The sequence below is a fragment of the Nostoc sp. DedQUE05 genome, from assembly GCF_034530955.1.
GTDB lineage: Bacteria > Cyanobacteriota > Cyanobacteriia > Cyanobacteriales > Nostocaceae > Nostoc.
In genome coordinates this window covers 128,871-186,541 of the sequence record NZ_JAVRCB010000010.1, presented here as the reverse complement: position 1 = coordinate 186,541, position 57,671 = coordinate 128,871, and the positions used below count along the sequence as shown (strand labels likewise).

Here is a 57,671-nt window from a genome sequence, read left to right as displayed (position 1 = left end):
ACCCTCATAAGAGTTGTAAACATTATCACTACCGCTAGGGTAGTCTAGCTCTCTAACTCTTGTGCCAGTCATTACATAAGTATTCGTAATTTCACCGTAATAAATCCGGGGTTGCCCAATGGGAATACTTTCACGAACGGCTTGATTAGAAGTTGTGAGAGCGCTACTATTACCGCTAATATCTTTAACAAAATATTCTGGTAGTCCACCCGGCCCAACTGTATTAACTGGACTAACAGTAAACCCGAAGCCGTGGGTATAAATTAAATGACGATTAACCCATGTTTGAGCTTCCTGTGGTACGGCAGTGTAATCTAATTCTCGCGCGGCAATTAATACTTGCCGCCGTTCTGTTGAGTCAACTGCTTCTTGCTTAGGTTCTGGCGGCTGAGGTGAAGGTTCATCTGTTTTGAGAGTATATCGATCGATATCGGCATCGGGAAACCGATAATACGGCCGAATTTGTTGCAGTTGACGGTTAGTTTCTAAAAGTGGTCGCTCATCCCAGAGGCGAATATTCCGAATTGTCGAGGCATTCTTTTGAATATCAACTTCAGTCAGTGTTCCTTGCGGGTTGAAGCTTCTAGAATCAATCGCCTCTAAATCGAATGCTTGACGAGTTAAGGCAATAGTCCGCTGAATGTAGGGTTGCTCTCGTTGCAACTCATTAGGTTGAACAATTAAATATTGCACCACAGTGGGTAAAACAACATCAGCAGCTACAACTAATACTAAATAAACCCCTAACCCGTAAAAGAAAAAGCGACGATACCGAGATTTGGATTTCCAGAAAAACGTTCGCCAAAGGAGGTAAGTTGCGATCGCTACTGCCACAATCCCCAAAACCGTGTAAGCTGGCAACTGGGCTGTCACATCCGTATAGCAAGCACCATAACTCACTCCCCGGCTAGAATACACCAGTTCATAGCGACTTTGCCAATAACTAAAAGCCACTACCAGCATCAACAAGCCACCCATACCGAATAAATGACGCTGTTGCTGGGGTGAAAAACCAGGGAAAATCCCCTGACTCAAACTATCCGCCGACAAAAGATAAGTGAGAGTAACGGCGACGAAGCCATACAAACATAAACCCATCAGCCAGAGTTCTAGCAGTTCCCAAAAAGGTAAGGAAAACACGTAAAAGCTGATATCTCGACCAAATAAAGGCTCAGTGCTGTTGAAAAGTGTAGGGTGCAAATATTCCAGCACCTTTGGCCAGTGTCGAAAGATGATAAAGGCAAAAATGGGACTAGAGAGAATTGCGATCGCAGTCAGTAAAAATTGCGGATAGATTAAAATGGCGATCGCTACTCCCCCAATTAAACCGAGATACCAGACTTGAGAGACAATCTGCTTCAAAAGTTGCCAGATTGTCTCCGGTCGAAATAGAGCGGGAACGGGTAGAATAGCCTGATTAACTGGAGAATGCCAGTACAAAAGAGCAATTTGACCATAGTGAGCCAGCATTAACCCAATTAACAAGCTCAATATCAGAGTTAAGGGTAATAACCAGCGCAATTTTAATGCTTGAGGGCGTTGTGGCGTAAGTATCCGGGTTTCGTTGCGTCTTGGATAATTAGGACTGAGAAAATTTGTTAATTCACTGTTGAGTTCTGCTTGCTCAATCTTTAGAGACTGGGAATATTTTAGCCGTTGTGCTAAAGCCAGGTTTAGCAGTAGATAGGCAGCAGTTATTCCAGCCACGACTACCCACAAAATACCACGAGTCAGCAGCCTCAACAAAAATACTTGGAGATAGCCGACTTCCCGAAACCAAAAAATCTCTGCTCCCAAACGGCAACCCAGATCCAACAGTAGCCACAGCCCAAAAAATCCGATTAATAGCCTAAAGCCCCATTTCCAATACATTGATATGTAATTTAAGAAGAACGCCAATTCTTTATTTGCAAACCGTTTACTCTTTGAAATTCTCGAACATTAGATGTTACAACAAAAAGCTAAACACATCTAGTTTGCATATCTAAAATTTATATAATTTTTGTGGGGTGGGCAACATAAGCGCCGTAATTATGCGAGTAAATAACCCATCATTAAAACTCGATTTCGTTAGGTGGTAGCAGTTCGTCCCGGTAGGACTCAAAAATAATACTTTCTACTACACCTTGATGTTGCATAATAGTTTCTGGCCAAGTCATGGGTTTTGTTTCTAAGAAAGTAACAAAGACTTTGCTTTCAGTAATGCCTTGTGGTTTTTCAGCTAGTTCGATTTTGCCGTTTTTATAAATTCCTTCAATGGTTCGTAGCATTGTTTTTACCTCCTATCGAAATTCTAGTAGTACGGTGTACACACAAGTCTCAAATAGTTGATTAACTAAGGTTTTACCCCACCCTAACCCTCCCCTTATAAAGGGGCTACGGTGTACACACAAGTCCTTTTCACCCCCTCTAACTCCCCCTTGCAAAGGGGGAGAACCGGATATTTCCCCCCTTTGCAAGGGGGGATTAAGGGGGGTAAATCCAGGATTCGGGCTTCATTACCAAGATGTGTGTACACCGTAGTATAAAGGGGAGGGAACCAAATTTCCTATTTCCCCCCTTTATAAGGGGGGATTAAGGGGGGTAATTCGACTTGTGTGTAAACTGTAGTCCGAAGAGTGGGAAGGGTACAATGAATTACCCGGACTTGATATAAATCCCAAAATGCTCCATCCTTAAACGTGATTTGTGCGATCGGCGATCGCTAACAATGTAGTTCCAGTTTAGAACATCGGAGTTCTCAGGGTAAGGCTGACGATGAGATGAACAGTTAAGCAGTTAAATACCAGTAAAATAGTTCAATTACCGACAAGTGTTGTGTGGAGATTCTAGCCAGTTGCTCTCGCTCGACAAGCGTGCTATACCAATCTTGTAGCCACTACAGCACTCTCACAACTGGCCCGCGCCAGGACAATAAAACGACGATGAATTCACTTGGATCTCAGTCGAGAGTTGAAGTACGAGATCGAGGGATGTCTCCTTTGAACAACCCCAAGGATTGGTCATGGCCATTCTGGGCTGCTGTCCCACTCTACCCCTATGGCAGGCGGCGGACAATTCGTCAGGAAATAGTTCAGGACACTATTTGGACATTCGATCAGCTTCACGGCATTCTCTACACCATCGTGCCGATTCGTATGACTGTCGTCAAGCTTTTTGGCGGAGGACTTCTGGTTTATGCACCCGTTGCTCCCACAACTGAGTGTGTCCGCTTGGTTAATGAGTTGGTAGCAAAGCATGGTGAAGTTAAGTATATCTTACTGCCAACCAGTTCTGGTCTGGAGCATAAAGTCTTCGTTGGCCCCTTTGCTCGTCGCTTTCCTCAAGCACAAGTGTTTGTTGCCCCGCACCAGTGGAGTTTCCCGTTCAATCTGCCGCTTAGTTGGCTAGGTTTTCCCCAAAAACGAACTCAAGAACTCCCAGAGGACTCAAGCCTTGCTCCCTTTGCTCTGGAGTTTGACTATGCAATATTAGACATCGACTTGGGACGAGGATCTTTTGCAGAAGTTGCATTGTTTCACAAGCGATCGCGTACTCTGCTTGTAACTGATTCTATACTTTCTGTGCCAGTTGACCCACCAGAAATCCTCCAATTAGATCCTTATCCCTTACTGTTTCATGCCAGGGACAATGCCTCGGAGACAATCGAGGACAATGAAGACAACCGTCGCAAAGGATGGCAACGCATTTCACTGTTTGCGCTTTACTTCCGTCCAAGTGCTTTGGAAGTTGCTTCAATCGGACAGATGTTTCGTGATGCTCTCAAAGCACCAGAGCGATCGCTAAAAACGTACTTTGGTTTATTTCCTTTTCGCTGGCAAGCAACCTGGAAGCAGGCATTCGACGCTCTACGAGGCCAGGGACGACCATTTGTCGCACCGATTTTGCAAATCCTCATTTTTCCTCAAGCACCAAAACAAGTCCTCAAATGGGCTGATACAGTTGCAAGTTGGGATTTTCAGCAGATTATTTCCTGTCACTTTGAATCGCTAATTAAAGCAAATCCGCGTCAATTTCGGCAAGCATTTGCTTTTCTGGAAAAAAATCTTTCTTCTAGCGAAAGCCAACCTTTATTGGAGGAAGACTTAAAATTTATTCAGGAACTTGAAGCGAGTCTAGTTAAACGCGGTATCGCAACGCCAGCTAAAGAGGATGTCTGAGAAGTATCAAATATTTATCGATCCCCCCTAACCCCCTTAAAAAAGCTACGGTGTACACACATCTCTAAAAATCCTACCCACCCAATATTTCTGTTCAAGTGAAAGTCTCACACTGAGCAAATATCCCGCCCGGAACTTTAGTTCCGGGCTGATAAGCTAAAGTCCTCTAAAAGAGGACTAAACAAGAAATTTAGTTTAGTCCTCTTTTAGAGGACTTTGGTTATGAGACTCGGAATTTATTCCGAGGCGGGATAGATACACTGCACCAACACTTGTGTGTACACCGTAGCCTTAAAAAAGGGGGGAATAAGAGTCTTAAAGTCCCCCTTTTTAAGGGGGATTTAGGGGGATCTCCAAGGATTAGATGTATATAAAAGAACTTTTCAGACATCCTATAAAGAGAATTTGTAATCAACTAACTGAATTATTTAAAACCTCAGCGATCGCCTGGGAAATCGGTAAACCAGGACAGCGTTCCAGCCAGAAGAACTCGCCAACTGGGTTAACTTCCAAGAATACATGACGACCATCAGGAGTCAAAATAATATCAAGCGCCCCATAATTTAAACCAAATTCTGCCATGAGTTTGAGCAATTTCTCTTCGACATCTTCGGGCAAAGTGTATGACTCCCAAGCGTCGAGTAAGGCGATTCCCTGTTTGCGCCAGTCGTAACGTGCCTTATCCAAAGCTTGAGAATCAACCGCAGCCGTTAGCACGCGTTTACCGACAATAATTGTCCGCAATTCCAATGCCTTGGGAATCTTTTCTTGAAATGTCATTGGGCAGAAACGTAAACCATCAAGGTTGTCTAGATCCTCTGAGGAAATTGGATTTGTAAATACAACTTTTTCTCGCCCTTGTTCATCATAAATAGCGAAGGAAGAGAGCATTTTGGTAATCATTCCCTGCTGACACTCTTGGGCAAATTGCTTTACTGCTATTGGATTATTTGTAGTCAGAGTGCGAGGCGTATCTAGACCGATATCTCTTGCTATTTGTAATTGCAGTTGCTTATTTTCGGCTCGGCGAATATTTGGCAGAGGGTCAAGATGAAACCCCCTGATACTAGCAATCATTCCCTCAATGCTGACGCGAGATTCTTTCAGTGAGGCTTCTCTAAGTTGCCTGTCCATCGAGTTGGGAATTTTTGACCCAATTGCAATGCGCCGATACCAAACTGCTGACACTTCATTTAAATCTAATGTCTGGTCATCGACACTCAAAATCACTCGCTGACTACTACCATAGTAAATATCTAACTGCATTTCTGTGGGAAATCGGTCTGTGTCAAAACGAAATGCTTTCTTTCCTTGGGCTTCAATTGCCTGAATAACTAAAGGAATACTTTCGTTATCTTGGCTGTGAGTAATGATTAAAATAGTCACGTCGCTTCGCTCCGAATTCAAAATTCACGCATTCAAAATTCAAAATTAATAATCCCCATAAATAAATTCGCCTCGTTCCCAGTCTGAAGACTGGGAATGTATTGCCAGAGGCTCTGCCTCTGGTCAAGCCACTGGAGGCGGAGCCTCCCAGGATGGATTCCCAGCCTGGAGGCTCTTAACCAGTCAGGGCAGGGGCTATATTTTAACTTAGTTCCATTCAGCCTTAACCCAAGCGTATTGGGTTATCAGTTAGTTTGGAATTTTTAAGTAAGAGCATTTTACTTCGGACTTGTTGAAAGTAGTGCAGATGCGATCGCAAAAGCAATTGGATAGTCCAAATCTCTCTCCAGCATTCCCCACTCTCCTGTAGGATTAATTTCTAAAAAAACATATTCTCCTGATGGCGTTTTAATTAAATCAAATGCTCCAAAAATCAGCCCAAACTTAGCCATAAAGGCATCCAAACAACGAATTAGTCGATCGGGTAATTGATGTGGTTGCCAGGTAAGAATCTTTTTTGTCTCGCGTCGCCAATCCTGGGTAGATGCTGCATATTCAGACGCATCTAGCGCCCCGACAAACAGATTGCCATTCACATATACTGCTCGTAGTTCTTGCTGTTTAGGGATTTGTTCTTGAAACATAACTGGACAATAGCGCAGTGTTTCAGCATCAAGTAAGTCTTCTTCTTTAACGGCGCTGGTATACATGAAAAAAGAAGAGGCTTGCATCCCAGAAGAAAGAGGTCTAAGCAGCTTGACAATCATTTTTCCCTTAACTTGGTGGAAAAATTCTCGTGCTTCTTGAGGATTGTTGGTGACAAGAGTCCGAGGTATAACAAGACCTACTTCCGATGCAACCCGCAGTTGGCGTAACTTGTTTTCGGCTGCACTTATCCGGTGTAAATCATCCACCCACTTAGCATCTCTCAGGCTGTCCCAAAAGCCATCTAAGACTGCGAGTGATTCATTAGAACAGGCTGCTTGAAATTGTGGAGCCAATTCTTGACCGAGATCGGGTTGCCAAATACGCCGCATCCATACTGCTTGCACTTGCTCGGTGTTGAGGGAGCGATCGTTATATATCAGTGAATGATTGCTACCAGAGTTACTTAAATTAGCCTGGAGTTGGAGTGCGATCGGAAACTTATCAGTATCAAAACGAAATGGCTGTGCGCCTAGCTTTGATACCGCTTCTGCAACTTTATCTATTGTAAAATAATCACCACTATGGGTGATTAATAAAACTACATCACGATCGAGGTGCATAAAATATTTTTATTAGTTTTTGCATTTTCACTATTGTTAACTCTTGAGAAAGCAAAATTTTAAAAAAGTGAACTTAATTTTAATGAGAAGCCAACCCCTAGACGAAGTTGGCACTAACTGTATTTTTATACTGACAATAGTTTTAAAACCGCATCTCTGGTGTAATCAAAAGTATGCAGCTATACAGGTTTAGACGGCGAACTGTCATCATCGCCATCTGAAGGATACTTCTGAGTAACAGCGTATTCATCACTATCAGAAGGGTACTTCTTAGTTACTGCGCCATCTTCTTGATCGGATGGAAACTTCAGAGTTGTTACAAGTTCATCCTTATTCTTGTTTGTGGCATTATTACATTTACCACCGATAATCGCTTTTGAGTCTTCATCAGAAAGGTCTTCAAGGCTTTGCCCTTCCAAGAATCGAGCGAAGAATGGTACTGCTTGTGAATTCAACTTTTCTGGTTTGTTTTCAGACACAATCTTTCTCCTATAACAACTGAACTTAAATATCTCCTGTATTATATGACATATTACATACTAATACCTTTGCCAAAAAAAGAGTTTATACATCAACTCAACCTCGGAAATTGGCGAAGTTTGACTTACCAAAATAAGTATTAATTTATCCTTTAACAAATATTTACTTTTGTATAATCATTGCTTGTATAAAGTTAAAAATATAATAATTTTTCTTACAGCAAGTATGAACGGGGCGCAATTGTGAAACAGTATAGCAAGGGACTGGGGACTGGGAACTGGGGATGGTGGGGCAGGTAATTATCAAAAGATTCACTTAAATATCTTAATAATCATCCTTAAAAGCGCGATATTTCTAGGAATTATTGACTTCAAAATAATTCAAAATATTCTCTTTGCTCCCAGTTAGTCACCTGTTTTAAATAGTCTTCTGGTGGGCGATCGCCGACGGACTGCAAAGAGCGATTGTAAATTCAAATTGACCGACACCTCCTTCATTTTGTACACTCCTTAAAGGTAATCCCATTTCAACTAAGTTTTCTGCTAAAACGCGCAGTAAGTCGTGAATCTCTGGATTGTGGGATTCTAAAAGATATTGGAAACTATTCTCTACAGCGCTAACTTTAGCAGGTTCACCAGGTTTTCCAGAAGTACCAACATTAGCGATCGCTAACATTGGATCTTCTAACTTTGCCAAATACCACTCAACTTCTAAGCCGACAATATACTCCAATCCCCTTTGATGTAACTCTACCAATGATTGGCGCAAAATACCGCGACTGGAAAAGGGCATTACCTGACCATTTTGAAAGTACTCGTTACAGAGAATAAAACCAGTACGTTTTGCCCAAGGCAGAATTTTGAAGGTATCAGGGACAGGAACAGCCACAAGATTTAGCGCACCTGTCATCAAAGGCATATCTAAACTACCGCCAGGAACAAACGGGTTAAATACTATTGCATCACCAGTATCAAACAGGAATGTGCCTGTGCTGATTTGCATAGCGTTTTCTAAGGCGCTGAAAAATGTCTGTGGTAAGAGCGATTTGCTGCGAACAATCCCATGCTGGTCTGACCAAGCGGTACGAATCAACAATAGATCCCGTTCTTTGATAACAGCCTCAAGCTTTTTAGATGCTTCTTTTTGAATTTCTGTCCACAGGTGATGACGCTCAATAAATCCAGGCTTTTTCATTGCACACAAAAAATCTTAAATTAACATGGAGCCATTCTGTTGACGCTTGACGAATGTGACGATATTAACTAGAGTTCTGCATGAATTAAAGCGTTTTAAAGCTCAATTACTTTATTTGGTTGAAATATACATTCTGGCGTGAGAATACTAGCTTATATCATTGTGAAATAAGATTCGACAGTAATAATTTTATATTTTATTATAGCGTTTCCCGACCTGCTAAGGTACTGAGTAAATCACTAATAAAATTAGGTAAGCCTCTGCGTACCTTTGCGTTTGACTCTGCGCTCCTCTGCGTTTAAAAACATTATTTCTGTACCTCACGTAACTAGGAATTGCTATATACTTACCCGTGACATGATTGCGTGGTTTCCAACTTGTAGCTCCTAATTCAATCCTCCTGACTTCCTTTTTTCATAAGTTAACCAATTTTTATCAATCATTGCAGAAGATGATTAAAAATTAAGATTCATTGAGTTTTCACTAACATCATGAAGGTGTAATAGAGTAAAAGTGAGAATTGGAGCGTTGACGTGGAGTTAGTAACTATACACAGACAGCCAGCAAGCATTCTTGGTTTAGCAGGGCAATCGATAGATGCTGCAACTGTTTCATTGGCATTTGAAGCGGGGATCAATTACTTTTTCTTTTACAATTTGGAATCGGAAAACTTCTTGGATGGCTTGAAATCTCTGTTGGTAGTAAAGCGTGAGCAGACCTTGATAGCAACAGGTAGTGAAAATCGGAATATAGAATCTTTACGCAATTACTTGGACTGCGTGCGCCATCGTTTAAATATCGCGCAAGTGGATGTATTTTTTGCTGAATATGTTTCCCCTGCTGATGACATAGGTCAACTTCAAGCGGTACTTGACGAACTGCATTCTTGGAAAGATCAAAAACTCGTGCGTTATGTAGGAGTCACAACTCACAACCTACCTATTGCCAAACAATTAATTGAAGCACGTCACATTGATGTGCTGATGCTCCGTTATAATATGGCACATCGAAAAGCTGAAGAAGATGTTCTTCCCAGCGCTTCAAAGGCAGGTATCCCAGTAGTAGCGTTTACCTGTACTCGTTGGGGGTCATTACTTAAGGGGCATCCCAACTGGCAACAAAAACCACCACTAGCAGCAGACTGTTACCGAATGGCACTAAGCCATCGGGCAGTGTGTCTGGCACTTACAGCCCCAAAAAATAGGCAGCAATTACTGGAAAATCTTTCTGTGCTGCACTTACCCCAACTTTCGCAGCAGGAACTAACTCATTGGCAGGAGTATGGCGATTTAATTTATGGTACTGGACAAGACTCTTTTGATACTCAATGGATTTAAAATCCTGGTTATTGCTAGTGGTAAAGCAATTCATCTATAGTGCTATTTTTTCTTTAAACTGCTTACAAGGGTTCTGGATAACGCATATTTAATTTCACTAAATGTCTATTAATTAATTTTAATTTTTTAAAATTTTACTCTCATCTAGTCAAAATATCTGCTGAAATGAAATTAATTATAGATAAATTTCTCAAAAAATTGATTGCATATTCACAGGTAATAAATGAGCAAGCGAGGCTGATTCTGATATGACAACCTGTAAAAATAGGAATTGGCACTCAGATTTATTAGAAGCTATTAGTATTATTGGAGTGCTTGCTCATGGCATATTTCCTTGTGAAAATCACGCCTTAGCCCAGATTACCCCTGATGGAACATTGGGTAATAACTCTTCAAGAATCACTGGCAATGTAAATATCAAAGGTAGTGCTGCTGACCGGATTGATGGTGGAGCAATTCGCGGTGCAAACCTCTTCCATAGTTTTCAGGAATTCAATGTGGGTGAATTGCAGCGTGTTTATTTTGCCAATCCCACGGGAATCTCCAATATTCTCACACGGGTGACAGGAAGTAATATCTCGAATATTCTTGGTACTTTGGGGGTGGATGGTGGTGCAAATTTATTTTTGATTAATCCCAATGGCATTTTATTTGGGAACAATGCACGACTAGATGTAGCGGGTTCGTTTGTGGCAAGTACGGCGAATTCTTTTGTGTTTGGCAATGGGTTGGAATTTAGTGCAACAAATCCTCAGACTCCTTCTGCATTACTAACAGTTAATCCTTCAGCTTTGCTATTCAATCAACTTCAGGCTGGCAGAATTGAAAACAGGTCAATTGCACCAGCAGGAGATAATATCTTGGGTCTACGAGTACCAGATGCTCGAAGTCTGCTATTAGTTGGTGGAGAAATTGCCATCAACGAAGGTCAATTGAATGCTCCGGGTGGGCGAGTGGAATTGGCAGGAGTTGCAGGTGAGGGGACAGTCGGACTGAATGTGGATGGTAATAATTTAAGTTTGGTTGTTCCTGATAATCTAGCTAAAGCCGATATCTCACTTAGTAATCAAGCCTTAGTCAGTACCAGTGGCGAAGGTGGTGGCGCTATTCAGGTGTGGGGTAAAGGAGTTACAGTTAGTGGAGGTTCCAAGATTGAAGCCAGCACTTTAGGAGCATTACCTGGAAAAGGATTGAGTGTAAATGCTTCCGAATCAGTGCAAGTCGTTGGAGAATCACCTACTGGAATTCGCAGTGGTTTATTTGCTGAAAATTCTGGGACAGGAGATGCAGGAGACCTGACAATTAACACCAGACAGTTACAAATCTTAGCAGGAGGAAAGATTTCATCTAGTACAACGAATGCAGGTGTGGCAGGAAATTTGACTGTGAATGCCTCAGAATCAGTGCAAATAATCGGTATTCCAGATAATCCCAATTTAGGCTCTACTGGTATGTTTGCTGCATCTAATGGAGTAGGAGACGCCGGAGACATCACGATTAACACTAGACAGTTATTCATCCAAAATGGAGCCGGAATTATAACCGATAGCGAAGGTAAAGGGGTTGGAGGGAGTATAACAGTAAATGCCGAATTAGTGCAGCTAGTCGGTACTGCTATTCTGCCACAGTTTCCTAATAGATGGTATCCGAGCAGAATAAGTTCTAACGCCTATGACATAGGGCCCGCAGGAAAGATTACGATTAACACCAATCAGTTATTAATCCAAGATGGAGCAGCGATTTCAGCTCGAACTAGCAGTAGTGGGGCTGGAGGAAGCTTGACAGTCAATGCCTCCCAATCAGTTAAACTGATAGGATCTGCTACTAATAGTAATAGTTTATTTCCCTTTCCCAGCAGTTTGTTAACTCAAACATCGAGTACAGGAACAGCAGGAGATTTGGCAATTAATACGAATCAGTTGATTGTCCGACAAGGACAACTATCTGCCAGTACTTTTGGACAAGGGAATGCTGGCAATATAAACATTGAAACTGTCACTATGAATATCATTGATAGTCAAGTGGGAAGCAGTGTTTATCGTAAAGGGTTTGCCGGAAATTTGACTATTCACGCTGCCGAGTCAGTGGAAATTAGCGGAAAAATCAAATCATTTACATCTAATCTTGAAAATCCTGCTGGCTTATTTGCTCAGGTAAACCCTAGAGGTGAGGGTCGCGGTGGCAACTTGACCATTGAGACAAAACGCTTGAGTGTCAGTAATGGAGGTAAAGTGCAAGTCGCTACTTTTGGTCAAGGCGACGCTGGGAATCTCACAATTCGGGCTTCGGAAGTAGAAGTATTTGATACACTTATTGATAACCTCTATGCTACAGGTATCAATGCAGGTGTTGAAGTAGACGCAGACGAAACAGTGATTCCACCCAGAGGCAACGGTGGCGATTTAACAATTGAAACCGATCGCTTGAGTGTGAGAGGTGGTGCAGTAGTATCGGTTGGAACTGCTGGAGTGGGCAATGCAGGTAAATTACGAATTCATGCGTCGAAATCTGTAGAAGTCGTTGGCAAATCAGCAAATGGTAACTTTAACAGCCAAATCAGCGCTGCGGTGACGCCAGAAGGTACTGGTAGTGGGGGAAGTTTAAAGGTTGAAACTGAGCAGATGAGTGTCCGGGATGGAGGTGAAGTCACTGTCAGTAGTACCGGCGCGGGGACGGCAGGCAACCTTGACATCCAAGCTCGTTCTTTGAGCCTGGATAATCAAGGAGCGATCGCCGCCATAACCAGATCGGGGAATGGTGGTAATATTACCTTGAAGTTGCAAGACTTATTATTACTACGCAATCATAGTCAAATTTCTACCACTGCTGGCAGTAGCGAATTCGGTGGCGATGGCGGTAACATCACCATTAATAGCCCTTTCATTGTCGCCGTTCTTAAAGAAAATAGCGATATCAGCGCTAACGCCTTTACAGGAACTGGTGGTAGAGTTGACATTACAACAAACGGTATTTTCGGTATTCTCTCGCAAAAAAGCCCAACTGAAAATAGCGACATTACAGCAAGTTCAAAATTGGGAGTGAGTGGGGAAGTAATTATCAACAGTCCAGATACTGACCCCAGTCGCGGCTTAATTCAACTACCCTCTAACCTCGTGGATGCATCCCAACAAATTGCCCAAGGTTGCACTCCTAAAAGAGGACAAAACGCCAGTCGTTTTATCGCTACAGGACGCGGTGGATTACCCCAAAGTCCTAATGAACCGTTGCGAGGACGAGCAGTGATTACTGGTTGGGTAGATATGCCACCACAAGCAACAGCGATCGCGGATAATTTATCTACTGCAACTATCACCAAATCTAGCAATTCAATTGTCGAGGCTCAAGGATGGATTGTTGATGGGAACGGTGATATTATGCTTGTGGCTCAATCTGGGCAAAGTTCTTCTATTCCCTCTGCCATGTCCTGTAGTCAATAATTCGTTACTCCAAGAGTCGCGGGAGGAATTACGATGAAACTCAAGAGCGATCGAAACAATCAGATGCATTACCTAACTTTAAGTTTTAAAAACTTTACTCCGATCTAGTTAAAATATCTGCTGAAATTAATTGTAGAAAAATTGATCGGGACGGCTAACAAAAAACCCTTGAATATGTGGCTCGAAGCCGTGGTGTAAGAAAATTGCATATTCACAGGTAATAAATGAGCAAGCGAGGCTAGTTCTGATATGACAACCTGTAAAAATAGGAATTGGCACTCAGATTTATTAGAAGCTATTAGTATTATTGGAGTGCTTGCTCATGGCATATTTCCTTGTGAAAATCACGCCTTAGCCCAGATTACCCCTGATGGAACATTGGGTAATAACTCTTCAAGAATCACTGGCAATGTAAATATCAAAGGTAGTGCTGCTGACCGGATTGATGGTGGAGCAATTCGCGGTGCAAACCTCTTCCATAGTTTTCAGGAATTCAATGTGGGTGAATTGCAGCGTGTTTATTTTGCCAATCCCACGGGAATCTCCAATATTCTCACACGGGTGACAGGAAGTAATATCTCGAATATTCTTGGTACTTTGGGGGTGGATGGTGGTGCAAATTTATTTTTGATTAATCCCAATGGCATTTTATTTGGGAACAATGCACGACTAGATGTAGCGGGTTCGTTTGTGGCAAGTACGGCGAATTCTTTTGTGTTTGGCAATGGGTTGGAATTTAGTGCAACAAATCCTCAGACTCCTTCTGCATTACTAACAGTTAATCCTTCAGCTTTGCTATTCAATCAACTTCAGGCTGGCAGAATTGAAAACAGGTCAATTGCACCAGCAGGAATAGATCCCGCAGGTTTTAATGCATCTGGTTTACGAGTAGGAGATGGTAAAAGTTTGCTGCTAGTGGGTGGTAATGTCAGTATGGATGGCGGCCAGTTAAATGCTTATGGTGGGAGAGTTGAATTAGGGGGGTTAGCAGCAGTTGGAAATGTCAATCTTCTTTTTAATGGCGATAATCTCAGCTTGAAATTTCCTGAGAATGTGACTCGTGCTTCGGTATCGCTTACCAATGAAGCAGCTATATCTGTCCAAAGTGCTGGTGGGGGTGATATTGCTATCAATGCCCATAATTTAGAGATTTTGGAAGGAAGTAGGCTATCTGCTGGTATTGCTGAAGGTTTGGGGACACCTGAAACCGTTGCTGGAGATATTACGCTAAATACTACTGGGGAAATCAAAATTGCAGGTTCTGAGAGCAGAATTCGCAATTTAGTACGTTTGGGATCAAAAGGCAATAGCGGTAGCATTACCATCGATTCTGGTGACTTTTCTCTAAGTGATGGCGCTCAACTTATTGCCTCAACTTATGGAGTGGGGAATGCGGGGAATGTGACAGTGAGTGCAAAAAATGCTGTTGACCTTGCAGGTAACGCTTACATTTTCAGCACTGTAGAAGCAGGAGGCGTGGGTAAAGGAGGCAATATCAACATCAATGCTACAACACTGTCACTCACTGATGGCGCTCAACTGCAAACCGTTACTCGTGGTGCATCTGCTACCCAACCAGCAGGACAGGGGAATGCAGGCAATGTCAATATTTTGGTAACAGGTGCTGTTGATATTGCTGGGAAGAAAAACGGTTTTACCAGTGCGATTCTTAGCAATGTGGAAACGGGGACGGATGGGAATGGCGGTAGCATTACCATCGATGCTGGTGACTTCTCTCTAAGTGATGGCGCTCGACTTTCTGCCTCAACTTCAGGAGTGGGGAATGCAGGGAATGTGACAGTAAGTGCAAAAAATGCTGTTGACCTTGCAGGTAACGCTTACATTTTCAGCACCGTGTCAGCAGGAGGCGTAGGTAAAGGAGGCAATATCAACATCAATGCTACAACACTGTCACTTACTGATGGCGCTCAACTGCAAACCGTTACTCGTGGTGCATCTGCTACCCAACCAGCAGGACAGGGGAATGCAGGCAATGTCAATATTTTGGTAACAGGTGCTGTTGATATTGCTGGGAAGAAAAACGGTTTTACCAGTGCGATTCTTAGCAATGTGGAAACGGGGACGGATGGGAATGGCGGTAGCATTACCATCGATGCTGGTGACTTCTCTCTAAGTGATGGCGCTCGACTTTCTGCCTCAACTTCAGGAGTGGGGAATGCAGGGAATGTGACAGTAAGTGCAAAAAATGCTGTTGACCTTGCAGGTAACGCTTACATTTTCAGCACCGTGTCAGCAGGAGGCGTAGGTAAAGGAGGCAATATCAACATCAATGCTACAACACTGTCACTTACTGATGGCGCTCAACTGCAAACCGTTACTCGTGGTGCATCTGCTACCCAACCAGCAGGACAGGGGAATGCAGGCAATGTCAATATTTTGGTAACAGGTGCTGTTGATATTGCTGGGAAGAAAAACGGTTTTACCAGTGCGATTCTTAGCAATGTGGAAACGGGGACGGATGGGAATGGCGGTAGCATTACCATCGATGCTGGTGACTTCTCTCTAAGTGATGGCGCTCGACTTTCTGCCTCAACTTCAGGAGTGGGGAATGCAGGGAATGTGACAGTAAGTGCAAAAAATGCTGTTGACCTTGCAGGTAACGCTTACATTTTCAGCACCGTGTCAGCAGGAGGCGTAGGTAAAGGAGGCAATATCAACATCAATGCTACAACACTGTCACTTACTGATGGCGCTCAACTGCAAACCGTTACTCGTGGTGCATCTGCTACCCAACCAGCAGGACAGGGGAATGCAGGCAATGTCAATATTTTGGTAACAGGTGCTGTTGATATTGCTGGGAAGAAAAACGGTTTTACCAGTGCGATTCTTAGCAATGTGGAAACGGGGACGGATGGGAATGGCGGTAGCATTACCATCGATGCTGGTGACTTCTCTCTAAGTGATGGCGCTCGACTTTCTGCCTCAACTTCAGGAGTGGGGAATGCAGGGAATATTCGCATCAATGCAAAAGATGCCATAAATGTTTATGGGACTAGTCAAGAGAGGAGATTTTCTAGTGCTTTATTTACATTTACTGATTCTAGTTCCACTGGCATTGGTGGCGATATCACCGTAAACAGCAATATATTTCGCATCTCCGACGGTGCGTTACTGGATGCACGCACTAGAAATAATCAAAAGGGTGGCGATATTACGGTAAATGCAAATATTTTTGAAGCACTCAACGGCGGACAACTCACCACCACTACTTCAAGCAATGGGCGTGCAGGTAAAATTACTGTCAACGCTGACGATCGGCTAATAATTAATAATATTGACCCTAGTTACAGCGATCGCATTACTAACTTTCCTGACAACATAGTAAATATCGGCGATAACAGTGGCTTATTTGTCAGTTCTACAGGTTCAGGAATCACAGGCGACATTGAAATCAACTCACCCAAAATTGCCTTAGATAACCAAGGTAAACTCAATGCCGAATCTGCATCCGGTAACGGTGGTAACATCAACGTCAACAGCGACTTACTCTTACTCCGCCGCAATAGTCAAATCTCCACCAACGCAGGTACAGAAAAATTAGGTGGCAATGGCGGTAACATCAAAATCAATTCAAGATTTATCGTTGCAGTTCCTAAAGAAAATAGCGATATCAGCGCTAACGCCTTTACAGGAATTGGTGGTAGAGTTGACATTACAACTAACGGTATTTTCGGTATTCTCTCGCAAAAAAGCCCAACCGAAAATAGCGACATTACAGCAAGTTCAGAATTGGGAGTGAGTGGGGAAGTAACTATCAACAGTCCAGATACTGACCCCAGTCGCGGCTTAATTCAACTACCCTCTAACCTCGTGGATGCATCCCAACAAATCGCCCAAAGCTGCACTCCTAAAAGAGGACAAAACGCCAGTCGTTTTATCGCCACCGGACGCGGTGGATTACCCCAAAGTCCTAACGAACCGTTGCAGGGACGAGCAGTGATTACTGGTTGGGTAGATTTGCCCGCACAAGCAACAGCGATCGCGGATAATTTATCTACTGCAACTATGACCAAATCTAGCGATCTGATTGTGGAGGCTCAAAGATGGATAGTTGATGGTAACGGTGATATTATGCTTGTGGCTCAGTCTGGGCAAAGTTCTTCTATTCCTTCTGCCATGTCCTGTAGTCAATAATTCGTTACTCCAAGAATCGGGAGAGGAATTACGATGAAACTCAAGAGTTATAAAAATAATCAGTGGCAACAGATATATAACGGATGCAACAGATGGTTCATTCGTTTCTTTAAAAACTATAACTTGCCTGTTTTCATCCTCTTGGTTGTGGTGACAGCTTTTTTGTGCGTTACTGCTTTTCCCGTTGCTGCAACTATAGAAACACAAAATATCGCACCTCTTGGAGTCTCAATCCAAAATCCGACTGCACAAACACAAGACTTGCTGCAACAGGGTAAAGTGCTGTATGAGGCAGGACAATTTGCAGAAGCGGTTAAAGTTTTGCAACAAGCAGTTAAAAGTTTTGGCAGCCAAGGCAATGAATTGCAACAAGCTGTAGCATTAAGTAATTTGGCGTTGGCATATCAAAAACTGGGTAATTTACCACCAGCGCAACAGGCAATTACAGATAGCTTGAAGTTGCTCGAAAAATCCTCTAATTCCCAAAATCTTCAGGTTTTGGCTCCAATTCTAGATATTCAAGGTAGTATTCAACTAGACTTAGGACAAGCTGAACAGGCACTCAACACCTGGCAACGTGCGGAAGTTAGCTATAAGCAATTAGGCGATCGCAATGGCATTATCCGCGATCGCATCAATCAAGCACAAGCATGGCAAGTTTTGGGATTTTACCGTCGGGCTTTGACGATCTTGACTCAATTGCAGCAGGAGTTACAATCAAAACCTAATTCAGTTAGTAAAGCAGTAGAATTACGGTCTTTTGGGAATGCTCTGCAATTAGCAGGAGATTTGAATCAATCTCGTCAGATATTACAGCAAAGTTTGTCAATTGCCCAAAAATTGGATTCTCCCCAGGATGTCAGCGCGGCTTTATTTAGTTTAGGCAACACGGCACAAGTACAGCAAGATTTTAAGGGTGCAATACAGTTTTATCAGCAAGCTGCTGCGATCGCTCCTCACCCGATTAGCAAAGTTCAGGCTCAAGTTAATCAGTTGAATTTACTAGTGAACGCGGGACAAACAGCCGCCGTGCAGACATTATTGCCGCAAATCCAAACTCAGCTGGCACAACTACCTGCTTCTGTGACAACTATTTATGCGCAGATTAATCTAGCTCAAAGCTTGATGAAATTCGGAACTACACCCGAAGCGATCGCTCAAATCTGCGCCAGAGCCTTGCAACAAGCTGAAAATTTAGCAGATAAACGAGCCGAGAGCTTTGCCCTTGGGACTCTAGGTAGTGTATACGAACAAACTAAGCAATGGTCAATTGCCCAGAACCTCACCCAACAAGCACTGAACATCGCCCAAACAATTAATGCCCCAGATATCGCTTATCGTTGGCATTGGCAGTTAGGGCGCTTGTTAAAACAGCAGGGAGAGATTGAGGGCGCTATTGCCAGCTATGATACTGCGATCGGTGAGTTGCAGACTCTCCGTAGTGACTTAGTAGTTGTGAATCGAGATGTCCAGTTTTCCTTTAAAGAAAGTGTAGAACCTGTATATCGAGAGTCCGTAGAATTATTGTTGCAGTTTCAGCAAACTCATCCGAGCGAACCAATCCTAGACAAAGCTAGACAGAGGATTGAAGCACTGCAACTAGCGGAATTAGACGACTTTTTCCGGGAAGCTTGCATTAATGCCAAAACTGTTTTGCTTGACACAGTGGTAGATAAAGATAATCCCACAGCCGCGATCGTTTATCCAATTATTTTGCCCGATCGACTCCAAGTGATTGTCAAAATTCCTAAACAACCACTGCGTAATTATACAGTAAATAAGCCCCAGAATGAGGTAGAAGGTACTATAAAACAACTCAGAGAGTATTTATTAGAACCCGATCGCAATGAAGAAGTGCAAGCGTTATCGCAGGAAGTCTATGGCTGGTTAATCAAAGAAATTGAGTCAGATTTAAAAGATAGTGGCGTCAAAACCCTTGTATTTGTACTGGATGGCATATTGCGAAATGTGCCAATGGCTATATTGTATGACGGTCAGCAATATTTGGTAGAAAAATATGCTGTAGCACTCAGCTTAGGACTCCAGTTACTCGCACTCAAACCCTTGACACAAACAAAACTCAATGTACTAGCTGCCGGGTTAATGCAACCACCACAAGGCTTTAAACAGCAATTTCCACCGCTACCAGAAATTAAATCAGAATTCGACTCTATTTCCCAAGCGATCGCCTCTACCACCCAGTTACTAGATCGAGACTTCAACAGCAAAAACCTAGAGAGTAAGGTAAATACTGTGCCATTTAATGTGTTACATCTGGCAACCCACGGTCAATTTAGTTCCAATGTTGAGAATACTTTTATACTTGCAAACGATGGGCCGATCAATGTTACGCAATTTGATAGCTTGTTGCGCCGGCGAGATCGAACTCGCTCAGAAGCCTTGGAAATGCTGGTGTTAAGTGCTTGCCAAACTGCTACTGGTGACAATCGCGCCACGCTAGGGCTAGCAGGAGCATCCGTGAAAGCTGGCGCCCGTAGTACCTTGGCTTCACTATGGCATATCAGCGATAAATCTACTGCTATTTTAATTGGGGAATTTTATCGTGAGTTAGTTAAAAATGAGGTGACAAAGGCTGAAGCCTTGCGTCGTGCCCAAATAAAGTTGTTAAAAGATTATCCCAATTACAGTCGTCCTGGCTACTGGGCACCTTATGTTTTAGTTGGTAACTGGCTTTGACAAATTCTATTCATTTATTGAAGTTTCTAGAGGTTGCCCTTTTGGAGTGTGACAAAAGCTGTTCATGAGCGATCGCTCAAACCGAATTTGCCTGACGACTTTTGCAAAAGGTCTATTGCTCTGCTGTGCTACTTTGCATTAGCTTGGCAACATTTTATCAAAGGTTGTTTAGCTAAATTCTCTAAATCTACGGATTGAAGCAAATTCATCCACTCCACCGCTAGAGTTGGATCTTCAGGTTTGCTAAGACGTAATTCAGCTAAAGTAGTTAAGGCATCGAACCAAATACCATTTTCGGCATAAAGGTTTACCCGTTGCTGAGGAGTTGCTTGCTTCAAGCTATCTACTAATTGAGGATTTGGATTGACTCGTTGCACCCATCCTTCCACATACTCTCGTTCTGGAGGTTGTTGTGGATTGCAAATGACTTTTATTTTGAAAAACCAGTGATACATCTTGTCTACTTGCAATGGAGAAGCATTTGCGTTTAAGCGAATGCTAACAATTCCTGGTGTTTCTGGTATTGTTACTATTGTTCGGTAAAGAGTTTGACTTGATTTACCTGACTCATCTTTGACAACAAATTCAATGGAATCAATTAGAGACTTTTGATAGGGGACAAAAAACCAAAAAGTTGGATATTCCTCATTCGTCAAGCCCCAAACTTTAGTAACAGAAACAGCTTCTGTTTTTCCTTGATTGACTGTCTCTTTATATATAGGTACAAGTCCAACTACAGACTGATTCCCAACGCCACAACCGCGACTTGCAGCCCCTCCGCGATCGCCTGCTGCACCCCTGTCTGGAGGAGGCGGAGGAGGCGAAAATTTCTTAGGAGTAGCCGCCGCAACTGGTGTCATCCAAATCATTGGAGAATAGCCGATAATTCCCCACAAAGTCATTCCCACTGCCGCGATTAATTGCATTTTTTGCCAATAGCTTTTCATCTGAATTCTGACTCCTGAATTCTGACTTGTTAAATATTAATTTTTAAATTTAATATTTAAGTAAGTTGTAGCTATTAAACTATTAACTACTAAAGCCAACATAGCAGGAATTAGCGGAACCCAACAACTATATACAATTAAAAATATAAAGCAACTAACGTATAAACTAATAATGGCTATTCCTCCTGCCAAGCTTAAGTAAATGAATCGGTGCAGATAAGCAGTAAATAAACCGCCTAAAAAAGACCAACCCCAAACCCAAATTACCTCACCCCAAAGCGGCCAAGTCCACAACAGAGGTTTTCCGTCCAAAGCAGCACTGAGCAGTTGACTGACCATCTGGGCTTGTAAAAATACTCCTGGTATTGCCTGTAATTTTCCTTGAGGAGTGATGTAGGGAGTTAACCAGTAATCACCAAAAGTTTCTGCTGTTGTGCCAATAATGACTATTTTGCCTTTGACTGCATTGGCATTTAGCTTACCTCTTAACACTTGTTGTAAGGTCATACTTGGTGCAATCGCTTCTGGTGAAGGAGAAGAACGATAATTTAATAAAATTTGGTGTCCAAAAGCATCAACTCCTTGATAACCTCCGGTATGAGCTTCTATTGGTTTAAATGTCACCTTCCCTAATTGCCATGCGCCATCAGGGGTAAATTGCAACCGAATTCCTTTCGTATACAGGTAACGCAGCGCCAGTTGAACGTTCAAGGCATAGGGCGCAGTACAAGGAGATGAGGGCGCAGGAGTTAACGCTAACAACTGGCGACGCACAACATTATCTGAATCGATGGCAATATCGCTAAAACCGAGATTATGTGAAGAAACTTCTGGGGGTGGTTTTACACCTGGTTTTCCGGCTTGAGAATCGCTGAGTTGACATACCCCGACAAAGCGATCGCTTTTTCGCATCCTTGCTGCCAATGCTGGATAATCTTTATCCACTGGATAATCTCGGTATATATCCAAACCAATAACTTGCGCTTCATATGCCTCTAATTTTTCTAACAGTTTGGCAAGTGATTTGTCTGACAACGAACCTTGAGGTTTTTCCGGTTTTTGCGCCTGGACATCTTCTTCAGTTACAGTGACAATCAGCAGGCGTGAGTCTGGTTTTTCAGGAGGGCGCAAGCGTACCAGTTGGTCAAATGCACTTAACTCTAATGTTTGCAGCACGCCCAAATACCTGATCCCGATTAATATTACGGTTACTACCATGCTCGTCAGTAATATTAATGAAAAGCCAAGCCGATTTGTGGTTCCTTTAACAGGCGTAGTTTGAGACAATGATGCAGGAAGATTGGGTGTATTTCTAAACAATTCCCCCCAATTCAACGGCATCTCAGCCGGATTTTGAAAAATGACAGGCAACCATGTCGCACAGGGAAATTGGTTTTCTAGTCCCTGTAACCTTTCTCGTGCTTCCCTGACGGCTAAATACAACGAGCCTCCCCGCGCAAAGGCTTCTAAAAAATACTTTAAAAACTGTTGCGCGACGCGATCGGGTACAGGCTCTCGCATCACGATAATTTGGGGAATATGTAAATCTGCAAACTCCCAGGCCAATCCCAAGCCATCACAAGAATTGAAAATCGCTAGTTTTAGACCTCGTTCTACTGCCTTTTTCAAGGCATACTTTAACTGGCTAATTGTGAGACTTTCAGTTTGATTGATATAGATTTTTCCGGTTTGATTCGTTTCCTGAGTGGAACTATGTCCGGCGAAAAATAGAATCTGCCAATTCTGCTCCCATAACTGATCGGTAAGGTCAAGGCATTGTGGTTCAACTAAAAAAGTGATATCTGTATTGGGTAACAAATTAAGTAGCGCTTGGTCTGCTTTGGTATCAATACCTTGACTGTTACCCAAAATCGCTAAGATTTTTACTTTGTCGGATGTAGTTGCTATGCGGTTAAGGTTGACTTGTTCGTAGGCGGGAGCGCTCAAGGCGATTTCCGCTTGGGGATAGCGTTCTAGCAAATCCCAAAGATGCCAGGGGAATTTCTGTAATCGCAGGTCTTTGGTTTGTAAAAGCATCCGAATATTATCCGCAAGCATGAGTTTTTCTAACAATTTCTCGCGGATGGAACGAAAGGAATCGGAAGCAAGCCAAGCGTTAAAACTTACTTTAAATTCCTCACTCACCTGCTGGCAGTATTCGAGGCTAGGGGCTTGGGTAAGTTCTTTAGCTAAACCAATCGGACGAGATGGCAGCCTTAAATTACGATAAATAGATTGCCAACGATGATAATCGCGGAGAATCTCTGGGTTGGGGGGAAGCTCACCTGTGATTTCCACAGTCGGGCGGACATTTTCATCGCCAATCTGTAGAGTCACGGTAAACCCTTGTTCAAAGTTTCCCTCCCCTAACTTTAAGATGATTAACTTGTCCACAGCTAGTTCTCCCTAGATGTTGAGTACACCCGTAGGGGCAGGGCACTGACCATTGGTGTCAACTTCAGCTTAAACGCTTGTTGCACATATGTTTTACCCCACCCTAACCCTCCCCTTGTAAAGGGGAGGGAACTGGATTTCCGGCTTCTCTTCTTTGCAAGGTTAGTTAGTGGGCGACAATTCTCCAGCCCCTTTAAGAGGGAATTCGATTTCCGGCTTCCCCCCTTTACAAGGGGGGATTGAGGGGGGTAATTTGACTTGTGTGTACACCGTAGCCGTGGTAAGAGGAGGGACGGTTTTGGGTTTAGACAAAACCGAGGTGAGGTGACGCTGTGAGTAACCATAAGTGAATGAACTCAATATCACGTCTTGACAAGGTTTCACGTTAAATTGACACCTATGGGCACTGCCGTGCCCTTACACCCTGCTATATATATCTTGGTTGCTAACTAGGTTGTTGTGTGTAGTAAAATTCAGTTTAAGAGTAAATAATAGAAGCTAACCGTGAAGATTTTTGAAGGTAAAACTTAAAACCGCAAAATCTCTCGGTCATAGTCTTCAGGTGTGGGTTCTATTTCCCAAACCAATCCTTCTCCTAGTTCCAAAATTACTTCCAAATACAACATATCTACAGGAGTTGTTGCTGTATCTTGATTATTTTCAAAAGTTTGTAAATCTTCCGTTAGTAGTCGGAGCTTAAACCCAGCCGGAATTTGACCATCAACAGTTGTACTTCGCAATTCAAAACGCCAAACATAATCCTCAGAAGTGCTTTTTGGGAAAATGCGTAACTCGTATGTTTGCTCTGCAACTTTTATTTGCCGAGACAAACCGAGAACTGGTTCTGCACTCCGCATTCCGGCAGGTACTACAACGAATTCTCTTTTTTCCCATCCCCACTGTTGAGCTAAATTGGCTACTCCTGTCTGCAACCATTGCGGAATCGATCGCTGTATGAGTAAACCCTGACGCAATTCATACAACTTTTTTCGCCAACCGCTATGTGCCAAGAGCGCACCCCAGAGTGAAAATGGAACTGCCAAACGCGGGAATTTTACATCGCGATCGCCCAACCTTTCTAAAAGGTTTTCTGCCTGGGTTTTGCCAATAGGATCTATTGGTGCAATCTCAGCACGTAAGGCTTCTAAGCGATCGAGTTGGCGTGTAACCCACAGCACATTAATATCTGGAATTAAATCTTCTTTTTCCAAGCTGTAAGTGCGATCGCCAGCATCGTAAACTCCTTTTGTTTTCAGAATTTGATGGGTTGTATAGCCAAAAATCTTTATCCAGCCATCATCGGGATTAACTTGTACTGCTATGTAATAATCAGCAATCCACTCAGGTATATCTACCCATTCTTGCGGTACGCGCAACTCATCGTCATCCATTGCCAGGGTGGGAATTAATACCAGGCGATCGCGATCGAAACTAATAGCTGTGCCATTGACTACTTCCCAAAAACTCGGCAATGCCGCACTGTTAGGATAAACTCTGGCGGTGGAAGCAATTTCCTCCTGGAACCAAGGCAAAAATGCTTGCAAGCATTTTTGATTTATCCACCCACGTTGACAAGCACCAGCTGTTGAGTATGGTTGTTCTTGCACTTCTGGAAATTGAGTAATTTCCAAGTATAAATGCTGTGAGTTAATAGTGAATGGGTGAGGTGGGTTCAACATAAATAATTTTAGAATGGCTCCATATAAAGACCATATTAGGGAGAGGGAAGAGACAAAATTATTTCTTGTCTACTGATTGAATTTGGGTATGGCTATATTGGACTTTGAGCCATTCCTCTAAACTTGTGTTTATGGCATCTACTACGTCGGATTTAGGGGAAATATGCAAGGTGTTTTGACTCCATTGTGTGAGAGTCAGGAGCAATGACTTTTTAATGCTGCTCAGGCGACGGGAAACAGTATATTGCTTAATTTCTAGCTGTGCAGCAATTTCTTGTTGAGTCAGTTGTTGAACGTAGTAAGCTTGTAGTACTTTTTGAGACTCAGCATCGAGTCCAGCGATCGCTTGGTGCAAAACTTGGTTTAACTGAGTTTGCTGCGATCGCATATTCGCACTTTCTTCCTGCTCAATAATTTCCGTTAGTAAAGATGTTTGCAAATCTACAGGCAGTATATCTAATAAATTACCCTCATCTTCTTTGAGGGGAGCGTCTGTGGAAACCAACTTAGGATAGAGGAAAGTACGGGCAGCTTTAGCAGCAGATAATACCCAGGTTTCTATGGTTTGCTGATTGACTGCGGCAGTGGGCGAACTCAATCGGCCCAAACGTTCTGCATTATAAAGATTGCTAATAGCCTCCCAAGTCTGAGCATCTGGTTTGGTCAGCTGACGAATTTTTGTATTATCACCTGTGTAGAGTTCCTTAAAGCATTCCCAGGCTAAAACATGACTTTCGATGCTTTCTTTGTTAAATCCGGCATTTTGTAATGAATGCACTAGTCGTTTGCGGCTGAGTTTGTGCAATAATGCCCAGTCTGAGCAAATGTCTGCTTCCCGCTGTAAGCGCACTGCATCTTTGATAATCGATTCAAAAGTTAATTGTGCATAGGCTTTTAAATGCGAACTGTATTGAGGATTGAAATTTTTGAGTATTTTGTTAGTATTAGCGATCGCCATCTGAAAACAGTCTGCTACAGACGACTGCGTGGGAAAGTTGAGGGCGAATTTTCTGGCAGTCCAATAGCACACCTCTTGTAAATAAGCAGAAATATGTGCAAGTGCCACAGCACTAGATTGAGTCTGCCAAGCTTTATACCAGTAAAGTGCCCAAAAGGTATCTGATTTCTCAGTTGACGATTCCAGGCAAACTTTCATACTACGTCGCAGTTTGGCATCTGTTGCCCAACCACTAAATTGGTCTACATCGAATTGCACAAACGTAGAAAAGATTTCAATAATGCCCTGTCGGGGTTGCATGGAATACTTGCCGTTGTTTGAAACATAGCTGATTTCAATTATACAGCCATAGGTGCAAAAGCTAATTCCTTGCTGCATAAGGACTTTACAGATTTTTCAAAAAATTTTCATCCAACTGCATAAAAACTAAAAGTCATCGTAGAGAGTGATATGCAGAGAAGTTCATTTAAAAAGATGCTTTCTTTGGGGACTAGCGGAATCATTGAATAACTTCGTCAAATACAGAACAAAATTTCGATGATTACAGCCGCAAATTTATCCCACAAATATGCAACTTATTAAAAGTTACCTAATTATCTCTGCATCACCTAATTAACCAACATCAACAACAAAAGGAGTCAAAAATGACTGTCTACGATGATATCGGTGTTCTACCTGCTACCCCTGTTACCCGCAATGACTTTAATTTAAATGTTTTAGATTCCACTGATGTCTTTGAGTTCAGAATTGACACCACCCAAAACATCAATTTGTCTCTGACAAATATCAGTGCTGGTGATGATGCCGATTTGCGCCTTTATCAAGATAACGGTAACGGTTTCTTTGATACAGGCGACCAACTAGTTGATTTTTCCAGTAGGGGAAGCAACCAAGATGACTTCCTTAATCGTCGAGCAGACGCAGGTACTTATTTTGCCGAAGTGAGTCGCTTTAGCACTTCATCAGGCGATGTAAGCTACAATTTAGCCTTGTCTGCAACTACACCTAATAGTTCGCTAAGTGGTTTCAGCAATCTTTTGCCTAGAGAGTTTGCACTTGGTGACTTGTCAGGTGATGTTACCCGCTTTGGGACAATAAGTAATACCAACACCACAGATACTTACGAATTCTCTCTGGGATTATTTGAGGGTGTTGACATTACACTGAGCGGACTCCAAAGTGATGCTGACATCCGACTGATTGCGGACTATAACAACAATCGTATTGTTGATGCAGGTGAGGAAGTTGCACGTTCTACTAGTGGTGGTATTACATCGGAAGTAATTTCCAACACTAATCTTTCTGGTAATTACTTCTTGCAGGTCAATCAATTTAGTAGTATACAGACTGCTTACACCTTAACTTTTGACCAATTTACCACCACCGATGCTTAAGTTTAGGCATTAGAAGTGATAAGCGGTAATTGAAAGCATTGTAAGGTAATGCTCTCAAGTGTACGTAAATAGTCTTGCGGCAGAGAATCATACTTGAACTTTGCCGCTTTATTCCAAAAACGATCGCTGCACTTATCAAATATTTCAACAAAATAGTCTTGAAATATGAATAAAGCTTTACAACAAATAAGCGATGTCTACGACGGGCATAGCTGCATCTCGGTCTTACCTAAAGAAATTATTCCATTTTTGGCTAGTTACAATCTGATTGGGCAATTGTTATCTCAGAGCATTATCGAATCTGCGATCGCACCAATCACCTGCACACAAGCAGAAACATCTCATGCTCTAGAGCAATTTTATCAGCATTGGGATTTAACAAGCGAGCAAAAAATCCAAGATTGGTGTTCGCGTTATTGTCTGACTCAAGAGCAATTAGAACTTTTCGCAACCCGAAAGCTCAGAGTTGAAAAGTTCAAGCAAATAACTTGGGGACATCAACTAGAATCTTACTTTATCAAATACAAAAAACATTTTGATAAAGTCATTTATTCTTTAATTCGGACTGAAAATAGAGAAACTGCCAACGAACTATTTTTCCGAATTACAGAAGGGGAACAGTCATTTGCTGAACTAGCGCGTGAATATTCTCAAGGGACAGAAGCTGATACAGGCGGCATCGTCGGCCCAGTAGAACTTGGTACTATTACTCCCAATTTTGCTCAGTTACTTTGCACAAGGCAAGTGGGTATAGTTCAACCACCCATACCCTTTGGAGAATCATGGATCATTTTACGTGTGGAAAAGTTTATAACTGCCCAGTTGGACAACTTTATGCGCCAGCGATTACTGCAAGAAAATTTTGAAACTTGGTTTAAACAGCAAGTAAATCAACTGTCACCGGAAGAAAAAACCTGGATGTGAATCATACCAATTCACAATTAAAATTTTCAAGAACCATAGCTGATTTCAATTATACAGCCAGAGGTACAAAAGCTAATTGCTTGCTGCGTAAGGACTTTACAGATTTTTCAAACAATTTTTTATCCAAGTGCATAAAAACTAAAAGCCATCGTAGAGAGTGATATGCAGAGAAATTCATTTAAAAAGATGCTTTCTTTGGGGACTAGCGGAATCATTGAATAAGTTCGTTAAATACAGAACAAAATTTCGATGGTTACAAGCGCAAATTTATTCCACAAATATGCAACTTCTTAAAAGTTACCTAATTATCTCTGCATCACCTAATTAACAAAGAGGGAAAAACCATGTTAACTAATCAAAGCTGCCTAGAATCTTTTGGTTTAATTGAAGAACTTGACGAACAAGCTGCTGAAACAATTAGTGGCGGTTACGAAGTTTTTGAAGTTAAAAACAAAACGGGATACAATATTCCCTACACTGTTGATGGTACAACAACAGGCGATCCATCACCTGGCTCCGATCGTATATGGACTGCTTACAGTGGAGGAATCATTGAATTTGACTCTGACGGTCGAAGTGGCTACGAGCTATACAAAAAATACAATTTGGCCGATGGAGGAGTGTATGAGTTTCAAGACAACCTAAATACTCCTGGCAATCCATATGATATCGAACTCTATCGGGTAGACTAATCTGCAATTCTCAAGTTGATTTACTGATTTGAATTTTCGAGGTTAGATTATCCTATCTCGATTCAGATCAAAGAGCTAACTACTCAAAAATCTGGGCTAAATAGCTGAATACAATATAACGTCGGGGCAAGTGCCCCGATTTTTTACGCATAAGTATTTTACAGCTTTTTCAAAATTTTTCCGATCGCAGTGCATAAAGACTAAAATTCATCGTAAAAAGTGATATGCAGAGAAGTTCATTTAGAAAGATGCTTTCTTTGGAGACTAGCGCAATCATTGGATAAGTTCGTCAAATACAGAACAAAATTTCGATGGTTACAGCCGCAAATTCATCCCACAAATATGCAACTTTTTAAAAGCTACTTAATTATCTTTGTACGATCTAATTAACAAGGTAGCCTAATCTGCAATTCTTAAGTGTATTTAGCAAACTAAAATCAAGGATAAAAATCATGTCAAAAATCATTTCTACTAACGCTTCTGTTGTTGCTCAAGAACAACTTTTCACTAACCTAACACCAGAAGAAGCGGCTATCATCGAAGGAGGATATAACCTCTATGTAAGTAGTATAGTTTGCCTGAAAGATGGTGCAGATACTTTTAGCCAGGACGATGTTTATGCTAACGTCACTGTTGACGAGATAACCAGTAGACTCGATGTAGGTGGCATGAGTGCAGGAGATGGTAAAAATCTAGGTTGGGAATTTAACTTTTTTGAAAATGCAGAAATCAGCTTTTTCGATAGTGATTGGCCAGACTCTGACGACGCTCTAGGCGGTTTTTCCGTCTCCGGCCCAACAAACGGCATACAAAGAACTACTATAAGTGGGGGCGGTTCTAGATACAGAGTATCTTACTCAGTCAGTTGAAGAGATTACAAACCGACCTGAGTAGTACCATTTTGGATTTTAGATTTTTGATTTTGGATTGTAAAAGAGTTAGTGACTAAGCTTTTGGGCAATCCATATATTGCAATCATTTTTCAAATTGGTAGAACTTTCCAGAAATAGCTTAGTACTTAGATATTTAGGTTAGACAAACTAAATATCATCTCTAGTCGGGGAGAAAACCCCGACTTCTCTTTTTCCATTACCATTCGTCTTGACAATGAAATACCAAATAGTCCTTCAACACAGCGAAGAAGACTGCGGTGCAGCAAGTCTTGCCACGATTGCCAAACACTACGGACGCACATTTACCCTCAACCGCGTTCGAGAAGCCGTAGGCACTGGTTGTAGAGGAACATCCTTGCTAGGATTGAAGCGGGGTGCAGAAGTACTAGGATTCAACGCCCGTCAAGTTAAAGCTAGTCCCCAACTAATCGACCAATTACATCAAGCTCCCTTACCAGCAATTATCCACTGGAAAGGCTACCACTGGGTCGTATTATACGGGCAAAAAGGCAAAAAATACGTCATCGCTGACCCTGGGGTTGGTATTCGTCATCTTACCCGTCAAGAGTTAATGGCGGGTTGGGGTAATGGCGTAATGCTGCTGCTGACTCCAGACGACAGTCGTTTTTATCAACAAGAATCAGATAAAATTGGCGGACTGGGAAGATATCTGCAACGGGTTTGGCCTTATCGTTCTATTCTCGCTCAAGCGATCGCTATTAACATCGCTATTGGACTACTTTCTTTGGCATCTCCTTTTATGATGCAACTCCTCACCGATGATGTTTTAGTACGAGGTGATACCCAACTACTAACCACCGTCGCCATTGGCGTTATTGCCATGAACTTAATTAGAAGCGCCATTAGCTTAGTCCAATCTCACCTTATCGGTCACTTCGGTCAAAGATTGCAATTAGGATTAATTCTAGAATACGGACGCAAACTCTTACATTTACCCCTATCCTACTTTGAAGGACGACGCAGTGGAGAAGTTGTCAGCCGTATTGCCGATGTCAAAGCCATCAATAACTTAGTTTCCCAAATTGTCCTCGGATTACCCAGTCAATTCTTTATTGCTGTAATTTCCTTGGGTTTTATGCTCTTTTACAGTTGGGAACTAACTTTAGCTTCCATAGTTGCATTTATAGTTGTCACGGGTGTTAACCTGCTTTTCTTACCCGCGATGCGCCAGAAAACCCGGAATCTAATTATTTCTGGTACAGAAAACCAAGGCTTTTTGGTAGAAACATTTCGCGGCATCCAAGTATTAAAAACTACCCAAGCCACTCCCCAAGCTTGGTCAGAATATCAAGGGAATTATGGTCGCCTCGCCAACTTGGGCTGGAGTATGATGAAACTGGGACTGTATAGCAGTACAGTTACTGGTATTCTTTCTACCTTCATCAGTATTGGCATCCTTTGGATGGGTAGCTATTTAGTCATTAATCGCACCTTAACAATCGGTCAATTAATGGCATATAACGGCATGAGTGGCAACTTTCTTGGGTTCTTAGGTGCTGCCATCGGCTTAGTAGATGAGTTTATCACAGCCCAGATAGTCCTGCAACGGATGACAGAAGTGATTGACGCTACTCCAGAATCCGAAAATGATTTTAAAAAGCCTTGGGCACAAATTCCTGGCGATGCAGATATAACTTGCACTGAACTGAACTTTCATCACGCAGGTAGAGTTGACCTTCTACAAGATTTTTCCTTAACTATTCCTGGCGGTAAAGTTATTGCTTTAATTGGCAAATCTGGCTGTGGTAAAAGTACCCTGGCAAAATTGCTCACAGGCTTATATAAAGTCGAGTCTGGGAATATTCGTTATGGTTTTTATAATCAGCAAGATTTATCCTTAGAATGTTTGCGTCAACAAGTAGTATTAGTTCCTCAAGAACCCCACTTTTGGAGTCGTTCGATTATTGATAACTTCCAGTTTAGCTATCCTCATATTAGTTTTGAAGAAATTGTTAAAGCTTGTCAAATTGCAGGTGCAGATGAATTTATTAGCAAACTCCCTGATAAATATCAAACTGTTTTAGGAGAATTTGGGGCAAATCTTTCTGGTGGACAACGCCAAAGATTAGCCATAGCCAGAGCCATAGTTACTCAGCCACCAGTCTTAATTTTAGATGAATCCACGGGCGCACTCGACCCAGTAAGCGAAAGACAAGTATTAGATAGACTTTTATCCCATCGTCACAATCAAACGACTATTTTAATTAGTCACCGTCCCAAGGTAATACAGAGAGCAGATTTAATTGTATTTTTAGAACAAGGACGCTTAAAAATCCAAGGTACACCAGAAGAATTGCGCTCTTTACCTGGCGAACATTTAGATTTCTTAGATGATATTTTTTCCTCTCATAATGGGTTGGCACTGATATCTTCCCCGGCTCATCATAACGGCAAGACTGCCACTATTAATTAAGATAATTCGTAATTCGTAATTCGTAATTCGTCATTTGTAAAAGATCGTGGTTAGCAATACAAATTTTCTCCCCCCAATTCAAACAAACGAATTTCTCCCACCAATTACTCGTTGGACAACATGGGGCGGCATGTTTATTCTCTGCGTTCTGGGATTAGCTGTACCACTTGCGGCAATTTGTAAGTATAAGGTTACAGTCCAAGCACAGGCGGTTGTGCGTCCGGCGGGTGAATTGCGAATTGTGCAAGCGGCGACTGAAGGCCAGATTATGCACATTTATGTCAAAGAAAATCAACTTATCAAAAAAGGAGATGCGATCGCAACTATTGATGACTCGCGTCTGCAAACTAAAAAAAGCCAATTGCAAACTAGTATTCAACAATCTAAGTTACAACTAGTGCAAATTAATGCCCAGATTAGCTCCCTTAATAGCCAGATTCGAGCCGAAACTGACCGCCTTAACCGGATTATTATTGGCGCTCAAGCCGAATTGAGCGGTCGCCGTCGCGAATATCAAGATAAAAATCTGACAACTGTTTCCGAACTCCAAGAAGCTGATGCCAACGTCAAAATTGCTGAGAAAGAATTGTTGGCTGGGGAAGCACAGTTAAAAACAACACAAGCAAATCTCCATGCTGCTGAAGCTGCTTTGGGTGTAGCTCAGTCAAAACAGAAGCGATATGAGAGTGTAGCTAACCAAGGGGCGCTATCTCAAGATCAATTGGAAGAAGCACAATTATCTGCCAGACAGCAAGAGCAAGCGGTAAAGGCACAACTTGCAGCAGTGGAGGCGCAAAAACAGACAATTGAACGGTTACAACAAGCGGTATCTGCTGTGATTGCCAGAAAACAACGCGCCCAAGTTGCCGTAAATCCAAGTAATGCAGCAGTAACTGTTGCTACTGAGCGAATCGCTCAAGAAAAAGCCGGAGGGGAAAGCAACAAAGCAACATTAGAAAAAGAACGCCAAACCCTAGTTAACCAACGGATTGAAATTGAAAAGCAGTTAGAGCATGATACTAGCGAACTCAAGCAAGCAGAAATAGATTTAGCTCAAACTGCGATCGCAGCTACCGCCGATGGTATCATTTCCCAACTCAATCTACGAAACTCAGGTCAAACTGTGCGGGCTGGCGAGGAAATATTGCAAATTGTCCCTACTGATGCACCTCAAGTTTTGAAGGCTGCGGTGGCATCTGATGAGCAAAGTAAGTTAAAAATTGGTCAAAAAGTCCAAATGCGGGTCAGCGCTTGTCCTTACCCAGATTATGGTACTCTGAATGGTCAAGTACAGACGATTTCTCCAGATGCGATCTCTCCTCAAAAGAATGGCACAAATACATCGATGAATGGGACTACTAGCCCAAAAGCTACTGCGCCCGGAGCTTTTTATGAAGTCACAATTGAACCGGAAACTCTGGTTTTAGGTAAAGGGAAAAACCAGTGTCATATTCAATTGGGTATGGAGGGTAGGGTTGATATTATTTCCCGTGAAGAAACCGTGCTGCAATTCTTTCTCCGTAAGGCGAGGTTGATTAGTGATTTGTAACTTTTTCTTTAATGTAACTATTACCGCGTAGGAGTACAAGTCGGCAGAGCCTACGACAGTCGTCTCAAGTCGAGAAACCCGCCCTTACTAACTATCTCCCCTTGGAAGAAGACTGCGACTCTTCACTGATGCAGCGTCTACGCTTTGTATCAGTTCAACTGTTGCGCGCCCTACAGCCCTTCGAGCATCCTACGGCAGGCGTTGGCAAAGCGATCGCTTTTGTGTTTAATAAAAGCAAGTTTGCTAAATTCCTATATTGAATTCGGGCAGTCGTCGAGCGAAATATCTGACTACGTTAGAAAGAAGGCGCATCCATGTCGATTTATTTTCGTTGTCAGACTGTAAACCCTGTAACCCACAGCGTACAACCGATCTAAGCCCCAGCGATCGCCGTTTCTACGTCTAAAGATACAAGTTTTTTTAATTTTGAGATATTAATCAAAGATTAATGAGATATTAAGTTGAAAAACTAGTTCAGATAGAAACTTATCATGACCGAGCAAGAGCTTCAATCCCTTTTTAATTCCTTAGATACCGATGGAGATGGTAAAGTATTCATTAACGATCTTTTTTTAAGTCCTGGCTTAAGTGCAATCATTTCATCAGAAACAAATACCACTAGTCCCCAGGAATTGCTAGTAAATTATGCAGACAAAGACGGTAGTATTACCTTTGAAAAGTTAAAGGAAGCAGTTGAGAAAGCAAATAATTTAAACTAGCAACCCAATCCCTAACACCCAATACCCAACAACCAAAAATCCCTCTCTAGCCGACGCTTTGAGGGATTTGCAATTTTCATGGTCATTAGACTTCTTGGCAAAAGTCGGGAAAAAGTGAAGGTGGGGCCCCCTCTGGGGATAAGGGGTGGGGGAAAGGGGGAAAGGTTTGTTATTTTCCCTTTCCCCTTTACCCCTTTCCCTTTACCCCGCTTGCGTTTCCTTCGCGAACTACTAGTTGCTTGTTTGAGCTTAACTTGACACCATTTGAGCCTCAACGATCCGGCAGGCGAAGTGCTTTCGGTGTTCTACATATACAACTTGTTTAAATTGAGGTTAACCAAAGGTTATGCAATGAATCGCAACTATCTTATAATACCTCTAAACTACAGTAAATCTCTCGGCTTACCGAATTTAATAGAGGAGGGAAATTTTGAGAAACAAGCGGCAGCATACTTGGAAGTTAAACTATATCAGGAAACAAGTTCACACTCGTACTGTTAAAGCTTGGCAAGCTATAAGAAACTGGGGGTTTATATCCCTATTTTTGGCGGGAGTAAGCTTAAGTATAGTGATGAGTGCTTGCTCTGGAGCTAATGTTGATAACACTGGTAATAGAATCGCCACTTCAGAGCGCGATCTAAACCTAACGTTTGTTTCTTACTCAGTGACAAAGGCTGCATACGAGCAAATTATTCCCCAATTTGTAGAAAAATGGAAAAAAGAGCATAACCAAAATCTGAAGTTTACTGAAAGTTATGATGGGTCTGGTTCTCAAACCCTAAATGTGATTGATGGTTTAGAGGCTGATGTGATACATCTGTCACTAGCCCTTGATGTTGACAAACTGGTTCAGACAGGTTTTATTCAACCGGGTTGGGAAAAAGAAGCACCAAATAATGCAATTGTCACCCAATCCGTAGGTGCGATCGCTACTCGTGAGGGAAATCCCAAAAATATTAAAACATGGACAGATTTGACAAGACCAGGAGTGAGCGTACTGACAGCTAACCCAAAAACATCTGGTGGTGCGCGATGGAACTTCTTAAGTTTATGGGGTTACATAACAAAAACTGGTCAGAATGAGAAGCAAGCATTAGATTTTACTTCTAAAGTTTATAAAAATGTACCTGTGCTACCCAAGACTGCTCGTAATGCCAGCGAATTGTTCTTTAAACAAGGTCAAGGGGATGCTTTACTCAACTATGAAAATGAAATGATTTTATCAAAACAAAAAGGCGAAAAATTCTCATATATTGTCCCTAATGTGAATATATCTATTGATAATCCAATTGCTGTGGTAGATAAGAACGTCGAGCAACACGGGACTCGGAAAGTTGCAGAAGCATTTGTTCAATATCTCTATACCCCAGAGGTACAACGGGAATTTTCCAAAATAGGATTTCGTCCTGTGAATAATACGATTGCAAAAGAATTGGGTAGCAATTTTCCTAAAGTTAAAACTCTGTTCAAAGCTGAAGATTTAGGAGGATGGAACAAGATTCAACAGAAATTTTTTGATGAAGGTGCTATTTTCGATCGAATCCAAGCTCAGAAGTCTTTAAAGTAAATGGGTAAAAGTTTTCATAAACTTTGCAATCTACGAGATTAGGAGCCTAGACCATAAGCTATGTTATAGAAAAGCCTATGGTCTACAATCTTAGATAAATATTCAAACAAAAATTACTATTTAAAGAGCTTGAAGGCTTTGCGATCGCAGTCAAAATGTTGCTATCAAAAGATAAACCCCCAAAGTGACAAAGGTAGAAAAAGCTTACTCGTCCGTGAAATACTTTTTTGAGACGAATAAGTTAATATCCCCACAGTAGCAGCAATATAAAAAGGAATTAACCCAAATTTAATATCTGTAACAATTTGCTGCTGTAGTAATTCAGGACACATTCTATAATCAGCATCAACCTTAATTAAATGGAAATTTTCTCGCTTAATTCCCGCTACAATAGCGGCTTTCTCAATTGAAAAGTGTGCTTGAGTAGAAGTGTAGACAACCAGTTGATTAATATCTGCTTTTAACTGTTTTTTAGCTGCTATCAAAGCGACTAAAGAAGTACTATTAGCTGAGTCTTGGATTACTCCCCCTGCCAAAAGATTCACACACGACTCAATGGCATCTCAATATTTCTCGGTTAAGTATTTTTAATTCGGAATCGGATTTTGCGAAAAGGTTACTGGGTTTGGGTTAAAGGTTTTTTCTTTTCCCTTTTCTGCTTAACCAAGAAGTATTAAATGGCATCCAGCCCTACCGATCCTATTAGTAGGTAAGCCCAAAACTTCAAAGCAATAGTCACGACTGCTGCCTCAATCGATAGAACAGAGTCAATATACTGGCATAACGAGATAAAATAAGTTTACTTTTGGACAGAAGTGGGCATCTGTGGAAGCTCTAGATACTCATTTACCCCATTTGCAAGCAACAGTAGCCCAGCAAGAGGGATTAAGGCGTGTTTTCTCACTCTAATTGTAAGTCGGAAACTTTTATGAAAATCTACTATGTAACTTTAAATAATACAGATGAAGCGCGTAAAATTGGTCGGGCATTACTAGAATGTAAGTTAGCAGTTTGTGTCAATTGGTTCCCGATTACTTGTGCTTATAGTTGGCAAGGAGAAATTACTGAAGAACCAGAAGTTGTTTTAATTATCAAAACTCAAGATGGTTATGCTTTAGAAATCGAAAAACTTATTCATGAGCACATTACTTATACTAATTTCATCGCCGAAATGTCTCCGACAGCAGTTAATCAGGGTTTTGTCAATTGGTTGAATGCAGAAGTTTCACCGCGCTCACAATAGAAATTACCTAATACCATTTCTTCCCCTGCTCCCGTTGGCTTACCTCAGTACTGCTCGGCACGGGTCACTCACAGCAAGCCTTCTGCTTTACTTACACAGCGATAGGATATTTTTTTAGTTGGAAGTTCCTTATGCCTCAAAAGGCTTATTCTAACTATTTTACTGGAGGTCAAAAATGGCAGTTCTCAAACTAGAAAATGGAACTCTCTACACCGATTTAATTCACATTGCTCAAGAATTAGCCCCCCTGAATATTCAAATTAATCGTCAGACGGTAGGAGATAACCCCAAACTCCAACATTTGTTGGCACAGGATAGTCTCAACGAAGATGAAAAAGAACAAGTACTCAAAGCAATAGATAGTTACTTTGAGCAACTACAACAGACAGCCGGCTATAAATCTCGTGATTTGGTTGTCCTTCATCAAGGGATTCCTAACCTTGATGAGTCAATGGCAAAGTTTGACCAAATTCATACCCATGCAGATGATGAAGTCCGCTACATCATTGATGGAGAAGCGATTTTTGGCTTTGTACGTTCTGATGGTAGTCAAGTAGAACTGACAGTACAACCAGAAGAATATATCAACATTCCAGCCGGAACCGAACATTGGTTTTATCTCACCCCAGCAAAGCGAGTGAAAGCAGTACGCTATTTCATCACCACAGAAGGTTGGATACCCCAATATACAAGTAGAGAAATTCGCACCCGCCAACCCCTAGTGAGTTGAGAAGGCAGAAGGCAGAAAGTAATTGACATAAATAAATTTAGGGGTTTTAAACCCGTTCCGCAGAGGGCAAAAATATATTTTCTGCCTTTTATCTTTCTTCGCTCAATTCCAAATTATCAAACATTACGAATTACGAATTACGAATTAGTATGAAGCGGATTGTTTTTTGTGACTTTGATGGCACTATTACAGTTGACGAAACTTTTGTCGCGGTTCTGAAAAAGTTTGCACCAGTACTTTCTGCAAAACTACTGCCTGAAATGTATGCAAAAAGGCTGACACTGCGAGAGGGAGTCAAGGAAATTCTGCAATCAATTCCATCTGCAAGTTATCCAGAAATTCTGGAATTTACTAAACCTCAATTGATACGTCCTGGGTTTATAGAATTGTTGGATTTTCTGGAGTTTCAGGGAGTTTCATTAATAGTAATTTCTGGGGGACTACGGGGAATGGTAGAGGTTGTTTTGGATAGGATAGTGCATAGAATAGAGAAAATTTATGCTGTAGATGTCGATATTAGCAGTGCTTATTTAAAAGTAAATTCTGAATACGAAGGAGATACGGAACTGATCGCTAAGGTACAAGTTATGGATCGGTACCCAGCCGATGAAAAAATCGCGATTGGTGACTCCATCACCGACTTAAATATGGGATTGCAAGCTTCTGTTGTCTTTGCACGCTCTCCCTTAGCAGAATATTTAGATGAACACCAAAAACCCTATATTCCTTGGAATGATTTTTTCCAAATCCGGGATTATTTAGCAAAATCATGGAGTTAAACCCAACATTACCAGATCCTCGTTTGCAACTAATTGCCACTGCTCGGTATTTTTACCAACAAGGTTGGATGGTAGGAACTGCCGGCAACCTCTCGGCTCGATTAGCTGATGGTAGTTTTTGGATTACAGCTAGTGGTAAATCTAAGGGCGAGTTATTACTCAACGATTTCGTTCTGATTGCTCCAGATGGCAAAATAGAAGCATCAGCCACCCAGATGATACCTTCAGCTGAAACAGCTATTCATCAATTAGTTTACCGCCTGTTTCCACAATCACTTGCTTGTTATCATATACATTCTATTGAGAGCAATTTGGTTTCTCGTTTGGTTGAAGGTGATAGTTTACTTTTACCACCCCTAGAAATGCTCAAAGGTTTGGGAGTTTGGCAAGAAAATTCCTGTTGTATAATGCCAATTTTTGCTAATCATTTTCAAGTTGCCCAGATTGCTGGTGATATTGAACAACGCTTTGCCGTCACTCCACCGCAAATATCCGCATTACTAATTCGGGATCATGGTTTGACAGTTTGGGCTTGTTCTCTTGAAGCTGCTCGTAATTATATTGAGTTATTAGACTACATCTTTCGCTACATGGTTGCTGCCACTCGGTTAGACATAAATATCTGAAATCCTACTTGATGGCAAAGTTAGACGGGTCTTGATCTCGTCGATGCTTAATGGGAATGGGGGCTGGCTGCCCATCACCCGCAAGGGCTGCGGTTTTCTCCAGGGATTCCCTCAATCGCTTGGCTGCGTAGATAGACATATCTCGTGGTACATTAATGCGATCGCGCAAATATCGGAGAGCAACATCAGATCCCGATGGAGGTACGCAGTCTTCCCCTGTCATCATGTGTGTTAAAGCACAACGTAGCGCGCGATCGAACAATTTATCATCTAAGGGGTTGACTCGGATAATATTGATGCGGTGATCGATAGTTCGTTTAAGAGCTTCCATACGGGAGTTTTCCGGCTCTGGATAAGTAACATCTGGTAGTCCAAACCAGGGGCCGTTATCCACCCGCGCTTTATTGAGAAGCATCTGGCTTTCGCCGTTTTCCCAACAACCTCCCATCTGGGGCGGCAAATCATGTGCGTGGGTGTGAAAGTCACTCTGGGTACCGCAGTAGGTCGGTCGGCTTTCCATTGCGGCAAACCATGCGCTCAAACGAGGGTTTTCCTCCCGCAGTGAATAGCCTTTGTAGTAGTAAAGGCTCGCATTCATCCGTTCGAGATATGGCGTAAAAATAACATCGACGATGCCGAAGCTATCTAGAAAGTAAGGGCTTGGGGTGCTACCCAGAGCCGACTCTACCCTAGCCACCACTGCGATAAATTGTTCTCGGTTGCGTTGCTCTTGTTGAGACGAACCTGCTCTAGAACACAGCCAAACGCACCAAGCTCTAAATAAAAGTCGTTCTAATTGACGTAAAGGAAGCACCGTGCGGTCTTCCATCCCTTGGTTCAATGGAGCAAATACCTTTTCCAAAGCGATCAAAATGTCATCGCTTTCCTTAATAATCCGTCCATCTAGCTCGATCGCGGGGAGCATTCCTGATGGTACCTTACGTTTGTACCAACTTTCTTTCTCCCCATAGCAGAACATTGTCACTTTTTCGATGCGATAGGGGATCTGTTTTTCCTCTAGCCATAACCAAACTTTTTGACAGTAAGGACACCAAGCGTGGTTATCGCGGTACAGCGTTACCCGTACATCAGATTCCGGTTGACCAAACAAGCGCAACCTAGCTCTAGCGTTGGTGGGACCATTAACGGTATCTATTTGATAGTCCGTGAGGGTTTCTAGTTCTTCCCAGCTTAAGGGTGCGGTAGTCATAGGGGGAGTTGCGTAGGGCAATACTTAGGACAATTCTATACTCTACAATATTTTGAATTACACCAAGGCTGAATTTAACCGATAGGTTCGCCCATCAATTCTTTCCACTTCAAGAAAAAGTTGAAGTGACGATACCACGTTCAAAGGTTCTGGCAATTTGGCATAACTTGTCTCTGAATTGCCGTTTAAATGAGATATCAACAGAACAGACGCAAATCGCCAGTTGTTGACCCAACGCTGTAGAAGAACTCAACAGACCACCCACAGCGCTCGGTCATCGCTTCACTACAACTGGCTAGTAATGTACTAGAAAATACATAGTAAATGTGCAATGGCGATGCCTATGGCCATAAAGTACGCTCTTTTCCTACTTAAATTTGGCTGAATTTTTGAGAGTAAAGTTCATCAGACACTTTTTTTAGTTCTGGTTCAACTACTGTCAAATGCTGCTCTAAAATTGCCAAATTCCGAATGTTGGACTTATAGAAAGCATCAAACAAATCACCCACTAAAGGCACAGTACCAACGACTGTTTCCAAACCTACATTAAAAATCATTTTGGCTAAGTCTTGACGCGGGATGCCAAACTGAGTAGCTAAAAATATAATGTAAGCTGAAAACGCTGTACTGATTAAATCACCAGCACCTGGAACTAGACCAATGATTGGGTCTATGCCAATGCGAAAACCTGTTAAAGGGATACGTATTGATGTATCCATCAGACGGCTAAGTTTGCGAATGCGATTTAGAGTAGCAAGGCGTTTGGCAGCGTCCATAATTGACCATATTTACACTACTTTTAAATTGCACCATTTTTAGTTCTTTGTCTTGTACCGTTAGAAATAACAAGTATGCATAAAAATCCTGAATCCTGCCTAAAAAAGCAGATAGATGGATGATATAGTTTGTTGCGATGCCTGCGGTGGTCACTGAGCTAGTCGAAGTGCGGTAAACTACGCTCTATTATTTCTTATGGTCAATTTGCGATCGCAGTTCGTGTCAAACATCTACAATTAGCCTTGCTTTTCTCAAAAAGAATTGCAGTATAGTTTCTTCTTTAGAAATAATATCGGCTCTGCCTTCCATTCCCATTTGAATGGAACATTGTCTAGTTTTTCGACCTAAAGACAGACCTTCAGGTTCAATTGTTACCTCATAGAAAGCAGCAGTACCTTTGGGAGCAGTTGCGATTGTAGGAGCGCCTGTAGCAGCACCATTATTCGCTGGTGGGAAAAATGCATCTGGAGAAATTGATTTAACTTTGCCTTTGAGAGTACCGTAATCTGGATAAGGACAAGCCGAAACTCGCATTTGTACATTTTGTCCTGGTTTGAGCTTGTTTTTATCTTCAGTTCCTACCACTGCTTTAATTACCAAGGGGGCAGAAGTAGGAACAATTTGGGCGATTTCTTCTCCAGGGCGCAATGTTTGACCGGGGTTACGTAGGTTTAGCTTGGAGATCACACCGTCTGCTGTGGCAGAAACGATTGTCTCCTTAAGTTCAACATTTACTTGTTTAAGTTCGCGGCCATCATACTCGAACTTTGTCTGCATTTCAATTCGTTGTTGAATCAGGGCGTTGCGTTCTTTGTTCAATGTGGCAATGTTAGCTTGCCCCGTAGCTTTTTCTTGAGCAATGCGTTGAGAAGCGATCGCAATTTGTGCTTGAGTGGGATTGAGGGCAGCTTGTAAGCTTTGCAACTTGGCTTTAGCAGCAGAGAGTGCTTGTTCTTGCTGGCGAACAGCTAATTGTGCTTCCTCAAATTGGTCTTGTGACAAAGCCCCAACTTTGGCTACATTCTCATATCGGTTTCGTTTTGACTGGGCTGCTCCTAAAGAGGCAGTTGCTGCTCTGACATTCGCTGCGGCTTCTTGGACATCACTAACAGTAGTAATTTGCTTATCTTGATAATCCCGCTTGCGACTGCTCAATTCAGCTTCAGCTGCCGCAACCGCACGCTTACTGCTGTCAGTTTGGGCTACAATCTGGTTATTAAGAGCATGAATCTGAGCATTGATTTGAACCAGTTGTAATTTTATTTGCCCAATGCTACTTTCTAGTTGGCTCTTTTTGGTTTGTAGACGGGAGTCGTCAATAGTAGCGATCGCATCTCCTGTTTTAACTACCTGATTCTCTTTCACAAAAATCCGCACAACTGGGCCTTCCGTGGCAGCCTGAACCAGCCGCAATTCACCAGCCGGACGCAAATTTGCCTGTGCTTGAACGGTGACTTTGTATTTAGTTACAGAGGCAACGGCAATTGCTATTGTTACAGTAACCAATGCAACTATACCGCCAACAGTAATCCAATTACCAAGTGGTGGAAGAAAATCGTTTTCTTCAGCTTCAGGAACGAAGACAGGATTAGATTGACTAACCATAATAATAAATTGAGTAAGAGATGATTTTTGAGGGGATGATTGAGGAGTAATCCAAAATCTCAAAGAAAGAAGATGGGATTAACTAATGGCGGCGTATTTGCCATTAGTAGGACTGGAAGATTTCACCAGTAAACTTGGAGTTGACGATCGAACATCGTCTAGGAAACCCAAGTGTTCGCCAGCAATTTGGCGCAATTCTTCTGGAGAACCTTGAATTTGCAAACGTCCTTTCTCTAGTAATACAATCCAATCGGCTCGCTCAATGACTTTGGGGCGGTGACTAATTAAAATTGTGGTTTTGCCTTGGCGATAGGTAAGCAGTTGATCTAGTACTTCAGCTTCACTCACCGGATCGAGAGCGCCGGTGGATTCATCCAAAATCAGTATAGGTGGGTTAGTAATTATCGCTCTAGCGATCGCTAATCTCTGCCGTTGTCCACCAGAAAGATTAGCTCCAAATTCTCCTAAAACGGTATGATATTTGTCAGGTAATTCGCTAATAAATTCATCAGCTCCTGCTATTTGGCAAGCTGTGACAATTTGTTCAAAAGTCACTTCAGGATAGCTGAAGTGGAAGTTATCAAAGATTGAGCGACTCCAAAAGTGTGGGTCTTGTGGTACTAAGACTACCTGCTGTCGCAGACATTCTAAAGATAAGTCTTGTCTGTTATAAAGACCATAACGGATATTACCTGACTGGAGGGAATATAAACCAGCCATCAGTTTGGCTAGGGTACTTTTACCACAACCAGATTTACCAATTAAAGCAATAACTTTACCACCAGGGATAGTCAACGAAAAATCTTGCAACAGATCAACTCTACCAGCATGGTGAAAGTTAACTTTAGTGCAGATAATATTTGCATCAGTGGATATTTCTGCCCAAGGCCTTTTCTGTTCATTCGAGTCTTCTGGGGTAGCGTCAATCACTTCTGCCATTCGTTGGATGACAATTTGAGCAGTAATAAACTCATCAGCTAACCCGATTACTGAACTGAGGAAACCGAGAAAGTTCCCACTCATGCCATTAAAAGCTAGCAGTTGACCGATGGATAATGTTTGATTTATTACTAAATAGCTGCCTAACCAGAGTAAACCTATATTAGTTATAGTTGAAAGAACATTAGTGAATGTACTGCTGTAGAGTTCCAGTTTCATCGTACTCCAGCCCAAGTTAGCAAGGCGACCATAGTTGGTTTGATACTCTTGCCAAGCTTGCGGGGTTGCTTGTGTTGTTTTGAGTACTTGAACGCCGCGAAAGGTTTCCACTAAAAAGCCTTGATTTTCAGTGCCTAAAACAATCAGCTTACGGGTTTTCTGACGTAAGGCGGGTAGGAAAAGCAGGTTAACTAAGGTGACAATGACAAATGCCAATACGGAAGCCAGAGTTAGTTGCCAACTCAAAAAGAGCATAAAGCCCAACGAAACTATAGCAATAAAAAATTGGCTAGGTAAACCAAGGACAATCTGCGAAACTAACTCATTGATCGCATGAATATCGGCAATTCGGCTGACGACTTCCCCACTCCGATGTCCTTCAAAGTAAGATAAGGGCAAGTGTAAAAGTTTTCGACCGTAATCCAGTAGCAGTCCTAACTGTAAGCGCTGCCCGAAGTGACCGATGAGGTGAGACTGTACCAAACCAATTGCACTTTTAAACAAGTTTATGGCAATTACCCCAATTGCCACAGTAGTTAGTAATTGAGTATCTCCCCGCACTAGCACATCATCGGTGAGGAGTTGCATCATCAAGGGATAGGCGAGAGACAAAAGTCCAATGACAATATTGATGGCGATCGCCTGACCCAGAAGGAAGCGATAGGGCCAAACACGCACCAGATAGCGTCCAAAGCCAGTCATTTTGTCATCTGGTTGCTCAGAGAAACGGGTGTCGTCTGGCACCAACAGCAGCATAATTCCATTACTCCAACCCTCGACTAATTCCTTACGGCTGAGGTAACGGATACCAAATCCCGGATCGGAAATTACATATTTTTTCCCCTTTTTACCGTATAAAACTACCCAGTGGTAGCCTTTCCAATGTATAATTGCGGGCATTGGAGCTTTATCTAAACTGTCGATCAGTTGAGGAGAAGCTTTGACTTGGCGAACATTGAATCCCAAAGCTTCTGCACCCCGATTCAAACCAAGCAGGGTAGTACCTTGCGACCCCGTGCCTACCGCTTCTCGTACCCGGCTCAGACTTAAAGTGCGTCCGTAATGTTTGGCAACAGTTGCTAGACTTGCAGCGCCACAATCTTCTTCACTGTTTTGGAGAACAACCTGGTATTTCATAAAAAATTCGGGAATTACTTGGTTAAGCCGTTTGCGACTTGATTTTCATGCCGTTCGCGTACTCTTACGCTCAAAGCTTGCTATGGGTATTACCATTTACGTTATTTGTGTTATCTTTGTTTAAATGAAAAAGTAGGAGCGAAAACGACCTCGCTCCTACAAACTGCGAGAAAAGGATGTTACTCAGCTAAAAGCGAAGGTGAGAGCATTCTTTTCTGTTTTAGCTTTTTCAAGGTTCTAGTCTGCGGTATGAAATAGAACCGAGCTGATTATGCAGGTAGTACAGACTCGATGTTGTTGTTAGCGTTACCGCCTAAGTTACCTTGTGAGCCTGGTTTTAGATAGTAGTATTTACCTGTGTAATTCTTACCAGTGTAGGCATACCAACCCTTGTAACCCGTTACCTTGTACCAGGACACTGTATTCTTATAGGAGCCTAAATCGGTATATCCTTTGTTAAGACCTATCTGACCTCCTGTACCATTATATCCCTTTGAAATGTATAAGGTACCACCACTAACAGTAGCAGCGGCTTCGTGATCGAGGTCTTGCACCAATTCGATGCTATAAAGGTCTTGGGTTTGGTTGTTGATGTTAGACATTGTTTTTCTCCTTAGTTAATTAAGGGAGGTTAGTAAGTTGAGTGTATGCAGCACTAGCGTTTTGGGTGTTCGCCTTCACTGCACTCCTTTACAATAGGTAAATTTGATTAGACGCACATCGTCAAGTTAGGAAATTGACTTTCCAATTTTGGAAAGTCAATTTCTGATAGATAATTAAAACTTCTTAGGAACCCGAACAAGTAGGCAGTTGTGACCAAAAACTGTGAGGAGGGACAGTGGGTGCAGAGGCAGTGAGAATCACCTCACCATTAGCTCCGTAGACCCATCCCTGAGCTTCAATCAGTGGCGCAAATTTAACGGAATGGTAAGGTTTGTTGCTAGTAGTAGGGTTTTCGGGGGCGAGAGCGTTTTCTTGTGGCGTTGAGATACTTGCGCTCTGGACAGTCGGTATCTGATAAGTCTGATAGGGTGCAATTGAAGGGTCATCTGGCATCACTGGCAAACCTCCGTTCCCTGTGATAACGAATTTCCCTTCTGGCCGTTTACTCCGTCCAATGCAACTATTGGCAATCAACTGTGAAGTATCTATGATGTTTGTGGGCAAAGCAGTTAAGCCATGACTAGGGTTAACATCAGGTGTGTTGAGTTGCACTACGCCATTAAATTCAGAACCACGGGCAGAATTAGCTGTAATGTCACTTAATGGCGTGGCTTGTAGACGAAACTGTGTGCCAAAGATGCCAGAAGCATTGACAATTACTTGACCACCAAAACTATTCTCAGCATTGGCGCTGATATCACTATTTTCTTTTGGAACCGCGACTAGATTGTTAGTATCAATCGTAATATTGCCACCAGTGGCATTACCAGTAGCGTTGGTAGTAATGGTACTACCTCGGCGTAGAAGTAATAAGTCGCGCGATCGCAAATTAATATTTCCTTGTCCTCCATTTGTGTCAGCACTGATTGTTGCTTTGTTGTCAAGATCGATAGAGTTAGCTTCAACTATTAATGAGCCTGCAATTCCTGACCCTTTACTGCTCACCGTTACTTGGGCTTTATCCCTCAAAGACAGCCTCCCGGTTGTAATGTTAATATCGCCTCCCTTGCCTACGCCTGTCAATTCCACAGTACTGAGTATTCCACTGTTGCCCGCTCCTTCCAACGAGACTCTATCTTGAGCAAATATATTCACATTGCCTGCATTTCCTTCCCCTGCGGTTCTGGCATTCAATACAGCGCCATTTTTCAGATCGAGTGACCCAGTTTTGATGTTGATGTCGGCACCCTTGCCCACCCCGTTTGGGAACACATTGCTGAATGCTCCACTCGGAAATCCATTGCTATCTGTCCCATCAAAGGTAACGGTATGCCCAGCAGTAATATTCACACTACCCGCATTCCCCTTTCCGCCATAGTTGGTAGCAACCAACTCACCACCATTTATAACAGAGAGTGACCCAGTTGTAATATTGATGTTGCCTCCCTGACCTTCGGCTCTTTCCCCTACTCCGCTGAGTATCCAAGTGACATTTGTGCCATTGCCATCCAAGGAAACTGTATCGCGGGCAAATATATTCACACTGCCTGCATCTCCTTTCCCATCGACTCTGGCATTCAATACAGCGCCATTTTTTAGATAAAGTGACCCAGTGGTAATCTTGATGTTGCCTCCTTGACCTTCAGATCCTCTCCGCACTCCGCTGAGTACCGAGCTGACATTTGTGCCATTGCCATCCAAGGAAACTGTATCGCGGGCAAATATATTCACACTGCCTGCATCTCCTTTCCCATCGACTCTGGCATTCAATACAGCGCCATTTTTTAGATAAAGTGACCCAGTGGTAATCTTGATCTCGACACCGTTGCCCACCCCGTTTGGCAACACATTACTGAATGCTCCACTCGGAAATCTATTGCTACCTATCCCATCAAAGGTAACGGTATCGCGGGCAACGATATCTACCTTACCTGCATCCCCCTTTCCACCATAGTTGGTAGCAACCAACTCACCACCATTCGTAACAGAGAGTGACCCAGTTGTAATGTTGATGTTGCCACCTTTGCCCTCGCCAGTTCGTCGTACAGCACTGGATGCATAACTGGTATCAAAGGAAACGGTGTCACGGGCAACTATGTTTATACTGCCAGCCTTCCCCTGTCCAGAGGTTTCGGTATTTAGTAGACCGCCATTTGTCGCATAAAGCGATCCGGTGGTTATATTGATGTCACCACTGTTACCTACAGCTGTTGATTGCACCGTATTAGAGATACTACTTCCATTCAGATTTATTGCCTCTGTTGCATTAATTTCAATACCTCCCGCCTGTAAGTCAACAGAACTCAACCCTGATAGTATCCCTGACTGTACCTTTGTACTTTCTCCAGTCATATCCAAGGAACGGGCATTGATCGCAATACTACCCCCACCACCAGCGAGGACATTAACATTAGTGCCATTGCCCAGAGATACATCAGCTCGTTCAACGTCATTAGGAAAACTGAAACCGAAGTCTGAGCCATTAATATTCAAATCAACTGTACCAGTGTCTGCCATACCTCCCAACTCTACATTTCCATCCAAAGCTAGGAGTTGACCACCATTAAGCTGTACATTACCGCCTACAAGTGCTAAGGTCTGACCAGGATTAACTTCTAAATTAGAACCTTGTAGCTGAATATTTCCTGGATTCGTCCCAAATTGTAAACCAATAGGTACATTGATAGTCAGCAAAGGTGGAGTTTGAGAATTTACAGCACTGAATTTAATACCATCACTAAAATTAAAACTATTAGCTGTACTTGCAATAAAAGAACCGCCAATATTAAGAGAGGCATTGGGGTTAAAGATAATTCCATTGGGATTGATTAAAAATAAATTTGCAGTGCCATTTGCCCGAATCATCCCATCAATATTCGAGGCTGAGTTACCTGTAACACGAGTGAAAATGTTCTGAATCAAGGTGGCGTCATTGTTAAAAAATGCCTTTCCACCTCTAGGTATAGAAAACTCGCTAAAACTGTGGAACAGGTTGGAACCTCGAACCGTTCCACCTTCAATCGCGCAAGCTGTGCATCCTGGTGCAACACTGGAATTTACTGGAAGTGTATTATCGGGAATAATTTGGGCGTGAACCGGATTAGTTATTATAAAAGTAAAAGTGGCGATCGTCGCACAGCATCCCGTTATAGTTATCACCCCAGAACCAAATAGTAGTAATTCCCAGCTTTGATAACACCTTAATTTAGCTTTCACAAGACTTCTCAACTCCTCATAACTAGTAGTGATACTACGTCATCAAGTTTAACAAGTTGTTATATTCCTTAACTAAGGTGCTGATTTTCCAATTTTGGAAAACTAAATTCCTGAAACTGCAACACGCAAATAGGCAATTATTTGTATCCTAGTATTGAGCGATAAGTTTCATTTAAGTGACAAGTTAATTTCTAGTTATCCTATAGTTTTAGTAAGTTAAATCAATAATAAATATATTAAAAAGTAAACCAGTTATGAGCAGAGAACCAAAGCAAACTTTGCAAAAATTTTTAGTTGTTGACGACCATGAAGCAATTCTTCAAGGTACAATTCCAGCACTCAAAGAGAAATACCCAGAAGCAGAAATCCTTGCAGCTCAAGATGCTCAGACTGCATATCAGCAATTTGAACTTCACCACCCAGACTTAGTAATTGTTGATTTATGTCTGCCAGAAAAGCCTCAATCCCAAGCTCAGATTGAAATTGGGATGCAACTGCTCAAAACTTTGATGTCAAGCCCTCTCGCCCCTACTTTAGTGGTGCTGAGTACCAATGTCAAACCATTGGTACGTCTCAAACCGATAATTAATACTTATGAAGGTGGCTTTGCCGCGATGGATAAATCTTTGCCATTTCGCGAAATGTTAAAGTTAGTTGACTTGGCATTGCGCGGCTCTATTTATTTATCTTCAGAATTGCGATCGCGCCCAGAATTTGACCGAAAATGGATTGAGGTATTGACGCTGAAATATGAAGAAGGATTAACAGATAAAGCGATCGCCCAAAAAATGAACTTGAGCGATCGCACTGTCCGCAACTACTGGATTAGACTACAAGATAGTTTGGGTGTCTATGACGAACCTGGTAAAGAATTGAGAATTCAAATTGAGATCGCAGCTAGAAAAATCGGATTGATCAACTGATGAAATTCGCACTTTCAACTAAAAGCAATTTATGGAAAAAAGTTCACAAACAACTGAAACCCTGGCGAGAAGTAGTGCTGCCAGGACTCTCGGTAATAGGATTAATTATCCTTGTTCGCTCAACAGGATTATTGCAATCGCAAGAGTGGCTGGCTTTCGATCAATTGCTACGCCTACGGCCTAATGAAGCCGTTGATTCGCGAGTGGTAATTGTAGGTATTGATGAAGATGATATCAATTATGTAGGTAGATTTCCCATACCAGATCAGGAAATTGCCCAAATGTTGAGAATTTTACATACCCATAAACCCAGAGTCATCGGTCTTGACCTTTTTAGAGATAAAAGTAGTTCGGCTGACGCCGAGCTTGCACCTGTCTGGAGAGAGAATCCAAATCTTATTGGAGTTGAAGTAGCATTAAATCGAAAGCAATCTTTTAATGTTAAACCACCGCCTGAGTTACCTCCCGAACGAGTCGGCTTTGCAGATACAATAGTAGACCCGGATGGAAAGCTGCGACGTAGCTTAATCGCAAGTAAAACTTATACTGGAGAACTGAAATACTCCCTACCTCTGCGTTTAGCACAATTTTATTTGCACGAGCAAGGAATAGAATTTGCTCATGGGAGTCGCTCTAAAGACCCCATCAAGTTCGGTTCAAGTCAGTTAGTCCGCTTTCTCCCCAATTCTGGCGGATATGTGGGAACTGATGCCAATGGCTTTCAAATGCTAATGAACTTTCGCTCTCATCCTCAACCTTTTCGCACTATATCTTTAAGGGATGTCCTTAATAATAAAATTGATCCTAATTGGATTCGCGATCGCATCGTGATTATTGGCATGACTGCTGCTAGTGTTAAAGATAGATTTACCATCTCGGCAGTTAAAAATACACTCTATACCACGGGTTTAGGAGTTGACGAGTCTTCCGATCAATACCAATGGATTTATGGTGTAGAATTTCATGCTCATGCCACAAGTGAAATTATTAGTCATGTTTTAGACAGACGACCACTGTTAAAAGTATGGTCAGAAATTTGGGAGTATTTATGGATTTTAACTTGGGGTTTACTCGGCATAATTCTCGGTTTAATCCTGCAATCTCCGGCAAAAACATTGTTGAGCCTTGGTATAAGTAGTATCGAAATCGTCGGAATTTGTTATGTTGGACTGATTCTAGGTTGGTGGATTCCTTTAGTACCAACCTTGTTAGCTTTTACCAGTGCAGGACTGACAACCTTTTTTTTTGACCGAGATTTAAGAGCGCTACTCGAACAGCGCAGTTTAACTCTTAAGCGCTCTTTTGAAGCAATCCATAATGGACCTCTGCAATCCCTAGCTGTGATATTGAGAAGTCTTGGTGAGGAAGATATAGAACCTGAAAAATTGCGATCGCAACTTGAACAACTAAATCGAGAGTTACGGACTATTCCTGAATATCTCAGTCAAGAAATGCTTACTCGCAGTGATAGTGTTTATTTAGAGGGAAATGAAGTACTCGATTTGCAAACCCCAATTTCTGAGATGCTTTATTATGTCTACGATATTACCTTAAGAAGAAACTTTCAAGGATTTATGACAATCCAAAGTTTTATACCTCCTAATTTTGAACCATTAGAAGAATGCAACTTAAATGCAAATCAAAAGCGAGGTTTATACCTTTTTTTGCAAGAAGCTTTATGTAATGTCGGCAAACATTCCCAAGGAGCTACTCGTCTTGATGTTGTTTGTACGCGATCGTCGAAAGAGTATTGTCTGCAAATAATTGATAATGGATTTGCAAATATATCTAAAAACTATCAACGTAGCGGACAAGGAACAGGTCAAGCTCAAGATTTAGCGCGGCAATTGAGAGGCAAGTTTCGACGATTTCCTCACTCTCCACAAGGCACTATCTGCGAGCTGACTTGGCCTATAGCAAGTAGTTTGTGGCAAAAATTTTTGTATTTAGATAATTGGAAAGTTTTAGTAAAAAAAGTACTAAAAGTATCAATTTAATAAGTATTAAAAGCATCGTCTTCCATTGGAAGTTGAAATGCTGTTGGGAAAAAACTGTTATTGGGTTTGCAACCTATAGCAAAAACTGCATTTCCAACTTTGGAAACTACGCTTTCAACTGGAAAAATCGGAGCGAGGAAAAACTTCTTAACTCTATAAACAGCGACAATCCATACTACTATCTATTTGTACAGTGCATAACTTCTAACGGATTTATGAAATACTAGACTTAGTTATGCGATCGCCAATTGGGGCGCTATGCTTTGCGAGATCGCAACACCAAGGCTGTGCATTGCTTAGAGCGATCGCTGATGAACTAACAAAATTCACTTGTTAAAGTATCCCTTTGTGACATTATGCAACGCTTGCCATACCGTATTCGTCACGTTTGGGCAGTTCTCTTTCTGACAACGCTAACCTTATGCTTGTGGTTGGCGCATCCTTCCCTAACAATTGGGAATAAGGGAATCGCAGAGATAGCAACAGCGAAATCGTCGGCTTTAAAGCAACCAGTGCAACAAGGACTTGAGCTATATCAAGGTGGCGATATTCAAGGAGCGATCCAGTCTTGGCAAAAAGCTCTCTCCTCTAATCAAGAGGAAAACAGTAATTATGCTGAAAAAATAAGTATTAGAACATACCTAGCCAGAGCATATCAACAAGTAGGTCAAATATCTGAAGCGATCGCTCAATTACAGCAAGTTATTGACTATTATCGTCAGACAAACGAGCCGCTCAAGGTAGGACGGATGCTAACAGAAGAGGCTCAACTCTACAGTAGCTTGGGACAGCACCGACGTGCAGCTACTATTTTATGCGGTCAAAAGCAAAGTAATCCAGCTTGTAGTCAAGATAGTGCAGTAGAAATTGCTCGTAACCACTCAGATGAACTAGGCGAAGTAGCTGCTTGGGGTAGTTTAGGAAATGCTCATCGTCTCCAAGGCGAGTATGAGCAAGCTATTCAAGATTTTGAACGTAGTAATGAAATCGCCAAGCGCATAAATAATCAAATTTATCTAGCGTCTACCTTGAATGGTTTAGCAAATACCTACGCTAGTTTGGCTAAGGGCAATGAGCGTCGTGCCGAATTTGCCCGTGAGGTAGCCGATAAGGAAGCTGCCCAAAAGTTTCAGCAAGACACTATTGGTCATGAGCAGCAAGCTGTACAGTATTTTGAACAAAGCCTAAATTTAGCTCGTAGCCAAAACGACAGAGTGAATGAACTGCGATCGCTACTAGGTCTAGTTAGGCTTTATCACCGCCAACATCTTCAGGATAAAGCCATAGTTAACAATACACTACAGCAAGCACTGGTCGTATTGGAACAATTACCCAACTCCCGCGATCAAGCATACACGGCGATTCAACTTGCTAATCTTTTACTACTCGTTAACCAAAACAGCGAGTCAGTCAGTACTGATCTAGCAACTCAATGCTTGACGTCAGAGTCGTTGCCTAAGTCTTTTGAACTACTCAACAAAGCTGTGGCAATCACGCAAAAAATTCAGGATCGAGAGGGAGAATCCTTTGCTAAAGGTCGATTAGGACACACTTATGAATGTCGCCAGGACTATCAACAAGCTATAAATTTGACTCAACAAGCACTGATTGGCACTGTTGCTGATGAGAACCTTTACTTATGGACATGGCAACTGGGACGCTTATCTAGAGCCACAGATCGAGTCAAAGAAGCAATTAATTTTTATGAAAAATCTATTGACAGCCTCAAAAGTATCCGTAGTGATTTAATACTGCAACAGCGAGATTTACAGTTTGACTTTCGAGATAACGTTGAACCAGTTTACCGCGAGTTGCTAGAGTTACGTCTAGAGCAAACCAATCATCTTGTTCAAGCATCAGATATTCAACAGAATTTGGAGTCGCTACTTCCAATAGTAGATGAGTTGAGGTTAGCAGAACTACAAAACTATTTAGGAAATAATTGTGATTTAGCACTGATTCAGAAACCAGTAGCACTCGTGGGGAAAAACACTGCCGTCTTGAGTTCGATTCTTTTAAAAGAACGCCTTGCAATCATTCTCACCTTAGCTGATGGTGAGCAAAAAATTAAGTCAAAAGTTTCTTGGATACCTGTTAAAAGTCAAGACGTTAGAGAGATTATCAATGATCTACGAATCAAATTAGAAAAACGCTCGGACTTGGAAAACACTTATCAAGCCAGAGCGCAACAAGTATATGACTGGTTTATTCGTCCTTTTCTTAGCGATTTAGAAAAAAATAAAATTGAAACTTTAGTACTTATTCAAGACGGAATTCTTCGGAGTATCCCGATAGCTGCACTGTTTGATGGTAAACAATTCTTGATTGAAAAGTATGCGATCGCCTTTGCTCCAGCATTGACTCTGACAAATCCTCAAGAATCGAACCCAAAAAAATTAAAGGTATTAGCTTTTGGCTTGACACAACCAGCTACTGTCGAAACAGATGCAGGTTACAAATTTTTTGAGCCGCTTACACAAGTAGAATCTGAACTGAAAACGATTACAACGAGTTTACCAAAAAGCAAGGGACTACTAGATCAAGACTTTACACTTGAGCGCTTGCAAAAAGAGTTAAAAGAAAATACTTATCCAATAATTCATTTGGCAACTCATGGCAAGTTTGGTATTGATGATAAAGAAACGTTTTTAGTAACTGGAAAAAAAGTTGCAGCAAATACTAAAAAATCACTTACAACCAAAACTTACAATGAAAAACTGACATTAAATGACCTTTATGAACTGATTAACAATACTCGCACTCAAAATCAACCGATTGAGTTATTAACTTTGACAGCCTGTGAAACAGCAGTAGGTAGCGATCGCCAAACTTTAGGACTAGCCGGTATTGCAATACAAGCTGGATCTAAAAGCGCCATAGCAACTCTTTGGAAAGTTGATGATGCAGCAACAGCACAATTGATAGCAAAATTTTATCAAAACTGGCATAGCGGAATGAGTAAAGCCAAAGCCTTACAGGCGGCTCAAATATCTTGGTTGCAAACGCATCACCAGCAACTTGAAAGTCACCCCGGATATTGGGCACCATTCATTCTCATTGGTAACTGGCTTTGATCGCTATATCTGTATCTATGAAAATTTCGTCCTTACTAACGTTGCAATTGATAGATTTTACTATTTGTCAGTGCTGCGTTAGTTTGTTCTCTTAATTCTGGTTTTGTTTCATTTGCTACCTGTTCTAGAAGAGACTTTCTTAATTTTCTAAGAGTCGGCTCATCCTTTGAAATTAAGGCAATATTTAAAGTATCGTACCACAAATCAGCTTGGTTATACAGATTTGCTTTGATTAAAACATCATTGATCTGGGATATCTGCTTTATCAAATCCGGTGGAGTTGAAACTACTTTCATCGCCGCGATCGCAAATGGATTCCCAGAAGGACGATTAGCATCGCAGACCAATTCGACTTGCCAAAGGTATCTCCGACCAACTGACAATTCTAAACTAGGCATAGATAAAACCATAATTCCTGGAGAACTTTTAAAAGTTTCATCTTTAATCTCTTTTACCAGTCTAGATTGTTTATTAGTTTTGTCATACTCATAAAGGCGGAACTCCATTTGCAAAGAACTAGTATCTTTCACATACCAAGCGAATGTAGGATTATTGACCAAACTTTGGCCGTAACTTTGATTAGGCGCAAGCAAGATGATATCTGGAATACTATTTAACGATGCTTCTGTTTGAGTCTCGCATCCCCTAGAACCGCCTGAAGTTCCTCTAGTCTGCGGTGGAGGGTCGTCAGAATCATTGTTTTTCTTGTCAGCTAAGACTGCTGTAGACATCAATAACAGTAAGCTCAAGGTCATGCAACTGATAAGGGTATTCCTCAAACTTTTGTGTAAAAGGCATAGTATTTGAGCCATGTTCTTACTCTGCAAAGCTTTTAGTACACATATGTTAGTACTACATATCATTTAACCTAAATTACGCAGATTGATGCAGGTTGCTTGTGAAGTATTATATTATTTAAGGATAGTAAATTCACTATTAAGAATTAAAGTAATATCATCTTTGTATTCTTTAGATTTGAGAAACTATAGAAAATTCAAAACTTCTATCCGAATCTCTTCTAGCGCTTTTTCTATTTATTCAATAGCGTGTATTTGTATGAGATTTTCCACTACCTCTTCTCCTCTACAATCCCTTCTATTGCATAGATATATTGCAAATCCAGGAAGGCGATCGCGTGTTCGTGTATTTGTGGTTGCAGGTAAGCAGCAAGTTCCTGTCAGCGCAAACCGACGCTTACTGCTTTGATAGCCGTTTGCAATTGAATCGAGTATAGACCTTCTTAGAGGCACGGCAATGCCGTGTTTTTAACCGCTTACTTTACTCCAAACATATTTTTGGCAGACTTCGCAAGCAGCTTTTGCTTCCTCTGTTTGCGGATTGGTGAAGATGGGATGGTAACGTAACCTGTCGCAACAGACTTGCAACCATGCACGCCAACCACCCGGCCACAACCGCACCGTGCGGTCACGACCACCACTGACAATCGTCTGCCCATCGATACTGATGGCGACAGAATAAACTTCACGCTCATGACCAAGCAAAGGTTCGGCTAAGGACAAACCTTGCAGGTTCCACAACCGTACCGTGCCGTCACTACCGCCACTGACAATTGTCTGCCCATCGGTACTGATGGCGACAGAATACACCTTATCCTGATTACCAGTCCAAGGTTTAGCCAAGGGCAGACCTTGTATGTTCCACAACCGCACTGTGCCGTCTTCACCGCCACTGACAATCATCTGCCCATCCGGGCTAATGGCGACGGAATTGACCCTACCCCAATGACGGCGCAAAGGTTCAGCTAAGGGCAGACCTTGGAAATTCCACAACCGCACTGTGCCGTCTTCACCGCCACTGACAATCGTCTGCCCATCCTGGCTAATGGCGACAGAATTGACCCTACCCTGATGACCACCGAAGGTTTCAGCCAAGTGCAGACCTTGGAAATTCCACAACCGCACTGTGCCGTCTTCACCGCCACTGACAATCGTCTGCCCATCCTGGCTAATGGCGACAGAATTGACCCTACCCTGATGACCACCGAAGGTTTCAGCCAAGTGCAGACCTTGGAAATTCCACAACCGCACTGTGCCGTCTTCACCGCCACTGACAATCGTCTGCCCATCCGGGCTAATGGCGACGGAATTGACCCTACCCCAATGATCGCGCAAAGGTTCAGCTAAGGGCAGACCTTGGAAATTCCACAACCGCACTGTGCCGTCTTCACCGCCACTGACAATCGTCTGCCCATCCGGGCTAATAGCAACAGAATTGACTTCACCCTGATGACCACGGAAGGGTTCAGCCAAGGGTAGACCTTGGAAATTCCACAACCGCACTCTGCCGTCACCACCGCCACTGACAATCG

Annotated in this window: 39 protein-coding genes (1 of these 39 only partly in view); 20 read left to right on the top strand and 19 right to left on the bottom strand. The window is 42.1% G+C overall.

The annotated features are described in order from the left end of the window. Together RMZ42_RS09850 and RMZ42_RS09845 are read right to left on the bottom strand one after the other, a co-directional pair. Window positions 1-1,872 carry the 5' portion of a UPF0182 family protein gene (locus RMZ42_RS09850; RefSeq protein WP_322671244.1) on the bottom strand. It extends 1,125 nt beyond the left edge of the window, so only the first 1,872 of its 2,997 coding nucleotides appear in the window; its start codon is at window positions 1,870-1,872; its stop codon lies beyond the left edge, outside the window. 182 nt (window positions 1,873-2,054) lie between these two features. Beyond that, entirely contained in the window at window positions 2,055-2,270 is a 216-nt protein-coding gene (locus RMZ42_RS09845) for a hypothetical protein (RefSeq protein WP_289799833.1), read from the bottom strand. Between the two features lie 702 nt (window positions 2,271-2,972). Between RMZ42_RS09845 and RMZ42_RS09840 the strand changes: the two genes are divergently transcribed. Then, the gene (locus tag RMZ42_RS09840) at window positions 2,973-4,160 is read left to right on the top strand and encodes a DUF4336 domain-containing protein (RefSeq protein WP_322671255.1); all 1,188 of its coding nucleotides are present in this window, start codon (window positions 2,973-2,975) and stop codon (window positions 4,158-4,160) included. Between the two features lie 411 nt (window positions 4,161-4,571). Here the strand turns inward: RMZ42_RS09840 and RMZ42_RS09835 are convergent, their stop codons facing one another. From RMZ42_RS09835 to RMZ42_RS09820, 4 genes are all read right to left on the bottom strand, one after another. Continuing rightward, the gene (locus RMZ42_RS09835) at window positions 4,572-5,546 is read right to left on the bottom strand and encodes an MvdD family ATP-grasp ribosomal peptide maturase (protein ID WP_322671243.1); all 975 of its coding nucleotides are present in this window, start codon (window positions 5,544-5,546) and stop codon (window positions 4,572-4,574) included. A 278-nt stretch (window positions 5,547-5,824) separates the two neighbouring features. Further along, window positions 5,825-6,814, bottom strand: coding sequence for an MvdC family ATP-grasp ribosomal peptide maturase (locus RMZ42_RS09830; RefSeq protein WP_322671242.1), 990 nt, complete (start codon window positions 6,812-6,814; stop codon window positions 5,825-5,827). Window positions 6,815-6,993: 179 nt separating this feature from the next. Then, window positions 6,994-7,293, bottom strand: a complete 300-nt coding sequence (locus tag RMZ42_RS09825) for a microviridin/marinostatin family tricyclic proteinase inhibitor (protein ID WP_322671241.1) — start codon at window positions 7,291-7,293, stop codon at window positions 6,994-6,996. A gap of 418 nt (window positions 7,294-7,711) precedes the next feature. Next, a complete protein-coding gene (locus RMZ42_RS09820; RefSeq protein ID WP_322671240.1) occupies window positions 7,712-8,488 on the bottom strand; it encodes a hypothetical protein in 777 nt (258 codons plus the stop codon). A gap of 533 nt (window positions 8,489-9,021) precedes the next feature. Between RMZ42_RS09820 and RMZ42_RS09815 the strand changes: the two genes are divergently transcribed. The 4 genes from RMZ42_RS09815 to RMZ42_RS09800 all read left to right on the top strand — a co-directional run bounded on the left by RMZ42_RS09815 (window position 9,022) and on the right by RMZ42_RS09800 (window position 20,114). Then, a complete protein-coding gene (locus RMZ42_RS09815; protein ID WP_322671239.1) occupies window positions 9,022-9,825 on the top strand; it encodes an aldo/keto reductase in 804 nt (267 codons plus the stop codon). Window positions 9,826-10,073: 248 nt separating this feature from the next. Then, the gene (locus RMZ42_RS09810) at window positions 10,074-13,262 is read left to right on the top strand and encodes an S-layer family protein (RefSeq protein ID WP_322671238.1); all 3,189 of its coding nucleotides are present in this window, start codon (window positions 10,074-10,076) and stop codon (window positions 13,260-13,262) included. Between the two features lie 249 nt (window positions 13,263-13,511). Beyond that, the gene (locus tag RMZ42_RS09805; protein WP_322671237.1) at window positions 13,512-17,417 is read left to right on the top strand and encodes a filamentous hemagglutinin N-terminal domain-containing protein; all 3,906 of its coding nucleotides are present in this window, start codon (window positions 13,512-13,514) and stop codon (window positions 17,415-17,417) included. Between the two features lie 33 nt (window positions 17,418-17,450). Further along, a complete protein-coding gene (locus tag RMZ42_RS09800) occupies window positions 17,451-20,114 on the top strand; it encodes a CHAT domain-containing protein (protein WP_322671236.1) in 2,664 nt (887 codons plus the stop codon). 128 nt (window positions 20,115-20,242) lie between these two features. On the opposite strand, the gene RMZ42_RS09795 is transcribed toward RMZ42_RS09800, so the two are convergent. The 4 genes from RMZ42_RS09795 to RMZ42_RS09780 all read right to left on the bottom strand — a co-directional run bounded on the left by RMZ42_RS09795 (window position 20,243) and on the right by RMZ42_RS09780 (window position 26,392). After that, complete coding sequence (locus RMZ42_RS09795; RefSeq protein ID WP_322671235.1) at window positions 20,243-21,061, bottom strand: DUF928 domain-containing protein; 819 nt, start codon at window positions 21,059-21,061, stop codon at window positions 20,243-20,245. A 36-nt stretch (window positions 21,062-21,097) separates the two neighbouring features. Then, on the bottom strand, window positions 21,098-23,455 hold the full coding sequence (locus RMZ42_RS09790; RefSeq protein WP_322671234.1) for a CHASE2 domain-containing protein: 2,358 nt from the start codon (window positions 23,453-23,455) through the stop codon (window positions 21,098-21,100). A gap of 527 nt (window positions 23,456-23,982) precedes the next feature. Further along, on the bottom strand, window positions 23,983-25,134 hold the full coding sequence (locus RMZ42_RS09785) for a DUF1822 family protein (RefSeq protein ID WP_322671233.1): 1,152 nt from the start codon (window positions 25,132-25,134) through the stop codon (window positions 23,983-23,985). 58 nt (window positions 25,135-25,192) lie between these two features. Then, window positions 25,193-26,392, bottom strand: a complete 1,200-nt coding sequence (locus tag RMZ42_RS09780) for a sigma-70 family RNA polymerase sigma factor (protein WP_322671232.1) — start codon at window positions 26,390-26,392, stop codon at window positions 25,193-25,195. 344 nt (window positions 26,393-26,736) lie between these two features. On the opposite strand from RMZ42_RS09780, the gene RMZ42_RS09775 reads away from it, so the two are divergent. The 8 genes from RMZ42_RS09775 to RMZ42_RS09740 all read left to right on the top strand — a co-directional run bounded on the left by RMZ42_RS09775 (window position 26,737) and on the right by RMZ42_RS09740 (window position 36,264). Further along, window positions 26,737-27,486, top strand: a complete 750-nt coding sequence (locus RMZ42_RS09775) for a pre-peptidase C-terminal domain-containing protein (RefSeq protein WP_322671231.1) — start codon at window positions 26,737-26,739, stop codon at window positions 27,484-27,486. A gap of 165 nt (window positions 27,487-27,651) precedes the next feature. Beyond that, window positions 27,652-28,410: a peptidylprolyl isomerase gene (locus tag RMZ42_RS09770; protein ID WP_322671230.1), complete on the top strand. Its 759-nt coding sequence runs from the start codon at window positions 27,652-27,654 to the stop codon at window positions 28,408-28,410. 344 nt (window positions 28,411-28,754) lie between these two features. Beyond that, window positions 28,755-29,102 carry a hypothetical protein gene (locus tag RMZ42_RS09765; RefSeq protein ID WP_322671229.1) on the top strand — a complete coding sequence of 116 codons (348 nt, stop codon included), beginning with the start codon at window positions 28,755-28,757 and terminating at the stop codon, window positions 29,100-29,102. Between the two features lie 452 nt (window positions 29,103-29,554). Further along, entirely contained in the window at window positions 29,555-29,971 is a 417-nt protein-coding gene (locus RMZ42_RS09760) for a hypothetical protein (RefSeq protein ID WP_322671228.1), read from the top strand. Between the two features lie 238 nt (window positions 29,972-30,209). Then, window positions 30,210-32,429 (top strand): peptidase domain-containing ABC transporter, encoded by a 2,220-nt coding sequence (locus RMZ42_RS09755; RefSeq protein WP_322671227.1) that lies wholly within the window; start codon window positions 30,210-30,212, stop codon window positions 32,427-32,429. A gap of 46 nt (window positions 32,430-32,475) precedes the next feature. Beyond that, window positions 32,476-33,978 (top strand): HlyD family efflux transporter periplasmic adaptor subunit, encoded by a 1,503-nt coding sequence (locus tag RMZ42_RS09750; RefSeq protein ID WP_322671226.1) that lies wholly within the window; start codon window positions 32,476-32,478, stop codon window positions 33,976-33,978. 488 nt (window positions 33,979-34,466) lie between these two features. Then, window positions 34,467-34,697, top strand: a complete 231-nt coding sequence (locus RMZ42_RS09745; RefSeq protein ID WP_322671254.1) for an EF-hand domain-containing protein — start codon at window positions 34,467-34,469, stop codon at window positions 34,695-34,697. 469 nt (window positions 34,698-35,166) lie between these two features. Then, window positions 35,167-36,264, top strand: coding sequence for a sulfate ABC transporter substrate-binding protein (locus tag RMZ42_RS09740; RefSeq protein ID WP_322671253.1), 1,098 nt, complete (start codon window positions 35,167-35,169; stop codon window positions 36,262-36,264). A 164-nt stretch (window positions 36,265-36,428) separates the two neighbouring features. Here the strand turns inward: RMZ42_RS09740 and RMZ42_RS09735 are convergent, their stop codons facing one another. Further along, window positions 36,429-36,809 carry a pyridoxal-dependent decarboxylase gene (locus tag RMZ42_RS09735; RefSeq protein ID WP_322671225.1) on the bottom strand — a complete coding sequence of 127 codons (381 nt, stop codon included), beginning with the start codon at window positions 36,807-36,809 and terminating at the stop codon, window positions 36,429-36,431. Between the two features lie 383 nt (window positions 36,810-37,192). On the opposite strand from RMZ42_RS09735, the gene cutA reads away from it, so the two are divergent. The 4 genes from cutA (at window position 37,193) to mtnB (ending at window position 39,642) form a co-directional block, all read left to right on the top strand. Beyond that, the gene (gene cutA / locus RMZ42_RS09730; RefSeq protein ID WP_322671224.1) at window positions 37,193-37,507 is read left to right on the top strand and encodes a divalent-cation tolerance protein CutA; all 315 of its coding nucleotides are present in this window, start codon (window positions 37,193-37,195) and stop codon (window positions 37,505-37,507) included. 175 nt (window positions 37,508-37,682) lie between these two features. After that, complete coding sequence (locus RMZ42_RS09725; protein ID WP_322671223.1) at window positions 37,683-38,237, top strand: acireductone dioxygenase; 555 nt, start codon at window positions 37,683-37,685, stop codon at window positions 38,235-38,237. Window positions 38,238-38,386: 149 nt separating this feature from the next. Continuing rightward, on the top strand, window positions 38,387-39,016 hold the full coding sequence (locus RMZ42_RS09720; protein WP_322671222.1) for an HAD-IB family phosphatase: 630 nt from the start codon (window positions 38,387-38,389) through the stop codon (window positions 39,014-39,016). After that, window positions 39,007-39,642, top strand: a complete 636-nt coding sequence (mtnB, locus tag RMZ42_RS09715) for a methylthioribulose 1-phosphate dehydratase (RefSeq protein ID WP_322671221.1) — start codon at window positions 39,007-39,009, stop codon at window positions 39,640-39,642. The genes RMZ42_RS09720 and mtnB overlap by 10 nt, the downstream gene beginning before the upstream one ends. Window positions 39,643-39,646: 4 nt before the next feature. Here mtnB and RMZ42_RS09710 read toward each other — a convergent pair whose 3' ends face one another. The 6 genes from RMZ42_RS09710 to RMZ42_RS09685 all read right to left on the bottom strand — a co-directional run bounded on the left by RMZ42_RS09710 (window position 39,647) and on the right by RMZ42_RS09685 (window position 49,348). Then, entirely contained in the window at window positions 39,647-40,852 is a 1,206-nt protein-coding gene (locus RMZ42_RS09710; protein WP_322671220.1) for a glutathione S-transferase family protein, read from the bottom strand. A gap of 371 nt (window positions 40,853-41,223) precedes the next feature. Beyond that, window positions 41,224-41,628 (bottom strand): DUF4112 domain-containing protein, encoded by a 405-nt coding sequence (locus RMZ42_RS09705; RefSeq protein ID WP_289799845.1) that lies wholly within the window; start codon window positions 41,626-41,628, stop codon window positions 41,224-41,226. A gap of 223 nt (window positions 41,629-41,851) precedes the next feature. Continuing rightward, the gene (locus RMZ42_RS09700) at window positions 41,852-43,234 is read right to left on the bottom strand and encodes an HlyD family secretion protein (protein WP_322671219.1); all 1,383 of its coding nucleotides are present in this window, start codon (window positions 43,232-43,234) and stop codon (window positions 41,852-41,854) included. Between the two features lie 78 nt (window positions 43,235-43,312). Then, window positions 43,313-45,529, bottom strand: a complete 2,217-nt coding sequence (locus RMZ42_RS09695; protein ID WP_322671218.1) for a peptidase domain-containing ABC transporter — start codon at window positions 45,527-45,529, stop codon at window positions 43,313-43,315. A 269-nt stretch (window positions 45,530-45,798) separates the two neighbouring features. After that, a complete protein-coding gene (locus RMZ42_RS09690) occupies window positions 45,799-46,131 on the bottom strand; it encodes a hypothetical protein (protein WP_322671217.1) in 333 nt (110 codons plus the stop codon). A gap of 184 nt (window positions 46,132-46,315) precedes the next feature. After that, window positions 46,316-49,348, bottom strand: coding sequence for an S-layer family protein (locus RMZ42_RS09685; protein ID WP_322671216.1), 3,033 nt, complete (start codon window positions 49,346-49,348; stop codon window positions 46,316-46,318). 254 nt (window positions 49,349-49,602) lie between these two features. On the opposite strand from RMZ42_RS09685, the gene RMZ42_RS09680 reads away from it, so the two are divergent. The 3 genes from RMZ42_RS09680 (at window position 49,603) to RMZ42_RS09670 (ending at window position 55,342) form a co-directional block, all read left to right on the top strand. Beyond that, on the top strand, window positions 49,603-50,271 hold the full coding sequence (locus tag RMZ42_RS09680) for a response regulator transcription factor (RefSeq protein ID WP_322671215.1): 669 nt from the start codon (window positions 49,603-49,605) through the stop codon (window positions 50,269-50,271). Further along, window positions 50,271-52,268 carry a CHASE2 domain-containing protein gene (locus tag RMZ42_RS09675; RefSeq protein ID WP_322671214.1) on the top strand — a complete coding sequence of 666 codons (1,998 nt, stop codon included), beginning with the start codon at window positions 50,271-50,273 and terminating at the stop codon, window positions 52,266-52,268. The genes RMZ42_RS09680 and RMZ42_RS09675 overlap by 1 nt, the downstream gene beginning before the upstream one ends. 356 nt (window positions 52,269-52,624) lie before the next feature. Continuing rightward, window positions 52,625-55,342: a CHAT domain-containing protein gene (locus RMZ42_RS09670; protein ID WP_322671213.1), complete on the top strand. Its 2,718-nt coding sequence runs from the start codon at window positions 52,625-52,627 to the stop codon at window positions 55,340-55,342. Window positions 55,343-55,377: 35 nt separating this feature from the next. Here RMZ42_RS09670 and RMZ42_RS09665 read toward each other — a convergent pair whose 3' ends face one another. Together RMZ42_RS09665 and RMZ42_RS09660 are read right to left on the bottom strand one after the other, a co-directional pair. Continuing rightward, entirely contained in the window at window positions 55,378-56,073 is a 696-nt protein-coding gene (locus RMZ42_RS09665) for a DUF928 domain-containing protein (RefSeq protein ID WP_322671212.1), read from the bottom strand. A gap of 534 nt (window positions 56,074-56,607) precedes the next feature. After that, a partial coding sequence (locus tag RMZ42_RS09660; protein WP_322671211.1) for a WD40 repeat domain-containing protein occupies window positions 56,608-57,671 on the bottom strand: 1,064 nt, incomplete at its 5' end.

Bases quoted from the DNA above. Each gene is read 5' to 3' on its own strand.
- mtnB (WP_322671221.1), top strand. From the start codon at position 39,007: ATGGAGTTAAACCCAACATTACCAGATCCTCGTTTGCAACTAATTGCC.
- RMZ42_RS09820 (WP_322671240.1), bottom strand. From the start codon at position 8,488: ATGAAAAAGCCTGGATTTATTGAGCGTCATCACCTGTGGACAGAAATT.
- RMZ42_RS09755 (WP_322671227.1), top strand. From the start codon at position 30,210: ATGAAATACCAAATAGTCCTTCAACACAGCGAAGAAGACTGCGGTGCA.
- cutA (WP_322671224.1), top strand. From the start codon at position 37,193: ATGAAAATCTACTATGTAACTTTAAATAATACAGATGAAGCGCGTAAA.
- RMZ42_RS09695 (WP_322671218.1), bottom strand. From the start codon at position 45,529: ATGAAATACCAGGTTGTTCTCCAAAACAGTGAAGAAGATTGTGGCGCT.
- RMZ42_RS09780 (WP_322671232.1), bottom strand. From the start codon at position 26,392: ATGCAACCCCGACAGGGCATTATTGAAATCTTTTCTACGTTTGTGCAA.
- RMZ42_RS09775 (WP_322671231.1), top strand. From the start codon at position 26,737: ATGACTGTCTACGATGATATCGGTGTTCTACCTGCTACCCCTGTTACC.
- RMZ42_RS09840 (WP_322671255.1), top strand. From the start codon at position 2,973: ATGTCTCCTTTGAACAACCCCAAGGATTGGTCATGGCCATTCTGGGCT.
- RMZ42_RS09800 (WP_322671236.1), top strand. From the start codon at position 17,451: ATGAAACTCAAGAGTTATAAAAATAATCAGTGGCAACAGATATATAAC.
- RMZ42_RS09705 (WP_289799845.1), bottom strand. From the start codon at position 41,628: ATGGACGCTGCCAAACGCCTTGCTACTCTAAATCGCATTCGCAAACTT.
- RMZ42_RS09670 (WP_322671213.1), top strand. From the start codon at position 52,625: ATGCAACGCTTGCCATACCGTATTCGTCACGTTTGGGCAGTTCTCTTT.
- RMZ42_RS09760 (WP_322671228.1), top strand. From the start codon at position 29,555: ATGTCAAAAATCATTTCTACTAACGCTTCTGTTGTTGCTCAAGAACAA.
- RMZ42_RS09830 (WP_322671242.1), bottom strand. From the start codon at position 6,814: ATGCACCTCGATCGTGATGTAGTTTTATTAATCACCCATAGTGGTGAT.
- RMZ42_RS09690 (WP_322671217.1), bottom strand. From the start codon at position 46,131: ATGTCTAACATCAACAACCAAACCCAAGACCTTTATAGCATCGAATTG.
- RMZ42_RS09675 (WP_322671214.1), top strand. From the start codon at position 50,271: ATGAAATTCGCACTTTCAACTAAAAGCAATTTATGGAAAAAAGTTCAC.
- RMZ42_RS09795 (WP_322671235.1), bottom strand. From the start codon at position 21,061: ATGAAAAGCTATTGGCAAAAAATGCAATTAATCGCGGCAGTGGGAATG.
- RMZ42_RS09785 (WP_322671233.1), bottom strand. From the start codon at position 25,134: ATGTTGAACCCACCTCACCCATTCACTATTAACTCACAGCATTTATAC.
- RMZ42_RS09805 (WP_322671237.1), top strand. From the start codon at position 13,512: ATGACAACCTGTAAAAATAGGAATTGGCACTCAGATTTATTAGAAGCT.
- RMZ42_RS09810 (WP_322671238.1), top strand. From the start codon at position 10,074: ATGACAACCTGTAAAAATAGGAATTGGCACTCAGATTTATTAGAAGCT.
- RMZ42_RS09845 (WP_289799833.1), bottom strand. From the start codon at position 2,270: ATGCTACGAACCATTGAAGGAATTTATAAAAACGGCAAAATCGAACTA.
- RMZ42_RS09710 (WP_322671220.1), bottom strand. From the start codon at position 40,852: ATGACTACCGCACCCTTAAGCTGGGAAGAACTAGAAACCCTCACGGAC.
- RMZ42_RS09665 (WP_322671212.1), bottom strand. From the start codon at position 56,073: ATGTCTACAGCAGTCTTAGCTGACAAGAAAAACAATGATTCTGACGAC.
- RMZ42_RS09720 (WP_322671222.1), top strand. From the start codon at position 38,387: ATGAAGCGGATTGTTTTTTGTGACTTTGATGGCACTATTACAGTTGAC.
- RMZ42_RS09725 (WP_322671223.1), top strand. From the start codon at position 37,683: ATGGCAGTTCTCAAACTAGAAAATGGAACTCTCTACACCGATTTAATT.
- RMZ42_RS09770 (WP_322671230.1), top strand. From the start codon at position 27,652: ATGAATAAAGCTTTACAACAAATAAGCGATGTCTACGACGGGCATAGC.
- RMZ42_RS09700 (WP_322671219.1), bottom strand. From the start codon at position 43,234: ATGGTTAGTCAATCTAATCCTGTCTTCGTTCCTGAAGCTGAAGAAAAC.
- RMZ42_RS09680 (WP_322671215.1), top strand. From the start codon at position 49,603: ATGAGCAGAGAACCAAAGCAAACTTTGCAAAAATTTTTAGTTGTTGAC.
- RMZ42_RS09765 (WP_322671229.1), top strand. From the start codon at position 28,755: ATGTTAACTAATCAAAGCTGCCTAGAATCTTTTGGTTTAATTGAAGAA.